The following is a 57671-nucleotide window of genomic DNA, read 5'->3' as shown; positions in this document are numbered from 1 at the left end:
AGCTGGAGTACAGCGTCCTCGGCGACGGCACCGAACCCGAGGTGCGGATGGGCGAGTCCAGCTGGTTCTGGCAGCGCCGCAACCTGAGCATCGGCGGTACGCAGTACAGCCATGGCATCACCGTGCACGCCCGCTCGTCCCTGACCATCGACCTCAACCGCACCTGCAGCTCGTACGACGCGCTCGTGGGTGTGGACGACATGACGATGGGGCTCGGCGCGGTGCGGTTCTCGGTGCTCGCCGACGGGGTGCCGATGTGGAGCTCGCCGGTCGTGCGCGGCGGGGACGCGGCGGTGCCGGTGCATGTGGACCTGACCGGCCGCAAGACACTGCAGCTGGTCGTCGAACCGGAATCGGAATTCGAAGCGGTGGCGCTGGCGGACTGGGCCCAGTCGCGGATCGCCTGCGAGTAGACGGGTCTAACAGGGTCGCCTGCGAGTAGACGGGTCTAGCAGGATTGCCTGCGAGTAGACGGATCGGGCCGCCACCCTCGCCCTACCTCAAGCCCAACTCCCCCTCCGCAACCCCCACTTCGGCCACCACTTCCTCCGGCGTGAGGTCGGATCCCGCCGCGCGTTCCGCTGCGTAGCGCTGCTCGCCCAGCGCCGAGCGGAGGTCGCGTTCCAGTCGGTCGGCCTCCGTGCGTTCCGGGACCGAGCGGGGGCGGCCCGCGCGCCACGTGTCCGCGGCCGAGCGGAGGCGGGCCGCGCGCGGGGCGTCGTCCAGGGCCAGCAGCAGCACCGCGAGGCTCTCGGTGAGCGTCGCCAGGACCAGTTCCGTGCAGTGCGCCGGGACCGCGCGGCGCAGCCCCTCCGCGATCAGCGGCAGCCCCGCGCGCGGCGTCGACTCGGCGGCCGTGATGCGGCCGTCGAGGTTCGCGACGGCCGCGTCGAACTGCGGGGGCGGCGTGGCCCGTTCGCCCTCCCGGCGGGCCGCCTCGCACTCGCGCCGGGCCCGCGCCAGATCGCCCTCCTCGAACGCGATCGTCGCGGACATCGCCCGTACGAACGCGCGGGCGTCCCCCGCCCCGTACCGATCCGACTCCGCGTCCGCCTCCGCGAGGGCGCGCTCGGCGAGGGCCGTGTCGCCGGAGCGGTACGCGACCTCGCCGAGGCGGGCGATCAGGAACGGGGCCTCCGCGTACGCCCCCACCTCGTACGCGAGGTGCAGCGCCTCCTCGTACTCGCCCTGCGCCTCCTCGTACCGGCCGCGGGCCATGGCCGTCTCGCCGGCCGCGCTGGAGACCTGGGCGCGCATCCAGCGGTCGCCGACCTGGCGGGAGAGGGCGCGCAGCTCGGCCAGGTCGGCGTCGATGCCGGTCATGCCGCCGTGCAGGTCGACGGCCGTGTGCGTGCGGAACATCAGGGCGACGCCGATCTCCCACGGGCCGCCGTACTTCCGGCAGGTGTCGACGACCAGGTCCATCGTGGCGGTGCGGTCGCCGTGGTCGTCGAGCACGAACTCCAGGAACGGCCACAGCAGTCCGGGGAACGACGCGGACTGCGGCACCGGGCGCGCGAACGCGTCCCGCAGCCGGAGCAGCTCCGCGCGCGCCTGCGGGGTGCTCAGCTCCTCCATGAAGCCGGACTCGGTGACGAGGAAGAGGCGGCCGAGGCGCATCCGCATCCGGGGCCAGTACCGCGCGTCGCGCTCGGCGTCCGGGCCCTCCGGGTCGGTGCCGAGGGCGAGGATGCGGGTGGTCCACTCGGCGCCCTCCTTGCGGTAGTTGCGCAGCCACCAGAACCAGCCGACGGACAGCGCGAACTCGGTGGCGCGGTCCTCGTCCCCGGCCTCGACGGTGCGGTGCAGGGCCGCGCGGATGTTGTCGAGCTCGCTCTCCAGGCGCTGGATCCACGGGAGTTGGGCCTCGGTACGGAGCAACGGCTCGGCTTCCCGTACGAGTGCGAGGAAGTGCTCGGTGTGGCGCACGCGCGCGTGGTGCCGTTTTTCCGGGGCCTCGGCGGCGCGCTCCAGGGCGTACTCGTGGATGGTCTCCAGCATGCGGTACCGCATCCCCGGGGTGCGGCCCGCGGCGGTGTCCTCGGGGGCGGCGACGATCAGGGACTTGTCGACGAGCGCGCCGATCAGCTCCGCCGCGTCCGGGCCGCAGACGGCCTCGGCGGCGGTGAGGTCCCAGCCGCCCGCGAAGACGGACACCTCGCGCAGCACGCTGCGCTCCCGCTCGTCGAGCAGGTCCCAGGACCAGTCGACGACCGCGCGCAGGGTCTGCTGGCGGGGCAGGACCGTGCGACTCCCGGAGGTGAGGAGGCGGAAGCGGTCGTCCAGGCGGTCGGCGATCTGGCGGGGTGTGAGCAGCCGGAGGCGGGCGGCGGCCAGCTCGATCGCCAGCGGCAGGCCGTCGAGCCGAGCGCAGATCTCCGCCACGGCGTCCGGGTCGTCGGCGGGGTCGAAGCCGGGTTGTACGGCAGCGGCGCGCTCGGCGAACAGGCGGTGCGCGGTCGGCTCGGGCAGCGGGTCGACAGGGCGCACGGCCTCGCCCGGCACGCCCAGCGGCTCCCGGCTGGTGGCGAGGATGCGCAGCTCGGGGCAGCGGGTGAGCAGGGTTTCGGCGAGGCGGGCGGTGGCGTCGACGAGGTGCTCGCAGTTGTCGAGGACGAGCAGCAGGCCGCGCGGTGCGCAGTGCTCGACGAGGAGGGCCGTCGGGTCGTCCTGCGCCGGGCCGAGCTCGCTCGTCATCAGGGCCGTCTCGCGCAGGCCGAGCGCGCTGACCACGGCGCCGGGGACCGCCTCCGGGCGGTCGAGCGGGGCGAGCTCGGCGAGCCAGGCGGGCGCGGGGTGCCCGGCGGCGGCCTGCTCGGCGAGACGCGTCTTCCCGGAACCGCCGGGTCCGGTGAGGGTGACGAGCCGGGCACGCTCCAAGTCGCCCTTGATCGCGGCCAGTTCGGGCTCGCGCCCGACGAAGGAGGTCAGCCGCGGCCGCAGGTTACCGCCCCGCTCGGGGCCCTGCGGAGGCGCTTTGGGCCAGCCGGCGGGCGGGCCGTGCGGAGGGCGGGGGCGATCGGAACGGGCTCGGTCGGGACTCTGCCGGTCGGGGCGGGGGCCGGCCGGGGCGATGGCCGGAGGCTCGGCGTCCGCCCCCGCGGGCGCGCACTCCGCCAGCAACTCCCCGTACAGCGCGCGCAGTTCGGGACCCGGGTCCGTGCCCAGGCCGTTCGCGAGGGTGCGGCGGGCACGCTCGTACGCGGCCAGCGCGTCCGCTCCCCGGCCGGTGTCCCGGAGCGCCCGGACGAGCTGGGCCTGCAGCGGTTCGTCGTACGGGTGGGACCGGGTCAGCTCGTGCAGTTCCGGTACGAGATCGTGGGCGCGGCCCAGGCGCAGTTCGGCCTCGATGCGCGTGCGCGTGGCGTCGAGTCGGCGGGACTCGGGGCGGGCGGCGGCCGTGCGGTCCGGGAGGTCGGCGAGCGCGGGGCCGTCCCACAGGGCGAGGGCCTCGCGCAACTGCCGGGCCGCGGTGGCCGGATCGCCCGCGTGCAGCGCCTCCGTGCCCTCCCGGGTGAGGCGTTCGAAGCGGTGCAGGTCGACCTCGTCGGGGTCCGCCGCCAGTCGGTACCCGCCCGGGGCCGAGGTGACCGCCGACCTGCCGAGGGCCCGGCGGAGGCGTCCGACCAGGGCCTGGAGGGCGGCGGGCGCGTCGCGCGGCGGCTCGTCGGCCCACACCTCGTCGATCAGCGTCCCGACCGGGACCGTACGGCCCGCGTGCAGCGCCAGCACGCCGAGCAGGGCACGCACGCGGGGGCCGCCCACCGGGACGGGGGCGCCCTGCTCGTCGTACGCCGTCGTGGCGCCCAGGATTCGGTACCGCACGAGGACATTCTTCCCGCCCCCACTGACAACCGCGGCTCCTTTTCCGGCACGCGGGGCGAGCCGCCACGGGGCTGCGGGGGGGGCGGGACGGGGAGGCCTGCCGGCTCAAACCCCGCTAGGGCTGGAAGCGCTCCCCAGCGCGCCCCGCTGCCGGCCGAGCAGGCCCTTGTTCGGGGTGATGCCGGATGGGACCGCACGCGCGCGTGCCGGGGTGCCCGTCCAGCAGGTGCCGCGGCGGGAGAGCAGGCGGCGCAGCCACAGTTCGGTGGAGACGAGTTCGGCCAGGCCGTCGAGTCCGCCCTGGGCGCCGTCGGCCGCCTCCCGCAGGGCCCGTTGGACCACGCGGCCCTCCACCAGGCCGGCTTGGGCGAGCAGCGGGGCGGCGAACAGGTCCACCAACTCCTCGACGGCGACGCGGAGTCCGGTGCCCACCGCGGCGGTGGACGAGGCGAGTGTGGGTTCGCCCCAGCCGTCCGGGAGTTCGGCGACTCCGGCGCCCTCCAGGACCGTGCGCAGGATGTCCGCGCGTGCGCCGGGTTGCACCCTGAGTGCTTCGGGGAGCGCCCGGCACGCGCGTACGACCTGGTTGTCGAGGAACGGGGCGTGCAGGCGCTGGAAGCGGACCTCGGCGGCCTGCTCCAGGACGCGCAGGTCGGCGGCGTGCCGGGTGAGGGCGGCACGCGCGCGTAGTTCGCCCGGGTGCTGGCCGGGCCCCGGGCCGGGGCGGGTGGCCGCCTGTTCGAGGCGAACCGATACTTCGGCGAGCGCCTCACCGGTCAGCCAGCGCGCGGCGGGGCCGGGCCGGGCCCACGCGAGGGCCGCGAGGGAGGCGCCGACCGCGCCCTCGGGCTCGTCGAACCGCCCCTCCCTCAGGCGTACGGCGGCGTCCTGAATACCTGAGCGGTACGGCGTACGGGCGAGGCGGCGGGCCGCCGCGTACACCCGCGCGGGGACCAGAACCGAACCTTCCGCCTTCGCCAACGCCGCGACGGGGCGCACGAGATGGCGTCTGCGCCGGTCCATCAGGAGGTCCGCCAGGCGCGCGGGGTGCGCGTCGAGCACCTGGCGTGCGCCGTGCCCGGTGAAGTGGTCGGCGCTGCCCGAGGAGAGGCGGGCGCGGTGCCGGGCGGCGGTCACCAGGGAGGGGCCGGGCTCGTCGGTGAGGGGACCGTCCAAGTCGGCGTACGGCAGGGCCTCTTCGCCGGCCGCCACCACTACGTGATGCAGCCGGGGGTTCGCGGCGATGGCGCCCGCGCGCTGCAGTTCGGCCTCGCGCCCACCGGTCGCCAGGTCGTTGAAGGTGACGGCGAGGAGCCGTTCGCCCGCGCCCGTGCCGTGGCCGAGGACGGTGCCGGGCAGCCCCGGCAGGCCCGCGGCGAGCAGCGCGAGCGTGCCGGACGCGGGCCCGCCGGACAGGTCGGCGCCGATGCCGGGCACGGGCCTGCGCGCCCCGCGCCGCTCCGCCGGGCCCATGCCGGGGACGGGGCCGGGGTCGATGTCGGGTACGTGCCGGGGTGCGGCGAGCCGGGTCCGCACGGCCTCGACCAGGGCGTCGCGAACGCCGTCCACCGCGCGCGTGGCGTCCATTTGCGGCGCGGCGACGGCGAGCGAGGCGACCGGTTCGTACCCGGCGATCTCGCGGGCGCCGTCGCGCAGGATCAGGGCATGGCCGGGCGGGATGCGGCTCACCCCCATATAGGGAGTGGATTCGTGCAGCGCCTCGGGGACGTCCGGGCAGGCGAGCAGGGCGGCGAGGTGCCCGATGTCGAGGTGGGCCTCGATGAGGTCGGCGAGCGGCAGGGCGGCAGTCGCGTAGGCCGTGCCGCCCGCCCAGGGGGTGTGGAAGACGGGGCGCGCGCCCGCGAGGTCGCCGAGGACGGTGATGCGGCGGCCGACCTGCACGACCGCGGTGTAGCTGCCGGGCCAGGCGGTGAGGTGCCGCAGGGCGCCGCCGCGGGCCGCGAACAGGCCGACGCGCAGCTGCTCGTCGCTTGCGCCGCAGGTGCCGAGCACGGCGACCCTCGTACGGTCGTCGGCCTTGACCACGCGGATCTCGTCCGGGCGCCAGTCGCCCACCGCCCAGAGCGGATCCGGGTCGCCCCACAGGAGTTGGGAGCCCACGGGGTGCACGGTCTCGCCGCCCTCGTGGGCGTCGGGCGCCATGGCGGGGCCCGTCTTCGCGGTGGTACTGCTCCACCCCACCAACCACCGCATCGCCGCCTCCACAGGCTGTGGACAACCGAGACCGAAGAACTGCCGCAGAACTGCCGGGAACTCAGGTCCATGCTGCCACGAAGACGGCGCACAAGAGGGGTAACGGGAGCGCACGGGCATGCCTCAACGCGCCCCCGGATTCGGACACTTGAGACATCTCGGGGGCGGTCGGCAACCGTCGATATTTGGCCAATTCGGCGACCGCGCGGAGGCGGACGCCACGGGGACGAGGGCGGACAAACGCGCGCGTGCGGCACGGAATCACACAGTCCGGGAGGCGCCGTTCACCTCCCGGACCGCTCCGCCGCCCGCGGGGATGAAGGCGGCGGCATCCCCCAGCCCACTGGTTCCTGTGCACAGCGGGCCGACCCACGCACGGCCCATGGAAGCGCTCCCCCGGGTGTCCGAGAAGAGCGCACGCGCAGGCGCACGGCCACACGCCCGGAGCACGACCGGGACGGTCCGTACTCCTGTACAGACCACAATCCCGCCATCCGGAACCAGGGCCCTTAACGCTTGGAATGCGGGGAACTACGCTGGGTTTACGAATGCCGCGTGGTTATGCCAAAGCCGGTCAGCCACAGCCGCGGCAGCCGTCTGTGTCGAGGGGTGGCGCATGTCCAGGGAGCAACGCGGGCCGAACGAAAAGCTCGGCGCGGTTCTCGCCCTCGCGGGAATCAGCAACGCCGGCCTCGCGCGCCGGGTCAACGACCTCGGTGCGCAACGGGGATTGACGCTTCGGTACGACAAGACCTCGGTGGCCCGCTGGGTCTCCAAGGGCATGGTGCCGCAGGGGGCCGCGCCCCATCTGATCGCCGCGGCCATCGGCCAGAAGCTCGGCCGCCCGGTGCCGCTGCACGAGATCGGCCTCGCCGACGCCGACCCCGCACCCGAAGTGGGCCTCGCCTTCCCGCGCGACGTCGGGGCGGCGGTGAAGTCCGCGACGGAGCTGTACCGCCTGGACCTCGCCGGCCGCCGGGCCGGCGGTGGCGGGATCTGGCAGTCCCTGGCCGGCTCCTTCGCCGTGAGCGCGTACGCGACCCCGGCGTCCCGCTGGCTCATAACCCCGGCCGACAGTTCCGTGGAGCGCTCGCCCGAGAGCGCGGCCGACGCCGAGCAGGGCGCCGCCCCGGGCGAGCCGCTGCAGCGCGTCGGCCACAGCGACGTGCACAAGCTGCGCGAGGCCGCCGAGGACGCGCGCCGCTGGGACTCCAAGTACGGCGGCGGCGACTGGCGTTCGTCGATGGTCCCGGAGTGCCTGCGCGTGGAGGCGGCCCCGCTGCTCCTCGGCTCGTACTCGGACGAGGTCGGCCGCGCCCTGTTCGGCGCGACGGCCGAACTGACCCGCCTCGCGGGGTGGATGGCCTTCGACACGGGCCAGCAGGAGGCCGCGCAGCGCTACTACATCCAGGCGTTACGCCTCGCCAGGGCGGCCGCCGACGTCCCCCTCGGGGGGTACGTGCTGGCGTCGATGTCCCTGCAGGCCACCTACCGCGGCTTCGGCGACGAGGGCGTGGACCTCGCCCAGGCCGCCATCGAACGCAACCGCGGGCTCGCCACCGCCCGCACCATGAGCTTCTTCCGCCTCATCGAGGCGCGGGCACACGCGCGTGCGGGCGACGCGCAGGCCGCGGGGGCCGCGCTCAAGGCCGCCGAGGGCTGGCTGGAGCGCGCCCGGGACGGCGACAACGACCCGCAGTGGCTCGGCTTCTACTCGTACGACCGCTTCGCCGCCGACGCCGCCGAGTGCTACCGCGACCTGAAGGCGCCGCGCCAGGTGCGCCGCTTCACCGAGCAGGCGCTGTCCCGGCCGACCGAGGAATTCGTCCGCTCGCACGGCCTGCGGCTCGTGGTCAGCGCGGTCGCCGAGCTGGAGTCGGGCAACCTCGACGCGGCGTGCGCGCAGGGCCTGCGCGCCGTAGAAGTGGCCGGACGCATCTCCTCCGCCCGCACCACCGAGTACGTGCGGGACCTGCTGCACCGCCTGGAGGCGCACGGCGACGAGCCGCGCGTCGCGGAGCTGCGGGAGCGGGCGAGGCCGCTGCTCGTCGCCCCGGCGTAGGGCGCGAGGCGTGAGCGTCCTGAACCATGAGCGCCCGCGACCATGAGCGTCCGCGACCGGGAGCGACCGGAGCGGGAGCGTCCGGAACACGAGCGTCCGGAACGTGAGCCTCCGGCGGACCGCCTCTTGTCACCCCGGCGGCAGTCCATGATCCTTTCGGGTTTGAAGGCATTGTCAGTGGCGCAGTGCACTATCGGACCTGGGAGGTGGAGCGCATGACGTACGACTGCGACGTGCTGGTGATCGGCGGCGGGATCGTCGGCCTGTCCACGGCGTACGCGCTGACGCGCACCCGTCCGGGCACCCGGGTCACGGTCCTGGAGAAGGAGCCCGGCCCGGCCCGGCACCAGACGGGCCGCAACAGCGGAGTGATCCACAGCGGGATCTATTACGCACCGGGCTCGCTCAAGGCGCGGTTCGCGGTCCGCGGCGCCGCAGAAATGGTCAAGTTCTGCACGGAGTACGACATTCCGCATGCCGTGACCGGCAAGCTGATCGTCGCCTCCGACCGCGCGGAGCTGCCCCGGCTGCACGCCCTGGTGCAGCGCGGCCGGGAGAACGGCATCCCGGTCAGAGAGCTCGGCCCGGCCCAGATAGCGGAGTTCGAGCCGCAGGTCAGCGGCATCGCGGGCATCCACGTCGGCACGACCGGGGTGTGCGACTTCACCGCGGTCGCCGACCGCCTCGCCCACGCCTCCGGCGCCGAGGTGCGGTACGGCGCGGAGGTCACGGTGATCGACCGCCGCCCCGAGCGCGGCGTCGCGGTGCGCACGGCGGACGGCACGGTGCTGCGCGCCCGCGCCCTGGTCAACTGCGCGGGCCTGCACTGCGACCGGGTGGCCCGGCTCGCGGGCGACGACCCGGGCATGCGGATCATCCCCTTCCGCGGGGAGTACTACGACTTGGCCAGACCCGAGCTCGTGCGCGGCCTGGTCTACCCGGTGCCCGACCCGGCCTTCCCGTTCCTCGGCGTCCACCTCACGCGCGGGATCGACGGCGGCGTGCACATCGGGCCGAACGCGGTCCCGGCCCTCGCCCGCGAGGGGTACGGCTGGTCGGTGCTGCGCCCCCGCGACCTCGCCGAGACGCTGACCTGGCCCGGCAGCCGCCACATCGCCCGCAGACACTGGCGGTACGGGGCGGGCGAGCTGCAGCGCTCCCTGTCCAAGGCCGCCTTCACGGAGGCGGTGCGCCGACTCCTCCCGGCGGTGTCGGAGGCCGACCTCCGCCCCGCGAAGGCCGGCGTCCGCGCCCAGGCGGTGCTCCGCGACGGCACGCTGGTCGACGACTTCCTCATCCGCGAGGCCCCCCGCACGGTCCACGTCCTCAACGCCCCGTCCCCCGCGGCCACGGCATCCCTCCCCATCGGCCGCGAGGTGGCCCGACGGGTGCTGGGGGTTCTGGGGTAGCGGATCCGGAGCCTGGAAGCCGGGGCCGCGGGCACCTGAGACAGCGGTCACCTGAGGCAGCCGAGGGCACCTGCGGCAGAGGGCACCTGCGGCAGAGGTCCGAGCACGTCGGGAACGGCTGAGCCAGAAGCTCCGGGCACCCGGCCTCAAGCGCTCCCGGCGTAGAAACCGCACCCCTCCGCTCCCCCGTAAAATTGCTCTCACTGTGTCTGATTTCCACGCGCCCGAAGCCGCTGCCCCCATCACGTCCGACGGTTCCGCCGCCGAGGCCGCGTCCTCGGCTGCCGCCGAACAGCCCACCGCCGCGACCCAGGCCGACGCCGAGCAGCCCGACGCCGGCCAGGAGCCCGGTGACGCGGCCCGCCGTAGCCGGCCCAAGGGGGGGCCGCGGTTTCCGGACGGGCCCGCGCCCGATCCCGCCGGGTCGCACCACGAGCGGCGGATCCGTAGCTTCCAGCCGCGCCGCAGCCGGGTCACCACCAGTCAGGGCGAGTATCTGCAGCGGCTCTGGCCCAAGTGGGGGCTGGACATCGACGGACTGCGCAAGCTCGACCTGGACGAGATGTTCGGCGGGCTCCCCGTCGTCCTGGAGATCGGCTTCGGCATGGGCGAGGCCACCGCGCAGATGGCGGCCGACGACCCGGACACCGGCATCCTCGCCGTCGACGTCCACACCCCCGGCATGGGCAACCTCCTCGGCCTCGCCGAGCGCGGCGGCATGACCAACGTCCGCGTGGCCAACGGTGACGCGATCATCCTGCTCCGCGAGATGCTCCCGCCGGCCTCCCTGGACGGCCTGCGCGTCTACTTCCCCGACCCCTGGCCGAAGAAGCGGCACAACAAGCGCCGCCTGATCCAGCCGGAGTTCCTCACGCTTGCCGCCCCGTCGCTCAAGCCGGGTGCGCTCGTGCACTGCGCGACGGACTGGGAGGAGTACGCGGAGCAGATGCTGGAAGTCCTCACCGCGCACCCCGACTACGTCAACACGCAGGAGGACGGCGGATACGCCCCGCGCCCCGCCTTTCGCCCCCTCACCCGCTTCGAGGGCCAGGGCCTGGACAAGGGCCACGTGGTCCACGACCTGCTGTTCCGCCGCACGGGAGCCTGAGCCGGGCCGAACCCGGACCCGGGCCCGGACCCGGGCCTGAGACCGGACCCGGACCCGGACCCGGGGCCTGAGACGGGACCCGGCCCCGGACCCAAGCCCGGCCCGAGCCGAACGCGAGCAGACCCCAAGCAGACCCTGGACGCACACCCACCCCCGTACGCATCCCGGAACGCACCATCGCGCCCCCGGCACCCGCCTGCCTATCCTCGACGCCGTGACCCTCGTGCCTCCGCCCAACGCCCCGCAGCCCGGCCCCGCAGGTCGGAGCGCGGGCGGGCCCGGAACGCACCCCACCCCGCACCCCACCCCGCACCCCGGATCATCAGCCGGGCCCCCACCCCCCACGCACTGGTGGCAGCGGCGGCCCGTCAAGGCCTGGGTGCTCGGCACGCTGCTCGCGCTCTCCGGTCTGGTGATCCTCGGCCTGGTGCGGGAGGAGACCGGCACCGAAGGGTTCCTCGTCGGCCTCGGCCTGGCCACGCTGCCGGTGCCGCTGCTGACCGCCGCGTTCCGCTGGCTGGACCGCGTGGACCCCGGCCCCTGGCGGAACCTCATATTCGCCTTCGCCTGGGGCGCCTGCGCGGCGGCGCTGATAGCGATCGTGGCGAACAGCTTCGCGACCCGCTGGATAGAAACCGCCACCGCCGACCCGGCGAGCGCCGACACCCTCGGCGCGACCGTCATAGCCCCCGTCGTCGAGGAGAGCGCCAAGGCGGCCGCCGTACTGCTCGTGTTCCTGTTCCGCAGACGGGAGTTCACCGGCATCGTCGACGGCGTGGTGATAGCCGGGATCACCGCCACCGGATTCGCGTTCACGGAGAACGTCCTCTATCTCGGCAACGCCTACGGCACCGACGAGGCCAGCGGCATCACGGGCCTCGCCCTCGACTCGGTCACCGCGGCGACCTTCTTCGTCCGCATCGTGATGTCGCCCTTCGCGCACCCGCTGTTCACGGTGCTCACCGGCATCGGCTTCGGCCTCGCCGCCCGCTCCGCGCAGCGCCGCCGCGCCCGCCGCTTCCTGCTCCCGCTGACCGGCCTCGGCCTCGCGATGGGCATGCACGCCCTGTGGAACAGCTCGGCGGTCTTCGGCCCGTTCGGCTTCTTCGCCGTCTACGCGGGCTTCATGGTTCCCGCCTTCGCCCTGCTGACCTGGCTCATCGTCTGGACCCGGCAGCGCGAGCTGCGCACCATCCGCACCGAACTGCCCGTCTACGCCGCGGCCGGCTGGATCGGCCCGCCCGAGGCGTACGCCCTGTCGTCCATGCGCGCCCGCCGCATCGCCCGCGAGTACGCCGCGCACCTCGGCGGCCCGCCCGCCCAGCGGGCCGTCGCGGAGTACGAGGCGTACGCGACGTCCCTGGCGTTCCTGCGGCACCGGGGGCGGCGCGGCCGGGCGGGCGCCGAGTTCGTGTTCCGGGAGCGGGAACTGCTCGACGAGATCTGGCGCCGCCGCGAGACCGCCCGCCCGGCCCTGGACTACGCGGCCCGCGCCATCGCCCCGGCACCGCGCCCGTACGCCCCGTACCCGTACGCCCCGCACCCCCACCCGTACGCGCCCCCGCAGGGCCCGCACCTCGCGTACGTGCCGCGGCCCGCGTACGGGCAGCCGCCCGCGCCGTACCCCGCCTACAACCCCTACCGGTCAGGCTGAGGCGGCCGTCAGGTCGGCCAACTCGGCGTCCGTGAGCCGGAGTTCGGCGACCGCGAGCAGCGCGGGCAGCTGCTCGACCGTGCGGGCCGAGGCGATCGGCGCGACCACGGTCGGCTGCGCGGCGAGCCAGGCGAGGGCGACGGTGGCGAGCTCGGCGTCGTGCGCGGCCGCCACCCGGTCCAGGGCGTCCAGCACCCTCACGCCGCGCTCGGTGTCCAGATGCCCGCCCGCACTCTGCGCCCGCACGCTGTCCACCGTCGCACCCGGGCGGTACTTGCCGGTGAGGAAGCCGGAGGCGAGCGCGTAGTAGGGCACGGCGGCGAGGCCGGTCCGCGAGGCGACCTCCTGGAGGCGGCCCTCGTACGTGTCGCGGGAGACCAGGTTGTAGTGCGGCTGCAGCGCGGCGTACCGCGTGAGGCCCTCGCGCTCGGCGAAGTCGAGGGACTCGGTGAGGCGCTCGGGCGAGATGTTGGAGGCGGCGACGGCGCGCACGGTGCCGGCGCGGACCAGCTCGTCGAGGGCGGTGACGATGTCCTCGACGGGGACGCTCGGGTCGTCGAAGTGCGTGTAGTAGAGGTCGATGTAGTCCGTGCCGAGGCGGCGCAGGGAGTCCTCGACGCCCCGCTTGATGGTGCCCGGGGCGAGGCCCTTCACGCCGTCGAGCCCGCCGACCTTGGTCGCGACGACGACGTCCTCGCGATTGCCGCGCGCCGCCAGCCACTTGCCGATGACGGTCTCGGACTCGCCGCCGCTGTTGCCCGGCACCCAGGCCGAGTAGACGTCGGCGGTGTCGATGAAGTTGCCGCCGGCCTCGGTGTAGGCGTCGAGGACCGCGAAGGACTGCTCCTCGTCGGCGCTCCAGCCGAAGACGTTGCCGCCGAGGGCGAGCGGGAAGACCGAGAGACCGGACGGGCCGAGGGTGCGCAAAGAGGTCATGGGGACGTCAACAGCCGCCGTGGACGGGCCTATTCCGGTCCGCGCACCGCTGAGGGGTACGCGCACAGGAAAGAGGGACCCGCCGCACGACGGCTGTGGAGGACATGCCTCACCTCACCGATGCATGCCTCGTACCGGCAGCCCTGACGTCGGGGGGTAAGCCGCCAGGACCACCGGAATCCAGGAACCTCCCGGGGAGCCGTGGCGGCTCGGCCGGTCGAGATCAGATGCTGACGCCCTTGCTGCGCAGCCAGGCGCTCGGGTCGATCAGCTCGCCGCCGGCGGTCTTCACCTCGAAGTGCAGGTGCGGGCCGGTGGAGTTGCCGGTCGAGCCGACGCGTCCGATGACGTCGCCCGTCTTGACCTCCTGGCCGACGCTGACGCTCATCGACGACTGGTGGTTGTACGCCAGCTCGGTGCCGTCGTCGAGCTCGATGACCGTGCGGTAGCCATAACTGCCGGACCAGCCGGCCTCCTTGACTGTGCCGCTGTGGATCGACTTGATCGGCGTGCCCGTGGGGGCGGCGAAGTCCAGGCCCGTGTGGTACCCGGAGGACCACATCGAACCGGCCTGCCCGAACACGGTGCTGATCGTGTACGACGCGAGGGGGGCGGTGAAGCTGCGGGCGAGCTTGGCGAGGCGCTCGGCCTCCGCCTTCCGCTTCGCCTCCTCCTCGGCCTTGCGCTTGGCCTCGGCGGCCTCCCGCTCGGCCTCGGTCTGCTGCTTCTCGGCCTCTTCGGCGGCGGCCTTGGCGGCGGCGTCGGCAGCGGCGGCCTGCTCGGCGGCCGCGGCCTCCTCCTGCTTCGACTCGGCCTGCTGCATGATGCGCGAGCGCAGCGCCTCACCGGCGTCCGCGGAGGCGGCCTGCGGCTCGCCGTCGAGCTGGGCGACGGGGGCGCCGGACGCGGCGGTGGCCTGGGTGACGCCCGAGAAGTCGTCCCCGGCGTCCGCGGAGTCGTCGGAGATCAGGGAGCCGACGCCCGGCAGGGACTCGGCGTCGGGCAGCGATTCGGTGACACCGGAGAGGTCGGGCAGCGAGATCGGTACCGGCGGGCGGTCCTTGGCGGTCGCTATGCCGCCGGCGCCGACCGCGGCGATGACGCCGACGCCGAGCACCGTGGAGCTGCGCGCGAAGCCGCCGCGCTGCTTGCCGACGCGGTGCCGGCCGCGGACCGGGCGAACGGACTCCTCAGTGGGGTTCCACTCTTCCCAGGGCCCTTCGTCGTGTCCGAACGCCGTCTCGCCGTCCGGGAAATACGCGGGCTCATGGCCGGTCGTGCCTCGGCTTGCGGGGGTCGCCACTGGGGCGCACTCCTTTCCTTCCTTCTCGCCTACCGGGTTAGCTGACGGGTTCGGAACAGGAAGGTTTCCTACGGGCGAAGAACGCCCGATTCACCCCAAGTTGGTGGTTCCCCGGCTCCCTTGCGGGATTAAGCGTGTGCGCACGGAGCCGACTCTTGTGACGGCTGGGACGACCGCGCTGCGTTATCGAACGTTAATAGACAGCGGCATCGGATTCCAAGCCGTTCCGACTGATCGTTCATGGCTCTGGCCAAGCCTTTTCGGGACACGAGGGGGCGGAACCGGGCGAGTTGACCACACTTTCTCCACAACTCGCGGCCCTCAAGTTTCTGACGTTGCGTCATTTGTTATGCGGAGGGCGGCGCTTCACTCACAGAGGGTGACAGCGGGCGGCCCCTTCGGCTCGTCCGCCGCGGGCCGCCGCACCGCGAGCAGCGCCATGTCGTCCGTCATGCCGCTCCCGCCGGTGTGCGCCCGCACCTCGTCGGCCACGGCGGCGAGCAGCGCGTCCGGCGCCGCGAACGTCCGGCCGCTGAGCCGGGCCGCCGGATCGTAGAACTCCCCCGCCTCGTCCCGCGCCTCCGAGAGGCCGTCGGTGTAGAAGAGCAGCGTCGCGCCGCCGGGGAAGGCGCACTCGCCCGCCCGGTCCGGCCACATCCCGAGGTCGCCCATGCCGAGCGGAAGCGCCGGCTCCGCCGCCGCGAGCACCGCGAGCCGCCCGCCCGCGTACAGCAACAGGGGTTCCGGATGGCCCCGGTTGATGAACCGGACCACCTCGCGGCCGTGCGGCATCTCCGCGAGCACCGCCGTCGTGAAGCCCTCGAAGGCGTCCAGGCCGGAGCGCCGGACGCCCTCGCGCGCCAGCGCCCGCTCCAGGCGCTGTGCGACCGCCTCCAGGGTCGTCTCCTGCTCGGCCGCCTCCCGGAACGCCCCGATCACCACGGCCACGGCCTCCACAGCCCCGAGCCCCTTGCCGCGCACGTCGCCGACGATCAGCCGTACGCCGTGCGGAGTCTCCTGCACCGCGTACAGGTCGCCGCCGATGAACGCGTCCGCCTGCGCCGCCTCGTAGCACGCGGCCACCTCCAACCCCCCGATCCGAGAAGCCGGTTCGGGCAGGACGGCGCGCTGCGCGGCCTCGGCGATCTCCCGCGCGGAGGCGAGCTTCTCCCCGCGGTGGCGTACGACGACGTTGATGAGGACGGCGAGCGCGGAGACCGTGAGCACGTTGATCAGCTCGGTCAGCTCCTGCGGCCGGCCGACCGTCCCGTAGTACAGCTGCAGCAGCACCACGGACGCGGACGCGGCGACGCCCGTCAGGACCGTGCCCGACAGGCCGAAGAACGGGGCCGCGACGAGCGGCGCGGCGCAGAACAGCGGCGCCGCCGTGAACCTCGGCGGCGTCAACAGCGCGGAGACGAGCCCCACGAGGACGAGCAGCGCGGGCAGCGTACGAATGAACGCGTGCGCGTGCGCGTGCGTGAGAGGCCGTTTCCGCTCCTGCCCCCCAGCCCCGCCGGGCGGTCTGCGGGGCGGTCTGCGGCGCGCACCACCGCCGCCACCGGCCCCCTCCCGGCGCCCGCCTCGCCGCGCTCCGCGCGCTCCTCGCTGCCCCACCGGTCGTCTCCTGCCTGCCGCACCTCCCCAGGCTCGGCGGCGTACGGCGGCCCGGCGACCGCTCGGCGGCCGTACGGGTTAAGGGGTGGCGTTCGGCCTCACCAAAATGGCGTACACTTGTGTTTACCGACGCGGGGTGGAGCAGCTCGGTAGCTCGCTGGGCTCATAACCCAGAGGTCGCAGGTTCAAATCCTGTCCCCGCTACTGAAGCCTCAGGCCCGGCACGTGAAAGCGTGCCGGGCCTGACGCGTTTTCACGGCCCTTCACGGCTGCGGCCCCTGCCCGCCCGCAGCACTCCCCACGAACACGACAGCGCCCGAACCACCGCAGTGGCTCGGGCGCTGCCCGGCAGGTCGGACCGGGTTCCCCCGGGGACCCTCGCGTCGTAGGCCGTGTGGGACTCGAACCCACAACCAATGGATTAAAAGTCCACTGCTCTGCCAATTGAGCTAACGGCCCGCGTCAACGCACCCCCCGAGCATAGCCGCAGGAGCGGACAGAGCCGATCGGGTATCGGTGCGTCGATGCGAAAGCGGGCCCGCTCGGCGAAGCGGACCCGCTGTCACATCAGTCGGTCGTGCCGACCGGATCAGCCGTTGCGCTTCCAGCGCGGCTTGTCGTCGCGGCGCCCGAAGGAGCCGGCGCCGCGGTCGTCACGGCGGTTGAACGGCCGGTCGCTGCCGCCCCGGTGGTCGCGGCGGTCACGGTTGAACGGGCGGTCGTCGCGGTTGAACGGACGGTCGCTGCCGCGGTGGTCGCGGCGGTCGCGGTTGAAGCCGCCGTTGCCGCCCCGGTCGTCCCGGCGGAAGCCGCCCCGCTCGTCGCGGCGGTCACGGTTGAACGGACGGTCGCCGCCACCGCGGTGCTCGCGGCGGTCGCGGTTGAACGGACGGTCGCCGTCCCGGCGTTCACGACGCTCGTACGACGGGCGGTCGTTGTCCCGACGGAAGCCACCGCGGTCACCACGGTCACCACGGTCACCGCGGTCGTCCCGGCGGAAGCCGCCCCGGTCGTCACGGCGCTCGAAGGAACGGCCACCGCGGTCGTCACGGTCCCGGTTGAAGCCGCGGTCACCGCGGTCGTCCCGGCGGAAGCCGCCCCGGTCGTCGCGGCGCTCGTCGCGGCGGTCACGGTTGAACGGGCGGTCGTTGTCCCGGCGGTCGCGGCGCTCGAAGTTGCCGCGGTCGTCCCGGCGTTCACGACGCTCGTACGACGGACGCTCCTCGCGCTGCTCACGCTGCTCCGGCACCTCGACCTCGGCGACGGCGGCCTCGGCAGCGGCGGCGACGGCCTCGTCCGGGTCGTCACCGCGCTCGCGGGCGGCGCGGGCGGTGAGGCGGTCGGCCTCCTCGCGCAGCTCGGTCGCGCGGCGCTGGGCGCGCTCCAGCTGCTTGGTGAGGTCGGCCACGTCCCGCTCGGCCTGCTTCGCGGCGTTGTCCGCGGAGTCGGCCTGGACCTCGGTCAGGGAGCGGGCGCCGGTGATCTCGGCGACCTCCGGGTCGAAGGCGCCGCCCTGGCCGATGATGTGGCGCGAGGCGTCGACGCCCGCGTCCTCCATGAGGCGGAAGATCTGCCGGCGCTGGTGCGGCAGCGACAGCGAGACGACGGTGCCGGAGCGGCCCGCGCGAGCGGTACGGCCGGAGCGGTGCAGGTAGTCCTTGTGGTCGCCGGCCGGGTCCACGTTCAGGACCAGGTCGATGCCGTCGACGTGGATGCCGCGGGCGGCGACGTCGGTGGCGACGAGCGCGTTGACGTAGCCGTCCTTGAAGTCGGCGAGGGTGCGGGTGCGGGCGCCCTGCGTCATGCCGCCGTGCAGCGCGTCGGCCTTCACACCGGCGTCGCGCAGCTGCTCCGCGATGCGGTCGGCGCCGAGCTGGGTGCGGACGAAGATGATGGTGCGGCCCTTGCGCGCGGCGATCGCGGCGGTGACCGGCGCCTTGTCGCGGGGCTTCACGATGAGGATGTGGTGCGTCATGGTCGTGACGGCGCCCTGGGCGGCGTCGACCTCGTGCGTCACCGGGTCGGTCAGGTAGCGCTTGACCAGCGTGGAGATCTCGTTCTCCATCGTGGCCGAGAACAGCATCCGCTGGCCGCCCGCCGGAACCTGGTCGAGCAGCTCGGTGACCTCGGGCAGGAAGCCCAGGTCGGACATCTGGTCGGCCTCGTCGAGGACGGCGACCTGGACGTTCTCCAGGGAGCAGGCGCCGCGGTTGATGATGTCCCGCAGGCGGCCCGGGGTGGCGACGAGGATGTCGACGCCGCGCTCCAGGGCGTAGATCTGGTTGCCCATCGACGTACCGCCGCAGACGACCTTCATCTTCAGGCCGAGGACGTCGCCGTACGGCTGGAGGGCGTCGGCGACCTGCATCGCCAGCTCGCGGGTCGGGGTCAGGATGACCGCGCGGGGCTTCTTCTTCTCGGTGTGGCCGTCGGCGAGCGCCGCCAGGGTCGGCAGACCGAAGGAGAGGGTCTTGCCGGAGCCGGTGCGGCCGCGGCCGAGGATGTCCTTGCCGGCCAGGGCGTCCGGGATGGTCGCGGCCTGGATCGGGAAGGGCGTGGTCACGCCGTTCTGCGCGAGCTTGCGGACGACGCCCTCGGGCAGGCCCAGGTCGGCAAAGGTGACCTCGGGCGCCTCGGGAGCGGCGTCGGCGGCGGGGGCGTCGGTCACGACAGCCTCGTCCGCGGCGTTCTCGGGCAGGATGGAGTGCTCAGTACTGAAAGTGGACATGCGAAATGCGAAACCTTCCGGAGTCTCGGCACGCGCCCAAACTCCGTGAATCGCAATTCGACCGCCTCAATGCGGTCAGCCACGGCTAGGGAGAGTACGCGCCACACGGCGCTCTTCGATGCTGGCGCCGGGCAAATGGGATCAAACGATCTACCACTGTACGCACCCCACCCCCCGAATGGCAAACCGCCCGTCTGACCTGCGCAGACGCCCGAAAACGGAACCCGAACGGAAGCCCGAGCAGCGTGTCGGCGGGGCTCAGCTCGGTCCCGCCTCCGGCGAGGGCTCCCGTGCCGTGAAGCTCGCCCCGCGCACCCCGCCCGTGCCCGACGACCCGGAGCCCTCCGCGGCGGACGACGACGGCTGTCCGGTGTCCGAGGGCGGCGCGGGCGTGGTCCCCGGCGAGCTCTGCGTGGGCGCGGGCGGCGTCGCGGACGGCCGGGGCGGCTTCGTACGTGTCGGGTCGGGCCGGGTGGGCGTGGCCGAGCCCGGCCTGCGGGTGGGGCTCGGCGAGCGGGAGGACTCGGCGGTGGAGGGCGCGGCGGAGCGGTCGCCGTCCGCGCCCTCGTCCGCGTCTCCGTCCCCGTCCGCCTCGGAGTCGCCGTCGGGGCGGGCGCCGTTGGGCTGCGCGCCCCCGCGTCCCGAGACGCCGTTCAGGGCGGGCCCGCCGTCCGGGCCGTCCTCCCCCGCGTGCTCCTTCGCGGACCGTGAGGAGTCGGCGGGCGCGGGCGCCTGCGCGTCGCCGCCGACGCTCACACACCCCGCGCCCGCACCGAGCGCGACCATCACCGCGGCCAGACGAACAGGTACGGACAACTGGCGCACGGCGGGCACCTCCGGGGCGCGGCAATGTGGGTGCCCTGCCCAACTCCCTTGCCCCGCAAGAGGACACGGAGCACACGGACCGCATGCGCCCGCTCCTGAGGGCGCGCGCACGCCCTCCCCACGCCGAACGCGCCGGGCCGCTCACACGCCCTCCCCACGCCGAACGCGCCCGGCCGCACACACGCCCCCACCGCATACGCCGGGCCGCTCGCCCGTCCGCAGGCACGCCCTCCCCGGGGTCAGGAGGCGGGCTTCTCCGTTCCCGCGGTGGGACCGGATTCGGTGTCGTCGGCGGTGGCCGCGGGGACCACCCACCAGCCGTCGTCCTCCTTGCCCAGCTGCACGTACCCCTCGTACGCGCCCTTCGCCGTGGTGCCGCCCAGGCGGGCCGAGGCGGCCTTCGGGCTGACGTCCTGCGTGACGTCGACGACCCGTACCTCGGAGTCGCCGCCGACCGCCTCGATCAGCCGCTGCGCCTCCGCGCCCCGCTCGTCCTCGGAGCGGGACGGCGCGATGAGGTCCCGCAGGGCGTCCCGGTCCTGGCCGTTGAGCGCCTCGACGTACGCGTCGGCCGCCGCGCGCGGGGAGGCCGCCCCGGAGCCGCCGTCATCGGTGGAACACGCGGCCGTCAGGAGCAGGCCGGCGAGCGCCAGCGGGAGGACGGCGTTCCGAAGTCGCCCCGTCCGTCGGTTCACTGACATGTCGTCCCCTCACACCCGGTGCGCGTACCACGTGGCGCCCGGGTTCTCCTTGATGAGCCGGCTGAGCTTTTTGTTCTTGGTGTTGACGGTGTGGTAGTTCAGGTACGTCTCGTTCGCGCCCTTCTTGGCCACGATCATGCTGTGGTCCTTCCCTCCGCTGCCGTCCAGGTTCGCCTGCAGGACGTCGGCGGCGCGCAGGTACCAGACGTTCGAGAGCGGCTTGGTCCGGCGGGACTTGTCCCGCGCGAAGACGCCCCAGTTCTCGGCCGCGGCCCAGGTGTAGCTGGTCGTCCGGGTGCTGCCGCCGTAGTACCACTTGTCGCTGTCCTTGCGGTCCCAGAAGCCGGACCCCTTGTGGCTCCAGCCGCCCGCGCGCATCGCCTGGGAGACGAAGTTGGTGCAGTCCTGCTCGTACCGGCGGTAGCGGGAGTTGTAGCTGTGCACGTACTTGTTGGCGTAGCTCACGACCTTCTTGCGCTTCGCCGTGCTCATCCCCATCAGCTCCACGTCGCGGGCGGCGGGCGCCGCGGGCCGCTGCGTCCCGGCGGGCGCCTCCCCGCCGCCTCCCTCCCGGCCGGCCGGGTCCGCGGGCCGGGCGGCATCGGTCTGCGTCGGGGCGCTGGGGGCGCCGGGCGCGGTGTGCGCCTCGTCCGCGACCAGCTTCCAGCCGCCCTCGTCCCGGAACGTGAACGTGAACGTGAACGTGAACGTGTGCGGCAGGCTGAAGGACTCGTACGCGGGCTCGCCCTTCGGGACCTGCGCGTAGTAGAGCCGCGTCTCCTCGGTGGCCTCCAGCGTGACCCGGTCCCCGGCGGCCGTGACCTTCGGGGAGCCGAGCACGACCCGGGCGCTCTTGTTGCCCCCGTCGTTCTCCCGGTACATGTCGCGGCGCTCGGACAGCACGGCCGCGTCCTGCCGCGCCCGCGCCGCCAACTCGCCCGCCAGGCGCGGCGTCCTGAGCGACTGGACACCCTGCGACCCGAGCGTGAGCTGGTCGGCCCGCTTCTGCAGGTAGTCCCGCGCGATCTCGGTCAGTTCCGCGCCGGACGGCGTGCGGGCACCGGCGGCCGGAGCGCCCGGAGCCGCCGCGGCGCTCGCGGGCAGGGTCGTCGCCACGCCCGTGCCCGCCACGACGGCGGCGATGAGCAGGGCTGCTCGTTCGATTCTCACTCTGTGTTCCCCCTATGCGGTTGTGCCATGGGCACGACACGTGGTCGGCGTGCGCGCCTGCCGTGACCTCAGCCCGCCCTTCGCCTGGTCAGCGTGTCAATTACGGTGCTGTGACCGGCACTTGACAGAGCATCAGGTTCAACGTTCACCTACCGCCCGGAACCTGTCCGGACCCCGCCTGCCGCAGCGGTCCCGCACATCTCGCGAACGTCCCGGACAATGGCCGTGTGCTGGAGATGACCCGTGAGGCGTTCGAAGAGCTGGTGAGCCAGGCCCTGGACCAGATCCCCCCGGAACTGACCAGGGTGATGGACAACGTGGCCGTGTTCGTGGAGGACGAGCCGTCCGCGGACGACCCCGAACTCCTCGGCCTGTACGAGGGCACGCCGCTCACCGACCGCGGCGAGTGGTACGCGGGGGTGCTCCCGGACCGCATCACGATCTACATGGGCCCGACCCTGCGCTACTGCGAGACCCAGGAGGACGTGGTCGACGAGGTCGCCGTGACCGTCGTCCACGAGATCGCCCACCACTTCGGCATCGACGACGAGCGCCTGCACGAGCTCGGCTGGGGCTGACCTCCGAGTACGTGCCGGGTGCCGGAATAGACACCCGCAGACATGGGCATACGGGCCCAATGGCCAGCGTCCGCGCCGCCGCCCGAAAAGTCCTACCCCGCCTGCACCGCCTGCACCGCCTGCCCCGCCTGCACCGCCCCCTGCGCCACGCCCTGTCCCGCGTACGGACCGCCCCGACCCCGTTCGCCCAGCTCGATGACGCTCCGCGTCAGCCCCTGAAACGGGCCCTCGGCCTCGTCGCCGTCGTCCTCGTCGGGGCCTGGCTCGGGCTGCTGATCGTCGGCAGCGTGCACGCGCCGGTCGGCCCGATGGACACGCAGATGACGCTGCGGCCCTCGCTGTCCGGCGGCACGAAGATCAACGTCTCCCCGCTGGGCGCCCTCGAACTCGACTCCCACACCGCGCCCCTCCGCCTCGACGTCGACGTGGACAGCCTCGACCCCGACCGCGCCCGCGCCCTCGTCGACCACCCCGAGCGGATCGCCGGACTGCAGGACGAGGTCACCCGGGACGTCCAGGCCGGCACCCTCGACCTGGCGCTGCGCTCCTGCGTCGCCGTCGTGCTCGGCGCCGCCGCGCTCGGCCTCGCCGTCTACCGCAGGCCCCGCCGCGCCCTCGCCGCCGGCGGCCTCGCCCTCGGCCTGCTCGTCCTGTGCGGCGGCGCGGCCCTCGCCACCTGGAACCCCAAGTCGGTCCTGGAGCCCCGGTTCTCCGGACTGCTCTCCTCCGCCCCGTCCGTGGTCGGCAACGCGCGCAGCATCGTCACCGAATTCGACGCGTACCAGAAGGAGTTGGCCCGCCTCGTCACCAACGTCACCAAGCTGTACGACGCCACCTCCACCCTCCCCACGTACGCCCCCGACCCCTCCACCACCCGCGTCCTGCACGTCTCCGACATCCACCTCAACCCGGCGAGCTGGCACATCATCGCCTCGCTCGTGGAGCAGTACGAGATCGACGTGATCATCGACTCCGGCGACACCATGGACCACGGCACCGCCGCCGAGAACCGCTTCCTCGACCCGATCGAGGACCTCGGCGCCCCGTACGTGTGGGTGCGCGGCAACCACGACTCCGCGACCACGCAGCGCTACCTGGAACGCCTGGAGAACGTGCACGTCCTGGACGACGGCAGGGCCGTGCACGTCGGCGGCCTGCGCATCGCGGGCATCGGCGACCCGCAGTTCACCCCGGACCGCTCGGTCGTCGCCCGCGGCGACCCCGCCGAACGCCTCGCCGGCCGCTTCCTCGCCGGGTCCCTGCGCGCGCAGCGGGCCGTGGGCGCGCCCGTGGACGTGGCCGTCGCGCACAACCCGGTCGCCGCCCGGCAGACCGACGGGCTCGTCCCGCTGGTCCTCTCCGGCCACGTCCACCGCCAGAAGACGGAGCAGCTGCCCCTCGGCACCCGGCTGCGCATCGAGGGCTCCACCGGGGGCAGCGGCCTGCGCGCGGTCGAGGACGACGAGCCGGACCCGGTCTCCGCGTCCGTCCTGTACCTCGACCGGACGAGCAGGCGCCTGCAGGCCTGGGACGAGATCCGCCTCGGCGGCCTCGGCCTCACCACGGCCGAGGTCAGCCGCCACGTCCCCGAGGAGAACGAGCCCGGCGCGACGCCCACCCCGCCGCTCTCGCCGTCGCCTCCGGCAAGGTCGCCGAGGTCGTCGCCGTAGCGTCCCCGCGCACCTCCTCGTAAACCGTTTTGGCGATAGGTCCCTGCATCCCATATGCTTCTCACGTCCCCGACGCGCTGAGAGGCGCACACGGCGGGTCGATAGCCCTCATCGTCTAGCGGCCTAGGACGCCGCCCTTTCAAGGCGGTAGCACGGGTTCGAATCCCGTTGGGGGCACGCACCACCCTGTGCGACACTTAGTCGCGCAACAGCTTGGTCCTGTGGAGCAGTTTGGAGTGCTCGCCACCCTGTCAAGGTGGAGGCCGCGGGTTCAAATCCCGTCAGGACCGCTGAGATTCCTCGTGAATCTCGTGGCTGGGTAGCTCAGTTGGTACGAGCGTCCGCCTGAAAAGCGGAAGGTCGCCGGTTCGACCCCGGCCCCAGCCACAAGAGAAGCCCCCGTCTCCGGACGGGGGCTTCAGTGTTTTCCGTACGCGACGACCGGCCCGTACGCCCACGCCGTACGCCAACGCCCGCCCCGCCGACCGGAAGTGGGCGGCAGGGGCGGGCGTCGGGGTTCAGCTCTCCGGTTCCAGCGCCTCGTCCCGTACCGCGCGGCGGCGCCAGGCGCGTACCGCGAAGAACGTCGCCGCAGCGGCCACCGCGGTGAGGACCAGGGCCGCGTCCGGGACGTGGGCGCCGAGGCCGCGGGCCCACTGCTCGACCGCGAACGAGTCGTCCACGTCGAGGATGCCGGGCAGCGCCGTCGTCCCGTCGAACACCAGGAACAGCGTGCCGAGCGCGATGAAGAACAGGCCCGACAGCGTCGACGTCGTATGCAGCTCGAAGCGGCCCACGCGGAACGTGCGGCCGCGCAGCCAGCGGCGCCGGCCCAGGTCGAAGCGCTCCCAGAGCAGCGCCAGGAGGAACAGCGGGACGGCCATGCCGAGGGCGTACACCGCGAGCAGCGCGCCCCCGTACCCCGGATTGCCGCCCAGGGCCGCGACCGTCAGGACGCTGCCGAGGATCGGGCCCGCGCAGAAGCCCGCCAGGCCGTAGACCGCGCCCAGGGCGTACACCGACAGGGCCGTGGTCGGGCGGATGCGGCCGGACAGCTCGGACATCTTCCGGGACGCGAAGCCCATGCCGAGCAGCTGCAGCACACCGAGCGCGATGATCAGCCAGCCGCCGACGAGGACCAGCAGATCCCGGTTGCCGTAGAAGAACCGCCCCGCGTACGAGCCCGCGGCGCCCAGCGGGACCAGGGTGGTGGCCAGGCCCAGGTAGAAGATGCCGGTACGGGCGAGCAGCCGGGACGAGCTGTCGATCGAGTACGCGAAGAACGCCGGCAGGAGCAGCGCGCTGCACGGGCTGAGCAGCGCCAGCAGACCGCCGAGGAACGCGGCGACATAGCCGATGTCGCCGCTCACTTCTTCCCTTCCTGCTGCTTCCCGTCCTGCTGCTTCGCCGCGGCCGCCGCCTGCTCGATGGCCTGCTCGAAGGTCTCCGCGGGCTGGGCGCCCGCCAGCGGCCGGCCGTTGACCAGGAAGGACGGCGTGGAGGTGGCGCCCAGCTTGTACGCCTCCTCGGTGTCCTCGCCGACGGCCTTCTTCGCGGCCGCGCTGTCCAGGTCCTTCGCGAAGCGGTCCAGGTCCTCGACCCCGGCCTGCTCGGCGAGCGCGGTGAGGCGCTCCGCCCCGAAGCCCTTCTCCTTCGCGCCCTCCGCGTACGCCGCCTCGTGGAACTGCCAGAAGCGGCCCTGCCGGCCGGCCGCCCAGGCGCCGCGCGCGGCCGCCTCCGACTCGGCGCCGAAGATCGGGAAGTTGCGCCACTCGATGCGCAGGGTGCCGTTCTCCACGTACTTCTTCACCAGGCCGGGCTCGGTGTCCCGGGCGAACTTGCCGCAGAAGCCGCACTTGAAGTCCGCGTACTCGACGAGGACGACCGGGGCGTCCGCCCGGCCCTGCGCGAGCGGGTCCTTCGCGTCCCGGCGGGCCAGCTTCTCCAGCTCCGGGTAGACGCCCTCCTGCGGGTCGGTCGAGACGTCGGCGACGGGGGTGTCGCTCGCGCTGTCGTTGCTCGCGCCGGAGTCCGGCTTGGTCGCGGTGAACGAGAAGAAGCCGAGGAGCAGCGCGGCCACGAGGACGGCGGCGCCGATCGCGATGCCGCGGCCCTTGCCGGCGGCGGTGGAGTTCTTGGACGTGGGGGCCATGGGTGTTCGGGTCTCCTGGTGGTACGGGTCTGAAGGTCGGGGGGGCGGCGTCAGCGCGCGGGCGTCGCCGGGCACGCCACCTCGCCGGCGAGCCGGCGGACCGTGGCGACGGCGAGCAGCGCAAGCGAGGCGACCGCCAGTACGGGCTGCAGCGGCGCCCACAGGCTGAGCGCGCCGGAGGTGCCGAGGGCGAGCAGCACGAGCTTGTTGCACACGGGGCAGCCGACGGCGAGGAACGAGAGCAGTGCTCCGGCCGAGCCGAGCCGGGACACCCGCTCGCCCTGCCCGGAACGCTCCGCACCGGTGCGCACGTACGTCGCGACGAGCAGCCCGGCGAGCAGCGCGGAGGCCACGAGGACCGGGTAGCTCCACCACTCGGGCGGGATCTCACGGCCGAAGAACGGGTTCGGGACGAGGTCGGTCGGCAGGCCGAGCAGCAGTCCGCTGCCGACGGCGGCGCCGAGCGCGACGGACCGGCGCGCCGCCGGCCAGAGGGCGGGGGCGCGCAGTGCGAGCCGCAGGTTCATGCGGGGGTTTCTCCTGTCCTGGGCGGGTGGGTGAGGGCCGGAGACAGGGCCTTCTACACGCGCAGGACGGAGAGTTCGACGGGGGACGGCGGATCACGCGGCGGCGGCCCGCGGTCGGGCGCGACCTCGGCGAAGGGGCCGTCCGCCGGCAAGCCGCCGGGGGCGTCGTGCTCGTACGAGAGCGTCGACTGGAGTTGTTCCTGGGCGGAGGCGCCGCGGTTCGGGGCGGCGGGCTGGGCGCCGCGGTCCTTCTTCTTGCCGCAGCCGGTGCCGGTGCCGGTGCCCGCGCCCGGGTCGCCGTCGGGCGCGGAGGCGGCCGGGACCTCGGCCACAGCGGCCCGTACGGACGGGGCGGAGGGGGCGGACGAGGCGGCGGACGCGGCCGCCGCGGGCCCGCAGCCGAGCCCCAGCGCGAGCAGCGCGAGGAGCACGCCCACGAACAGCGTCGCCGGGGAGCGGCGACGGCGGGCGGCGGCGGGCGACATGGCTCCATACTGCACCACCCGGACAGAGGCGGACAGAAATGCGTTCGCCAGTGCCGACGGGCGGGTGAGATCCTGGAGTTCGTATGTCTACTTCCTATGCCGAACTCGCCCGGCTCCTCGACGAGGCCTCGCTCCGCGACGCGCACCGTTTGGGCCGTCGCCTCGAAGGCAGCCGCAAGATCCGCCGGCCCGAGGCGCGGCAGGCGGTCCTCGACGAGATCGCGGCCGAGGCGGAGAAGTCCGCCGCGCGGATACGGGAGCGGCGCGCGGCCCTGCCGCCGGTCACGTACCCGGAGCAGCTGCCGGTCAGCCAGAAGAAGGACGAGATCCTGGCGGCGATCCGGGACCACCAGGTCGTGATCGTCGCCGGTGAGACGGGTTCCGGGAAGACCACGCAGATCCCGAAGATCTGCATGGAGCTGGGCCGCGGCGCCCGCGGCATGATCGGCCACACGCAGCCCCGCCGGATCGCGGCGCGCACGGTCGCCGAGCGGGTGGCGGACGAGCTGGGCACCCCGCTCGGCGAGACGGTCGGCTGGAAGGTCCGCTTCACCGACCAGGTCGGCGACGGCACGTTCGTGAAGCTGATGACGGACGGCATCCTGCTCGCCGAGATCCAGACGGACCGCGAGCTGCGCGCGTACGACACGATCATCATCGACGAGGCGCACGAGCGGTCCCTGAACATCGACTTCCTGCTCGGCTATCTCGCCCAGCTGCTGCCGAAGCGCCCGGACCTGAAGATCGTCATCACGTCGGCGACGATCGACCCGGAGCGCTTCTCCCGGCACTTCGGGGACGCCCCGATCGTCGAGGTCAGCGGCCGTACGTACCCGGTGGAGGTGCGGTACCGCCCGCTCCTGGAGGAGGACTCCGAGGACGCCGACCGCGACCAGATCACCGCGATCACGGACGCCGTCGAGGAGCTCCAGAAGGAGGGCCCCGGCGACATCCTGGTGTTCCTCTCCGGCGAGCGCGAGATCCGGGACACGGCGGACGCGCTGGAGAAGAAGAAGTACCCCCGCGCCGGAGGCGCTGATTGGCACAGCACCGAGGTCCTGCCGCTGTACGCACGCCTTTCGCACGCCGAGCAGCACCGCGTCTTCCAGCCGCACACCGGCCGCCGGATCGTCCTCGCCACGAACGTCGCCGAGACGTCCCTGACCGTCCCCGGCATCAAGTACGTGATCGACCCGGGCACGGCCCGCATCTCCCGCTACAGCCACCGTACGAAGGTGCAGCGGCTGCCGATCGAGGCGATCAGCCAGGCCAGCGCCAACCAGCGCAAGGGCCGCTGCGGCCGTACGTCGGACGGCGTCTGCATCCGGCTGTACAGCGAGGACGACTTCCTGTCCCGCCCGGAGTTCACGGACGCGGAGATCCTCCGTACGAACCTGGCGAGCGTCATCCTGCAGATGACCGCGGCCGGCCTCGGCGACATCGAGAAGTTCCCGTTCATCGACCCGCCGGACCACCGCAACATCCGCGACGGTGTCCAACTCCTCCAGGAACTGGGCGCGTTGGACCCCAAGCAGAAGGACGTGCGCAAGCGGCTCACGCAGTCCGGCCGCAAGCTCGCCCAGCTGCCGGTCGACCCGCGCCTGGCCCGGATGGTCCTGGAGGCGGACAAGAACGGCTGTGTGCGCGAGGTCATGGTGATCGCGGCTGCGCTCTCCATCCAGGACCCGCGCGAGCGCCCGGCGGAGAAGCAGGCGCAGGCCGACCAGATGCACGCCCGCTTCAAGGACGAGACGAGCGACTTCCTCGCGTATCTCAACCTGTGGCGGTACGTGAAGGAGCAGCAGAAGCAGCGCGGCTCCAGCTCGTTCCGGCGGATGTGCAAGCAGGAGTACCTGAACTTCCTGCGCATCCGCGAATGGCAGGACATCTACATCCAGCTGCGCACGGTCGCCAAGCAGATGGGCATCCACCTCAACGAGGACGACGCCCCCGACCAGCAGATCCACATCTCCCTCCTCGCCGGCCTGCTCTCGCACATCGGCATGAAGGACGTCAAGGAGTCCAAGGAGGCCGACCCGAAGCAGCGCGGCGGGCGGAACGAGTATCTGGGCGCGCGGAACGCCAAGTTCGCGGTGTTCCCGGGCTCCGCGCTGTTCAAGAAGCCGCCGCGGTTCATCATGTCGGCCGAGCTGGTGGAGACCTCGCGGCTGTGGGCGCGGGTCAACGCGAAGATCGAGCCGGAGTGGGTCGAGCCGCTCGCCGAGCACCTGCTGAAGCGCACGTACTCCGAGCCGCACTGGGAGAAGGACCAGGCGGCGGTCATGGCGTACGAGAAGGTCACGCTGTACGGCGTGCCGATCGTGGCGCAGCGCAAGGTGAACTACGGGCGCATCGACCCGGAGGTCTCCCGCGAGCTGTTCATCCGCAACGCCCTGGTCGAGGGCGACTGGCGCACGCACCACAAGTTCTACGCGGACAACCGCAAACTCCTCACCGAGGTCGAGGAGTTGGAGCACCGGGCGCGCCGCCGCGACATCATGGTCGACGACGAGACGCTCTTCGACTTCTACGACCAGCGCATCCCCGACCACGTGGTGTCGGGCGCGCACTTCGACTCCTGGTGGAAGCACAAGAAGCGCGAGGAGCCCGAACTCCTCGACTTCGAGCGGTCGATGCTCATCCGCGAGTCGGCCGAAGCGGTCACGAAGGACGACTATCCGGACTCGTGGCGGCAGGGCGCGCTGAAGTTCCGGGTGACGTACCAGTTCGAGCCGGGCGCGGACGCGGACGGTGTGACGGTGCACATCCCGCTCCAGGTGCTCAACCAGGTCACGGACGAGGGCTTCGACTGGCAGATCCCGGGCCTGCGCGAGGACGTGGTGACGGAGCTGATCCGCTCGCTGCCCAAGCCGATCCGCCGCAACTACGTCCCGGCGCCGAACTTCGCGAAGGCCTTCCTGGAGCGTGCGGTGCCGCTGCAGGAGCCTCTTCCGGTCACGCTGGCGCGGGAGTTGAAGCGGATGGTCGGCGTGCCCGTCACGGCGGACGACTTCGACCTGTCGCGCGTACCGGACCACTTGAAGATCACGTTCCGGATCGTTGACGAGCGGCGGCGGAAGCTCGCCGAGGACAAGGACCTGGAAGCGCTCAAGCTGAAGCTCAAGCCGAAGGCGCGGCAGGCGATCTCCAAGGCCGCCGCGGCCACGGCGGAGCGCTCCGGCGGCGAGTCCGTGGAGCGCACGGGCCTGACGGACTGGACGTTCGGCCCGCTCCAGCGCGTCTTCGAGACCCGCAGGGCCGGCCAGCCGGTGAAGGCGTACCCGGCGCTCGTGGACGAGGGCAGCAGCGTCGCCGTACGGCTCTTCGACACCGAGGCCGAGCAGCAGGAGGCGATGTGGCAGGGCACGCGGCGCCTGATCCTGCTCAACATCCCGGTGAATCCCGCCAAGTTCGCCACCGGCAAGCTCAGCAACCAGCAGAAGCTCACCCTGTCCGCGAACCCGCACGGCTCGATCCAGGCCCTCGTGGAGGACTGCGCGACGGCCGCGGCGGACAAGCTCGTCGCGGACTTCGGCGGCCCGGCCTGGGACGAGGAGTCGTACCGCAAGCTGTACGAGAAGGTCCGCGCCGACCTCGTGGACGCCACCGTGCACACGGTCGCCCAGGTCCAGCAGGTCCTCGCCGCCTGGCAGGCCTGCCAGCGCCGCCTGAAGTCCACGAACTCCCCGGCGCTCCTCGCCAACCTCACGGACGTGCGCACGCAGCTGGACGCCCTGATCAAGCCCGGCTTCGTCACGGCCACGGGGCTGCGCCGGCTGCCGGACCTGATGCGGTACCTGACGGCCGCAGACCGCCGGCTCCAGCAGATGCCGACGAACGTGCAGCGGGACACCACCCGCATGCAGAAGGTCCACGAGATGCAGGACGAATACGCCTGGCTCCTCGAGCAGTTGCCGCAGGGCCGCCCGGTGCCGCAGAACGTCAAGGACATCCGCTGGATGCTGGAGGAGCTGCGGGTCAGCTACTTCGCGCACGCGCTCGGGACCGCGTACCCGATCTCCGACAAGCGCATCGTGAAGGCCGTGGACGCGGCGGCTCCGTAGCCGGAAAGGCGTGACGGACCGCTCACGGAGAGCGAGTTCGACCCTGGGCGACTGCTGCTGTAGAGTCTCTTCTCGCAGCGCAACGCACTGATCAAGCGCCGCAACACCTGGTCCTGTGGAGCAGTTTGGAGTGCTCGCCACCCTGTCAAGGTGGAGGCCGCGGGTTCAAATCCCGTCAGGACCGCACAGATTCGAAGCCCGCATCCGTCGGATGCGGGCTTCGGCGCGTCTTGACTCCGTCACGCACCGCCGGTACTCACTCAGGAAGGGGTGGACGGGGCAAGGAGGTCGCACATGCGGGCATCCCCTCGACGGCGCGAGACGCGGGCACTGCTGCGGGCCCATCTGGCCGCGGCCTCCGGCAACAGCCCCGGGTACCGGCATCTGACCCGGCACTGCCCGATCTGCCACCGCCTGCTCCGCCTCGCGATGGAGCCGTCCCCGGGCGCCCCCGAACCGCCGGCCCAGGACGAAAGTCCCGCCCCTTCCCGACCAATGCCGCCCTCATGACGTCTGCCGCAGTGGCACTCTGGGTACGGAGGAGACGTGCCGCGGGCGGCCTCCCGGACGCGATCTCCCTTAGCGCACAAGCAACTTGGGCCACAAGCTGCACGCTGTGTGACGGGTGTCACCGAACTCCTTCGGGAAACACCCGCACTTACGCCCTCCCTACAAGGGGTCAATTTAATATGTGCAATTGCACTGCCCCTTGAGGGTCTCCAGAGGCTTCCCCGAAGCTTCCCCGGGTCGTCCGAGCCGCCCTTCCGACGGACTCCCACAGACCCCCTCAGGCTCCAACACGACACGCCCGACCAGGCGTTCAGGGACCAACACCGGAGCCACGGAACCCGCCGCGGACCACCCGGAGCGCACAAAAAGATCGCGCTGGACCCGGCGGAGTCCAGCGCGATCGACGACGTACCCATGATGCTCGGGCGTGGAGCCTGTTGGGGCAGGCTCCCGTCATATGGAGCTGTCTCGGGCGGTTTTCGGGTTGGGGGACCCTGAACTGCCCGGTAACGCGGTGCTAGGCGGTGTTTCAGGCCTCGCTGCGCTGCTGCGGGATGCCCGCAAGAAGCGCGCGGACCTCAGCCTCGCGGTAACGACGGTGCCCACCCAGGGTGCGGATGGACGTGAGCTTGCCGGCCTTCGCCCAGCGCGTGACCGTCTTCGGGTCGACGCGGAACATCGTGGCGACCTCAGCCGGGGTCAGCAGCGGCTCGGCATCAGGGGTGCGAGCGGTCATGAGCGGCCTCCTCGGGTGAACCGAAGCTTCTCGGTTCATTCCTCTAAATTCTGCACCTTGACCCACGTTGCCCGAAATGGCGGACGCGGGTCGAGTCGGTTATAGGACGAACGGCTTGTCCTCGGCACTACAACTACACCATCTGTCCAGCCGCGTCGGCCAAACCGATGGAATTGCCCTCTCAGGTGTCCATCAGCGGCGGAAGCCAATGGACCGTGCCATAGCGGACAGTCACGCCACTGTGACGATCAGTCACAGGGTGATCAGCAGTCATCAGGCCCCCCATAGAGTGCAATGCCGAGCACTCCGCCCAAAATTGGACGGATGGAGCCCTCCCCGGACTCCTTGTCCTATTTTGGCACGAGGGTAGGGGAAGAGGGCAAGGGCGATGTAAGTGCGGTCCATCACGCTTGAGACAAAAGCCCGGATCGGGACCTACGTCCTCGCGATCCCTTGACCTTAGACCCACTGCACCTGAGGCATTGGCCCCGAAGGGTCCGCTTCGTGAGGATAACTGCTAGCTTGCGAACTGCCGTTCGCGCACCTCGCGCCACCGCTCCACGAGCCGTGCATAGGCCTCGCCGGCCCGCGCCGCGTCGCCGTCACGCAACGCCTCGACGCCCTCCGCGACATCCGCCGCCGAGTGATCCGCGTCGAGCCGGTCGGCCGGAAGGGCGTGCACCAGCCCGCCGTAGTCCAACTCGACCAGCGAGCGCGGGTGGAACTCCTCCAGCCAACGCCCCACATCTACCAGGCCGTCGATCAGCGCCCCCTCGTCGAGCGCCTCGCGCAGCGTCCTGAGCGCCCGCGCGACCCGGCGCCGGGCCTGAACCATCGGCGTCCGGTACCGCAGCGTCGGCGCCCCGGCCTCGGTGGCCGCGTCCCCCGTCCCCTTCTCGTACCGCCGCTCCTCGTCGGCGACGAGCGCGAACCAGTACAGCGGCACGTGCCAGGTCGCGGTGCGGATCCAGGGGCGGGCGTCGGGGTTCCGCTCGCGCCACTCCTCGTAGTCCGCGGTGGCCTGCCGGCGGACGACCGGGGGCAGCACCGCGTCGAGCACCGGCAGCGGCAGCTCCTCGGCCAGGTCGCCCAGCGCCTGCCAGCCGCGCAGCCGCGTGCGCCAGGGACAGACGCACAGCACCCCGTCGACGTACGTGACGAAGGCGTCCGCGCTCTCGTGCGCCGGGACCGGCATCGGCGGCGTGGGCAGCAAGTCGCGCAGCGCGCGGCGGAGTTCGACCTGGTACGTCGGCAGCTCGGGCCGCTCCGCGTACCGCGCCCAGTGCTCGCGCTCGGGCTCGGGGAAGGCGGCGAGAGGCTCGTAGACACGCAGGTACGAGGCGTAGGGGACGCAGAGCGATGCGGGCGGGGTCGCTTCGGGCACGAGTTGCTCCCTCCCCTCACGGCAGCCGGGAAAACCCTGCCGATCGTCCCATGAGCGGGCGCACCATGGAGTGATCCAGGACACTGCCGCACGGGAGGGACCGACAGGTCGTACTCTCTTGCTCACGCGGCCCACAGCCGCCCACCACAGCTCGTCCCACCCTCCGCCTGCCACAAGCGGGCAGAGGTCCAGAGCTGGTTCCATCCGCCGCTACCCACCCGGGAGTCACCACCGTGACCGAAGTGACCGGCGCACCTGCCGACGTACTGCACACCCTGTTCCACTCGGACCAGGGGGGCCATGAGCAGGTCGTGCTCTGTCAGGACCGCGCCAGCGGCCTCAAGGCCGTGATCGCGATCCACTCCACCGCACTGGGCCCCGCCCTCGGCGGCACCCGTTTCTACCCGTACGCGACCGAGGCGGAGGCCGTCGCCGACGCCCTCAACCTCGCGCGGGGCATGTCGTACAAGAACGCCATGGCCGGGCTCGAGCACGGCGGCGGCAAGGCCGTCATCATCGGCGACCCGGAGAAGATCAAGAGCGAGGAACTCCTGCTCGCCTACGGCCGGTTCGTGGCCTCGCTCGGCGGGCGCTACGTCACGGCCTGCGACGTCGGCACGTACGTCGCGGACATGGACGTCGTGGCCCGCGAGTGCGCCTGGACCACCGGGCGCTCCCCCGAGAACGGCGGCGCCGGCGACTCCTCCGTACTCACCGCGTACGGCGTCTTCCAGGGCATGCGCGCCTCCGCTCAGCACCTGTGGGGCGACGCGACGCTGCGCGGCCGCAAGGTCGGCGTCGCGGGCGTCGGCAAGGTCGGCCACCACCTGGTCGAGCACCTCGTCGAGGACGGCGCCGAGGTCGTCATCACCGATGTGCGCGAGGAGTCGGTCCGCCGCATCCTCGACAGGCACCCGGGCAAGGTGACCGCCGTCGCCGACACGGACGCCCTGATCCGCGTCGAGGGCCTCGACGTGTACGCGCCGTGCGCGCTCGGCGGCGCCCTGAACGACGAGTCGGTCCCGGTGCTCACCGCCAAGGTGGTCTGCGGCGCGGCCAACAACCAGCTGGAGCACCCGGGCGTCGAGAAGGACCTCGCCGACCGCGGCATCCTCTACGCCCCGGACTACGTGGTGAACGCCGGCGGCGTGATCCAGGTGGCCGACGAGCTGCACGGCTTCGACTTCGACCGCTGCAAGGCGAAGGCGTCCAAGATCTTCGACACCACGCTCGCGATATTCGCACGTGCGAAGTCCGACGGGATCCCGCCCGCCGCGGCGGCCGACCGGATCGCCGAGCAGCGGATGGCCGAGGCCCGCCGGGCCCACTGAGGCGATCACTCGGAGTGACCCGCAGGCGGGGGGTGTCTCATCACGTGGACATGACGAGACAAGCCTCACCCCCGTCGGCGGGTCGCTTGCCCAGAAGAGGTTAAAATCGCCTGTGACCAGCGAGGACGAAGCTCCTCCAGGGTCTTCGGGCAAGGCGCGTCCTGTGGGCGGCGTACCGTATGGCCGCCGAAGCAGGTACCGTTGAAGCCCTACGGACCGGTCTCTCCGAGGAGAGCCCGTTCTGAATCATGAACGCGTGTCAAGACTCTGGGGCCGTCGAGCCCCGTCACCGAGGGGGTCGAGCCATGGGGCGCGGCCGGGCCAAGGCCAAGCAGACAAAGGTCGCCCGCCAGCTGAAGTACAACAGCGGCGGGACTGACCTGTCGCGTCTGGCCAGCGAGCTGGGCGCTTCGACTTCGAGTCAGCCGCCGAACGGCGAGCCGTTCGAGGACGACGAGGACGAAGACGACCCGTACGCCCAGTACGCGGATCTCTACAACGACGACGATGAGGACGAGGACGACGAGTCCGGTCCTTCGTCGCAGCAACGCCGCGGCGCGTAACCAGCACGCCGCACCTTCGCACTTCACCCGGTCCCGGGTTCACCGGACCGGGTTTCGTGCTGCCTTCTCGCACTCACGGTGCGGCATGCGGGGCGTGCAACCGGTAAGCGGGGCTCCGTTCCGGAACCCCGCTCTCTCGGTCTGCCCGTCGAGTCGGCCTCAGGCGTAGTCCCCGGTGAGCGCCGCGCCCGTCGCGTGGTCGCCGCGCTCGGTGATCTCGCCGGCCACCCAGGCGTCCACGCCGCGGTCGGCGAGGGTGGCGAGGGCGACGTCGACGGAGGTCTCGGGGACCACGGCGATCATGCCGACGCCCATGTTCAGCGTCTTCTCCAGCTCCAGGCGCTCGACCTGGCCGGCCTTGCCGACGAGGTCGAAGACCGGGCCGGGGGTCCAGGTGGAGCGGTCGACCGTGGCGTGCAGGTCGTCCGGGACGACGCGGGCCAGGTTGTTGGCGAGGCCGCCGCCGGTGACGTGGCTGAACGCGTGCACCTCGGTCGTACGGGTCAGCGCCAGGCAGTCCAGGGAGTAGATCCGCGTGGGCTCCAGGAGCTCCTCGCCGAGGGTGCGGCCGAACTCGGCGACCTGCTCGTCGAGGGACATCTTGGCGCGGTCGAACAGCACGTGCCGGACGAGCGAGTAGCCGTTGGAGTGCAGGCCCGAGGAGGCCATGGCGAGGACGACGTCGCCCTTGCGGATGCGGTCGGCGCCGAGGACCTGGTCGGCCTCGACGACGCCGGTGCCGGCGCCCGCGACGTCGAAGTCGTCCGCGCCGAGCAGGCCCGGGTGCTCCGCGGTCTCGCCGCCGACGAGGGCGCAGCCGGCGAGGACGCAGCCCTCGGCGATGCCCTTGACGATGGCGGCGACGCGCTCGGGGTGGACCTTGCCGACGCAGATGTAGTCGGTCATGAACAGCGGCTCGGCACCGCAGACGACCAGGTCGTCGACGACCATGCCGACGAGATCGTGGCCGATGGTGTCGTACACGCCGAGCTTGCGGGCGAGGTCGACCTTCGTGCCGACGCCGTCGGTGGCGGAGGCGAGGAGGGGGCGCTCGTACCGCTTCAGGGCGGAGGCGTCGAAGAGGCCGGCGAAGCCGCCGAGACCGCCGAGGCCGGTGGTCTCGGGGCGCTGGGTCTTCTTCACCCACTCCTTCATCAGCTCGACGGCGCGGTCGCCCGCTTCGATGTCGACGCCCGCGGCTGCGTAGCTGGCACCAGTGGTCTCGGACATGGCGGAGAGAACCTTCGTGTCGTTACTGCGAGTTGCGGGTGTTACGGGCGCCGGATCGCGTCGGTCGCGGCCGTGGCGGCGGCGCCCGCGGCGAGCTCCGTCTCCAGGAGCTGCTTGCCGAGCAGCTCGGGGTCGGGGAGCTCCATCGGGTACTCGCCGTCGAAGCAGGCACGGCAGAGGTTCGGCTTCGCGATGGTGGTCGCGTCGATCATCCCGTCGATGGAGATGTACGCGAGGGAGTCGGCGCCGAGCGACGTGCCGATCTCCTCGACCGACATGCCGTTGGCGATCAGCTCGGCGCGGGTCGCGAAGTCGATGCCGAAGAAGCAGGGCCACTTCACGGGCGGCGACGAGATGCGCACGTGCACCTCGGCGGCGCCGGCCTCGCGGAGCATCCGGACCAGGGCGCGCTGGGTGTTGCCGCGGACGATCGAGTCGTCGACGACGATCAGGCGCTTGCCCTTGATGACTTCCTTGAGCGGGTTCAGCTTCAGCCGGATGCCCAGCTGGCGGATCGTCTGCGAGGGCTGGATGAAGGTCCGGCCGACGTAGGCGTTCTTGACCAGGCCGACGCCGTACGGGATGCCGCTGGCTTCCGCGTACCCGACGGCGGCCGGGGTGCCGGACTCCGGCGTGGCTATCACCAGGTCGGCGTCGACGGGGGCTTCCTTGGCGAGCCTGCGACCCATCTCCACGCGGGAGAGGTAGACGTTCCGCCCGGCGATGTCGGTGTCGGGGCGGGCCAGGTAGACGTACTCGAAGACACAGCCCTTGGGCTTTGCTTCGGCGAATCGGGAGCTTCGCAGTCCGTTCTCGTCGATGGCGATCATCTCGCCGGGCTCGACCTCGCGGACGTATGCGGCGCCGCAGATGTCCAGGGCCGCGGACTCCGACGCCACGACCCAGCCGCGCTCCAGGCGGCCGAGGACCAGCGGGCGGATGCCCTGCGGGTCGCGGGCCGCGTACAGCGTCTGCTCGTCCATGAAGACGAGGGAGAACGCGCCCTTGACGCTCGGAAGCACCTCGGCGGCGGCCTCCTCGACGGTCAGCGGCTTCCCGTCGGCGTCCGTCTGGCCCGCGAGCAGGGCGGTGACCAGGTCGGTGTCGTTGGTCGCGGCGACCTGGGTCGCGCGGCCGTTCTCCTTGGGGAGGTCGGCGACCATCTCGGCGAGCTGGGCCGTGTTGACCAGGTTGCCGTTGTGGCCGAGCGCGATCGAGCCGTGCGCGGTCGCACGGAACGTCGGCTGCGCGTTCTCCCACACCGAGGCTCCGGTGGTGGAGTAGCGGGCATGACCGACCGCGATATGACCCCGGAGGGAACCGAGGGAGGTTTCGTCGAAGACCTGCGAGACCAGACCCATGTCCTTGAAGACCAGGATCTGGGACCCGTTGCTCACTGCGATGCCCGCGGACTCCTGTCCACGGTGCTGCAGGGCATACAGTCCGAAATAGGTGAGCTTGGCGACCTCTTCGCCCGGAGCCCAGACACCGAAGACGCCGCAAGCGTCCTGGGGGCCCTTCTCGCCGGGGAGCAGGTCGTGGTTGAGTCGTCCATCACCACGAGGCACGCCACCGAGTGTAGGCGAGATCGACCACTGGTCCGAATTGGGGATGCCGGTCAACGCGCGTAGGTGATACGGCTCGCAATCGGAAAGGCCTGATCGCGCCGTTGACAGGGGTGCACGGGTTGCGTCAGGCTCCCTGACCATGCAGCCCCTCAGTGACCTCGTGGTCACCCTTGTGGAGCGCCGCCACGTCGACCTGGTCCGTGTCGCGAGCGCCATCTGTCGCTGCGCCTGCTGAGCAGTTCCCCCTCTTCCTTCTCGGGTTTCTCTTCCGGTTCCTGTTCCGGTTTCTCTTCCGGATTCCCCTTTTCTTACTTCCGGCTGCCCTGCGCCCTGTCGCGCCGCAGCCGTGCTCAGGAGTGCGTTGTGTCTTCGTACGACGATCGTCAGCTGTCCCGGCGTGCCTTCGGTGGGGTGGTGGGGGCCGGGGCGGCCGCCGCTGCCGTCGGGCTTCCGGTGGGTGAGGCGCGGGCGGACGAGCCGGCCGAGCGGCCGTTCCGGGCCGAGACCGGGTGGCGGGGGAAGCGGCCGAACATCCTGTTCGTCCTGGGCGACGACCTGGGCTGGGCCGACCTCTCCTCCTACGGCTCGCCGCACATCAGGACCCCGCACCTGGACCGGCTCGGCCGCCAGGGCGTGCGGTTCACCGATGCGTACGCAGGGTCCGCGACCTGCTCGCCGACCCGGTTCAGCCTCTACACCGGGCGGTTCCCGGGGCGTACGAAAGGCGGGCTCGCGGAGCCGATCGCGGACCGGTCGGTGGGCCTTGAGCCGACGCATCCGACGCTGGCCTCGCTGCTGCGGGACGCCGGGTACGCGACGGCGCTGATCGGCAAGTGGCACTGCGGATATCTGCCGGACTACTCGCCGACCAGGTCCGGCTGGGACGAGTTCTTCGGGAACTTCGGCGGGGCCCTGGAGTACTACTCGAAGCTGGGGCTCGGCGGGGAGTACGACCTGTACGAGGGGCGGGTGCGGGAGGGCGACGCGGAGTACAAGGACCTGCGGTACTACACGCGGATCCTCACCGAGCGGGCCCGGGACTATGTGCGCCGGCCGCATGACCGGCCGTGGCTGCTGAACCTGAACTTCACCACCCCGCACTGGCCGTGGATCGCGGACGGCGACGAGGAGCAGAGCGCCGAGATCGTCCGGCGGATCAAGGCCGGGGACGGGCGGGCGCTGTGGCATGCGGACGGGGGTTCACTCGCCAAGTACAAGGAGATGGTCGAGGACCTGGACCGGTCGGTGGGGCGGGTGCTCGACGCACTCGCCGAGTCCGGTCAGGAGCGGGACACGCTGGTGTTCTTCGCGAGCGACAACGGCGGCGAGCGGTTCTCGTACAACTGGCCGTTGAGCGGGAACAAGGCCTCGCTGCTCGAAGGCGGGATACGGGTGCCGGCGCTGTTGCGGTGGCCGGAGCGGATCGCGGGCGGGCAGGTCAGCGACGTGCCGGTGTTCACGCCGGACTGGACGGCGACGCTGCTCGAACTGGGCGGGGCGCGGCCGCATCCCGCGTACCCGTTGGACGGGACGAGCCTTGCCGGGTATCTGCTGCGCGGCGAGGAGGTCGGGGAGCGGGATCTGTTCTGGCGGGTGCGCGGGGAGCGGGCGCTGCGGCGTGGGCCGTGGAAGTACTACCGGGGGAAGTCCGGCCCGGACCAGCTCTTCCACCTCGCCTCCGACCTGCGCGAACAGGCCGACCGGGCGGACGCCGAGCCGGAGTTGCTGGCGCGTTTGCGGGGGGCTTGGGAACGGACGGAGGGGGAGTTGTTGCCGTATCCGGGGTGAGGTGCGGGCGGGAGCGTGGGGGCTGGGGTGAGGCGGGTGCCGGGGCTGGGGTGAGGCGGGCGTCCCCGCCTCACTTCCCGTCGGCTGCTGTTACTGCTTCTTCGCGGGTGCCGCTTCCGCGTCGAGGCCGAGGCCGTCCTTGCCGGTGAGGTGCAGGGTGCGGTGCTCGATCTCGTACGTCACCGTCGAGCCGAAGAGCTTCGCCAGGTTCTGCTCGGCCTTCATGACCTCGCCGTCGCACACCTTGCGGGTCAGGCGCGGGGAACCGAGCTCGATCTTGCCGTCGGTGACCTTGGCCTTGGCGTTGACCTGGTTGCAGCCGAGGTTGCCGTGGACGGTGCCGGCCTTCTCGTCGAAGACCAGGTGGGCCTTCTCGGCCTGGCCCTTGGCCTCGGGCAGCGAGGTCGCGACTTCCTTCTCGACGGTCGCGGTCAGCAGCCACTTGGTGCCGGCCAGCTCGGCGGGCGGTTCGGAGGTGAGGGTGATCGAGTCGCCCTTGGCCGTGGTGAGGGTGAGCTTGTCCCCCTTCACGGTGGCCTTGAGCTTGCCCTTGAGCGCCTCGGTCAGGGTGGTCTCCAGCTTGTCGATCTGGTCGCCGCAGGACATCTCGGTCTTGGCGATCTTGTCGACGGTGATGGTGTCGCCCTTGACCTTGGCGACCCCGCCGAAGCCGTTGCAGCCGAAGTTGCCCGAGGCCCGGCCCTTGTCGTCGAAGGAGACGTGGGCCTTGGTGCCCGGGGCGTCGGTCTTCTTGCCGCCTGCCGTGACGCTGTCCACGGTCCAGTGCGTGCCGGTGACGGGCACGCTGGGTTCGGCCGGGGCGGATCCGGCGTCGGACTTGTCGGCCCCGCAGGCCGTGAGCAGCCCCAAGGCCGCTGCGGCACTGACGGCTCCGACGGTGCTGAGGGTCTTTCGCTGCGTGTGCATGCCGGTGTGACGGAGGAGGCGGAGGCTCGGTTCCGTTCTTTTTCCGGTCACCCCGCCCCGCTCCCCGGAGCACCGGCCTACACCTCATGACCGGCGCCCCGCTCGCCCGTCCGGGCGCTGGGCCGTCAGCTCATGACCGGGAGGAGCGTCGACAGGTCGGCCCGCTCGCCGCTCGCGGTGACCTTCGCCTCGTCGAGCGCCGTCGCCCAGTCCGTACGCCCCGTGGCCAGCCGGACCCAGGTCAGCGGGTCCGTCTCCACCACGTTGGGCGGGGTGCCGCGGGTGTGGCGCGGGCCCTCGACGCACTGGACCACCGCGTACGGCGGGATCCGCACCTCCGTCGCACCGCCGGGGGCCTTCGCCGCGAGCGCGTCCGCGAGGAAGCGGGTACACGCGGCCAGGGCCTGGCGATCGAACGGGACGTCGATGCCGGCCGCGCGGTTCAGGTCGTCGGTGTGGACGACGAGTTCGACGGTGCGGGTGACCAGGAAGTCGTTGAGGTCCATCGCCCCGAGCCGGGTGGCCAGCGTCCGGTGCGGGTCGGATTTGGCGAGGCGGTCGTCGAGGTCCGCCGTCGTGCGGGCGAACAGCTCGTCCAGCTCGTCCGGGGCGCGCGAAGCGAGCTCGGGGACCACCTCGGCCAGCGCCCCGGCGAACGGGAACGTCGCCGACGGCCAGTCCAGGAGCCCCAGTTCGGGCTTGGGCGGCTCGGGCTCGTCGATGTGCCGGACCACGGCGGACACGGCCATGTCGATGTGCACCAGGAGTTCCCGCACGGTCCAGGGCCGCAGATGCGTCGGCCCGGCGAGCTGCTCGGGCGTGAGCGCCTTCGCGGCTTCCCGTACGGCGGCGAACTGGGCCCGGATCGCGGCGGCGGTCTTCTTCGGGTCGTACGTACGCGGGCGCTTCTTCGCTGGCGGCATGGCAGAAACCCTACGTCCGGGGCACGACGAAGTCGGCGGGATCGGGCAGGTTCACTTGACCGCAGCCTCGGCGCTCGGCCGTCCAGCGCCGCGTGCCCCCGGCGCCGGTCTTCGCGGCCCCGGTTCCGTCTCCGTGCGGGTCGGCGCTGTCTCCACCGTGAACTCCTCGCCGCCTCTCGGCACGCCCACGCCGCGCCAGCTGAACGGGATGCCTCGCGCCGAGTCGCCGCCCGGGGAGTCCATCAGCTGGAAGTGGAGGTGCGGTTCGGTCGAGTTGCCCGAGTTGCCGCACTCGCCGAGGAGTTGGCCCGCCTGCACCCTGTCCCCGACCTCGACCGTGATCGAGCCTCGCCGCAGATGGCAGAGGCCTGCGTACACCTCCCCATGCAGCTCCCCGCCGTCCGCCCCGTCCTCCAGGCGCAGCACCACGTGGTTGCCGAAGGTGAAGCTGCGCGGGGCGAAGGAACGGACGAGCTGTTCGACCAGCAGGAAGTAGAGCAGGCCGAGCAGGCTCGTACGGGCTCGGTGGTCGCGCCGGGTGTCCACGACCTCGACCACCGTGCCGTCGGCGGGCGCGGACACCGGGCTTCCGTACGCCGGGAACTCCTCGGGTCTGTGCAACCTCCACAGCCCCGAGCCGAGCCCCGAGCCCACGCCTGAGCGCCGCCCCGCGGAACTCTCCTCGTCCTCGGCCCTCTCCCCGACTCTCTTGATGTCGATCGCATGGCTCTGTCCGCCCCAGTGCGTGCCGTGGCTCGGCACCTTGTCGGCGGGGCTGTTCGCGGCCTGCCAGCGGCCGGTCACGGGCGGGTCGACGAGCACCGGCTCGCGCGCGATCACGGCGTCGGCCGCCGAACTCCCGCTCCCCGCGGGCCGCTTCGAGGCGAACCGCGCGAAGACCCACTCCCCCAGCAGGGCCATGGTGAGCACGAACGCGCCGGCCAGCAGCCAGCGGCCGTACGTCGAGCGGTGCAGTGCGTCGACCCAGTCGGCCGACAACAGCTCGGCCAGGCCTGTCACGAACATCAGCCCGCAGGCGGGCAGTTGAGCCGTCCGCCAGAGTCCGACAGCGCGCCGGACAGCAGTGCTCCTGGTCATCCGTATCCCCCGGAAGTACTCAGTCGTGGCGCGGTGGTCAGCCGCACCCGACACGAAAAACGCCCCTCAGCGAAGGCTCTTCAGCGAAGCCCCTCAACGTCGAGCCGCCGCGAGGGCCGCGAGGAGCGGGACCACGCGGCCCGGCGGCACCTCGTACCGCCCTCGGCCCGGTGTGTGCAGCCAGCCTGCGGAGCTGAGTTGGCGCAGGTGGTGGTAGATCTGGCCGGTCGTGCCGACCCCTTCGAGTGCGGTCAGTTCGGCGGCGGTTCTGCGGCCGCCGATGATCTCGCGCAGCAGCCGCAGGCGTACGGCGCTGCCCAGGGCGGCGAAGGCTTCCGCCGCGTCGTTCCAGTCCTCCTCGATCAGGCCGTCCGTCGTGTGGTGCTGCTCCCACTCGTACTGCTCGTGCGTGGGCAGGCGGACGGAGCCGGCGAACACCACCAGGCCGTTGCCGTCCGGGCGGGCGGCGGTCTCCTCCTGGATGCGGGCCAGCGCCCACAGCTCCTCGCCCCCGGCCGGAACCCTGCCCGGGGCCGTCTTCCGTGCGTGCTCACCCTCGAGAGCCGCGAGCCGTCGCTCCAGCTCCGTCATCCGCTCCTCAAGTCCCACGGCATGACTCTACGTAATTACGTAATCCTTGACAAGGCCCCGAACCCACCCTGTGGACAACGCACTTCGGCCCCGCCCGGAAGAACCGGACGGGGCCGAAGTCGCGTACGTACGAGAGGGGAGCCTCAGGCCAGCAGGCCCGGCACCGTCTCCTCGTGGGCCGTGCGCAGCTCGCTCAGCGGGATGCTGAACTCGCCCTGCACCTCGACCGCGTCGCCGTCGACGACGCCGATACGGGTGGCCGGCAGGCCGCGCGCCCCGCACATGTCCGTGAACCGGAGCTCCTCGCTGCGCGGCACCGCGACGATCGCGCGGCCCGCGGACTCGGAGAGCAGGAACGTGAACGCGTCCAGGCCGTCGGGCACGACGAGGCGCGCACCGCGACCGCCGCGCAGGCAGGACTCGACGACCGCCTGGACGACACCGCCGTCGGACAGGTCGTGCGCGGCGTCGATCATGCCGTCGCGCGAGCCGGAGATCAGGATCTCGGCGAGCAGCTTCTCCCGCTCCAGGTCGACCTGCGGCGGCAGACCGCCCAGGTGGTCGTGGACCACCTGCGACCAGGCCGAACCGCCGAACTCCTCGCGGGTCTCGCCCAGGAGGTAGAGCAGCTGGCCCTCCTCGGCGAAGGCGATCGGCGTACGACGGGTCACGTCGTCGATGACGCCGAGCACCGCGACGACGGGCGTCGGGTGGATCGCCGTCTCCCCGGTCTGGTTGTAGAGGGAGACGTTGCCGCCGGTCACCGGGGTGCCCAGCTCCAGGCAGCCGTCCGCGAGACCGCGGGTGGCCTCGGCGAACTGCCACATCACCGCCGGGTCCTCGGGCGAGCCGAAGTTCAGGCAGTTCGAGATGGCGAGCGGCTTGGCGCCGGACGCGGCCACGTTCCGGTACGACTCGGCGAGCGCCAGCTGCGCGCCGACGTACGGGTCGAGCTTCGCGTACCGCCCGTTGCCGTCCGTGGACACGGCGACGCCGAGGTTGGTCTCCTCGTCGACCCGCACCATGCCGGAGTCCTCCGGCTGGGCGAGGATCGTGTTGCCCTGCACGAAACGGTCGTACTGGTCGGTGATCCACGCCTTGGAGGCCTGGTTCGGGGAGGCCACCAGCTTGAGGATCTGCTCCCGCAGCTCGTCCGAGTTCGCCGGGCGCGCGAGGGCGTTCGCGTCGTCGGCCTGCAGCTGGTCCTGCCAGGACGGGCGCTCGTACGGCCGGTGGTAGACCGGGCCCTCGTGGGCGACCGTGCGCGGCGGGACGTCGACGATCTGCTCGCCGTGCCAGAAGATCTCCAGGCGCTCGCCCTCGGTCACCTCACCGATGACGGTGGCGATGACGTCCCACTTCTCGCAGATCTCCAGGAAGCGGTCGACCTTGCCGGGCTCGACGACCGCGCACATGCGTTCCTGCGACTCGCTCATGAGGATCTCCTCGGGCGAGAGCGTCGCGTCACGCAGCGGCACGGTGTCCAGCTCGACCCGCATGCCGCCGGAGCCGGCCGATGCCAACTCGCTGGTGGCGCAGGAGAGTCCGGCGCCGCCGAGGTCCTGGATGCCCGCGACGAGGTCCTCGCGGAAGATCTCCAGGGTGCACTCGATGAGCAGCTTCTCCTGGAACGGGTCGCCGACCTGGACGGCCGGACGGCGCGAGGGGCCCGTCGAGTCGAAGGTCTCGGAGGCGAGCACGGAGACGCCGCCGATGCCGTCGCCGCCGGTGCGGGCGCCGTACAGGATGACCTTGTTGCCGGTGCCGGAGGCCTTGGCGAGGTGGATGTCCTCGTGCTTCATGACGCCCACGCACAGCGCGTTGACCAGCGGGTTGCCCTGGTAGCAGGGGTCGAAGACGACCTCGCCGCCGATGTTGGGCAGGCCCAGGCAGTTGCCGTAGCCGCCGATGCCCGCGACGACGCCCGGCAGGACGCGCTTGGTGTCGGGGTGGTCGGCGGCGCCGAAGCGCAGCGGGTCCATGACGGCGACCGGGCGGGCGCCCATCGCGAGGATGTCGCGCACGATGCCGCCGACGCCGGTCGCGGCGCCCTGGTACGGCTCGATGTACGACGGGTGGTTGTGCGACTCCACCTTGAAGGTGACCGCGTAGCCCTGGCCGACGTCGACCACACCGGCGTTCTCGCCGATGCCGACGAGCAGCGCGTCGTTCTCGGGCGCCTTCTCGCCGAACTGCTTGAGGTGCACCTTGCTCGACTTGTACGAGCAGTGCTCCGACCACATCACCGAGTACATGGCGAGCTCGGCGCCGGTGGGACGGCGGCCGAGGATCTCGCGGATGCGCGCGTACTCGTCCTGCTTGAGGCCGAGTTCCTTCCAGGGCTGGTCGACCTCGGGGGTCTCGGCGGCGTGCTTGACCGTGTCGAGCGTCATGCGCTGGCCCCCTTGAGGAGGTTCTTCAGGATCGAGGTGAAGAAGCCGAGCCCGTCGGTGCGGCCGGTGCCGACCAGCGGCTCCACGGCGTGCTCGGGGTGCGGCATCAGACCGACGACGTTGCCCGCCTCGTTGCTGATGCCGGCGATGTCACGGAGCGAGCCGTTCGGGTTCACGTCCAAGTACCGGAAGGCGACGCGGCCCTCGGCCTCGAGCATGTCCAGGGTCCGCTCGTCGGCGACGTACCGGCCGTCGATGTTCTTCAGCGGTACGGAGATCTCCTGGCCGGCCGTGTAGTCGGAGGTCCAGGCGGTCTTCTCGGTCTCGACGCGCAGCTTCTGGTCGCGGCAGACGAAGTGCAGGTGGTTGTTCCGCAGCATCGCGCCGGGCAGCAGGTGCGTTTCCGTCAGCACCTGAAAGCCATTGCAGATGCCCAGAACCGGCATTCCACCCTTGGCCTGCTCGATGATCGTCTCCATCACCGGCGAGAACCGGGAGATCGCCCCGGCCCGCAGATAGTCGCCGTAGGAGAAACCGCCGGGAAGGACCACGGCGTCGACCTGCTTCAGGTCCTTGTCGCGGTGCCACAGCGGCACCGCTTCCGCGCCGGCGACACGGACCGCGCGCTGGGTGTCACGGTCGTCGAGCGTGCCGGGAAAAGTGACGACTCCGATACGAGCAGTCACTTCGACTCCCCGGCAACGGCGGCCTCTTCGACCTTGACGGTGAAGTCCTCGATGACGGTGTTGGCGAGGAAGGTCTCGGCCATCTCGTGGATACGGGCGAGGGCGGCCTCGTCGACCGGCCCCTCGACCTCGAGCTCGAAGCGCTTTCCTTGACGTACGTCCGCGATGCCCTGGAATCCCAGGCGCGGCAGTGCACGCTGCACCGCCTGTCCCTGGGGGTCGAGGATCTCGGGCTTGAGCATGACGTCGACTACGACGCGTGCCACTGGCACTCCCGGTGTGTGGTGCGTGAGAACGGTTCCTTCAGCGTATCCGACGGAAATTTCTACGCGCATAGATTCGTAGAGTCCTACGTGATGGCCGTCACTTTAGGGAGACATCGGACGCCCGCCGGGGAAAATCCAGGGAAAATTCCGTGCAGGCATTGCCGGAACCATTGCACACGGACACGCGGACGTATTCAGTCGGACTTCCCAATGCATTGCCGGGACCTGTACAAAGGAAATGGCAATACTCCGGGACAGTCGGCGCCCTGCCCGTATAAAACACCCGGGGAACAGCCGTAACACAGCCGAACAGTCGGCCATCGCCGCATGTCAGCGGCGAGTCCGCATGAAGGGACCGATATTCGTGGCGCAACGTGTCGTGGTCACTCTCTTCGACGACATCGACGGCGGAGAAGCGGCGGAAACGGTCGCCTTCGGTCTCGACGGCAAGTCGTACGAGATCGACCTCAATCAAGCCAATGCCAAGAAACTGCGCAAGGCCCTCGCCCCCTACCTGCAGGCGGGCCGCAAGCAGTCGCGCACCGGCAGGGCCGCCAAGCCCGGCAAGGAGTTCAAGCACACCGCGGTGACCCCCGACCCGGCCGCCGTCCGCGCCTGGGCGCGCTCGCACAAGATGGACGTGCCGGCCCGCGGCCGCATCCCGAAGAAGGTCTACGAGGCGTTCGAGGCCGCCAACTGACCTCCCGTACAAGGGTGCTGCGGCGAGCTCCCGCGAGGTCGCCGCAGCAGCCGACTTGCACAACACCCCCGCTGGTCGGCTAAAGTCTGGAGCGCGCCGCGGGGCAGGGCCGAGAGGCCGGGCCCCACGGAAGACGCGCGGGTGTAGTTCAGTAGCAGAACACCCCCTTTCCAAGGGGGAGGCGCAGTGTGCAATTCCTGTCACCCGCTCTGCATCGGATTACCGACCACTCCGGTGGATCAGGTACTCTGGTGCTCGCGCCGATCGGTGAGAGCCGGTCGGAGGCAATGCGAACGTAGCTCAGTTGGTAGAGCGCAACCTTGCCAAGGTTGAGGTCGCGAGTTCGAACCTCGTCGTTCGCTCCACATCGAAGGCCCCGGTCCACTGGACCGGGGCCTTCGGCGTATTCCGGCCCGGCCCCTCTGACATTTGTCATACGCGCCGATGACAGCACGCACTGCCGCCGCCCCGGCTCCCGCGAAAAACTGGATCACATGAACACCGATGACCACGTGATCGAAGTCACCGATCTGCGGCGCGTGTACGGGGGCGGTTTCGAGGCCGTACGGGGAGTCTCCTTCGCCGTCGGCCGCGGTGAGCTCTTCGCCCTGCTCGGCACCAACGGCGCGGGCAAGACCTCCACCGTCGAAGTGCTCGAAGGCCTGGCCAAGCCGTCCGGGGGAAGGGTGCGGGTGCTCGGGCACGACCCGCACGCCGAGCGGAGCCTCGTCCGGCCGCGGATCGGGGTGATGCTGCAGGAGGGCGGATTCCCCTCCGAGCTGACCGTCGGCGAGGCGCTGCGGATGTGGGCCGGGTGCACCAGCGGATCCAGGCCCACGGGAGAAGCCCTGGAGCTGGTCGGCCTGGAGCGCCGGGCCCGCGTACGGATCAAGCAGCTGTCCGGCGGGGAGAAGCGGCGGCTCGACCTCGCGCTCGCGCTGCTCGGACGGCCCGAAGTGCTGTTCCTCGACGAGCCGACGACCGGGCTCGACGCCGAAGGACGCGCGGAGACCTGGGAGTTGGTGCGGGCCCTGCGCGCCTCCGGCACCACCGTGCTGCTCACCACGCACTACCTCGAAGAGGCCGAGTCGCTCGCCGACCGGCTCGCGATCATGCACGCCGGTCGGCTCGCGGTGAGCGGGACGCCCGCCGAGGTCACCGCCACGCAGCCCTCGCAGATCTCCTTCCAGCTGCCCGACGGCTACCACCTCGGCGACCTGCCGCCCCTCGGCCCGCTCGGCGTCTCGGCGCACGAGCTGGAGGGGCGGACCGTGAAGCTCCGTACCGACGTGCTCCAACAGGCCGCCACACAGCTGCTGTTGTGGGCGCGGGACGCGGGGGTCGAGCTGCGGGGGCTCGACGTGCGGTCGGCCTCGCTCGAGGAGGCGTTCCTTCGGATCGCGCGGGACGTCAAGCAGGAGGACGAACGGGACGTACGGGCGAAGGAGAAGGTGGCATGAGCGCCGCGACCACGACGACGACGACCACGGCCGGCGGGCCGGCCACGACCGCCGCGGGACGCCTCGCGGCCCTGGGGCGGGCCGAGTTGACGCTGCTCGGCCGCAGCAAGGGCATGCTCGTCACGGCGGTCGTCGTACCGCTGCTGCTGCCGCTGAGCGTCCAGCAGACCCTCAAGGGCGACATGCTGGAGAAGGCCGGGCTGAGCATGGGCACCGCCATGCTGACCGCCGGGGTCGGCTTCGCGATGCTGTTCGCGGTGTACGCGGCGCTCGTCAACATCTACGTCGCCCGCCGCGAGGAGCTCGTCCTCAAGCGGCTGCGCACCGGCGAGCTGCTCGACCGGGAGATCCTCGCCGGCACCGCGCTGCCCGCCGCGCTCATCGGGCTCGCGCAGTGCGTCGTCGTCGCCGTCGCCTGCACCGCCCTGATCGGCCTGGAGGCGCCCGAGGCGGTCCATCTGGCCGTCCTGGGCGTGCTGTTGGGGATCGTGCTGATGGTCGCGCTCGGCGCGGTCACAGCGGCGTTCAGCCGTACCGCCGAGAGCGCGCAGGTCAGCAGCCTGCCGCTGATGTTCGTGTCGATGATCGGTTCCGGCATGACCGTGCCCATGGAGGTCTTCCCCGACCGGGTCGCCTCCGTACTGGAACTGCTGCCGCTCTCCCCCGCGATCCGCCTCGTCCGCGGCGGCTGGACCGGGGAGCTGTCCGCGTACGAGGCGCTCGGCGCGGTGGCGACGGCGGTGGCCTGGGTGGTGCTCGCGGTGTTTGCTGTACAGCGGTGGTTCCGCTGGGAACCGCGGCACTGAGCGGGGAGTGGGGAACGGTGGTCGTGCGGTTCGGGAAGTGGCGGCAGAGCAGTGCTCTGGAACGGGTCGACCTCTACACACGCGGCACGATCTACCTGCTCGTCTGGGTGGCCGTCCCCGTCATGGTCGCCCTGTCCGTGACCCGGCCGGTACGGCAGCAGGCGCCCGCCGTCCTGATCGCCGCCGTCGTGCTGCTGGCGCTGGCCCAGGGCTGGTGGTCGATCCGGCTGATCCGCGGCGGGTTCCTGCAGTACCTGGGCGTCGAGGACATGCCCCGGCGCCAGGTCGGGGCGGGCGCCGCGCTCACCGCGGCCCTGCTCGTCGGCCTGCTGGCGCTCGGCCGGATCACCGGGATGACCGAGTTCCCGATGCTGACGACGGCCCTCGGCTGCGCCGCCCTGCCGTTCCTCTGCGGGTACGCCCTGCTCGTCCCCGCCCGGACGGCCGTACGCCGGGTCCTCGCGCTCAACCTGGCGGTCTGCGCGGCCGTGTGGCTGCTCAGCGGCAGCGTCGGGCTGACGCTGTCCGCGCTGATCGGGCAGACCTTCGCGGGCTGCTGGATGGCGCTCACGGTGCGCTGCTCGGCCTGGGTCCTCGCCGTGATGTACGAGCTGCGCGAGGCCCGCGACATCGAGACCCGCCTCGCCGTCGCCGAGGAGCGGCTGCGGTTCGGGCGCGATCTGCACGACGTGCTCGGCCGCAACCTCGCCGTGGTCGCCCTGAAGAGCGAGCTCGCCGTCCAGCTGGCCCGGCGCGGCCGGCCCGAGGCGGTGGAGCAGATGATCGAGGTCCAGCGGATCGCCCAGGAGTCCCAGCGCGAGGTCCGCGAGGTCGTACGCGGCTACCGCGAGGTCGGACTCGGGGCCGAACTCGCCGGTGCGCAGGGCGTGTTGAAGGCCGCGGGGATCGACTGCCGGGTGCTCGGCGCGGAAGCGGCGGACGCCCTGCCGCCGGCCGTGCACGCGGCGCTCGGCTGGGTCGTCCGGGAGGCGGCCACGAACGTGCTGCGGCACGGGGACGCGGAGCGCTGCACGATCGCCCTGCGCGTCCAGGACGGATCCGGCCCTGCCGCCGTCCTGACGGTCGAGAACGACGGCGTACGGCAGCCGCTGCCCGCCGCGTCCGGCACGCGCGGCTCGGGGCTCGTCGGCCTGCGCGAGCGGCTCTCCGGGGTGGACGGCGTCCTGGAGGCGGGCCCCACCGGCGACGGCCACTTCCGCCTCACGGCCGAGGTCCCGCTGCCGACCCGCAGCACCGAGGCGGAGCCCGTACGAAAGGACCCCGGGCGAGGGAACTCCGTACGGGAGAACAAGGCGCCGGAGGCCGGTGAGCCGGTCGGCACGGCACGAACGGCACGAAAGGACACCCGGTGACGGCCGTACGCGTACTCCTCGCCGACGACGAGCATCTGATCCGGGGAGCGCTCGCCGCGCTGCTCGCGCTCGAGGACGACCTGAGCGTGGTCGCCGAGGCGGCCTCGGGTCCGGAGGCGCTCGCGATGGCGCGGGCGCACCGGCCGGACGTCGCGGTCCTCGATCTGCAGATGCCGGGCGCCGACGGTGTGAGTGTGGCCACATCCCTGCGGTCCGAACTCCCCGACTGCCGCACCATGATCGTGACCAGCCACGGCCGCCCCGGGCACCTGAAACGGGCCCTCGCAGCGGGGGTGCGGGGCTTCGTCCCGAAGACCGTCAGCGCCCAGCGGCTCGCCGAGATCATCCGCACCGTGCACGCCGGAAACCGTTACGTGGACCCGGAGTTGGCAGCCGACGCCATCGCTTCGGGGGACTCCCCGCTGACCGCGCGCGAGGCCGAGGTGCTGGAGTTCGCGGCCGACGGAGCACCCGTCGCGGAGATCGCCGAACGGGCCGCGCTGTCGCAGGGAACGGTCCGCAACTACCTCTCGTCGGCCGTCTCGAAGCTCTCCGCCGAGAACCGTCATGCGGCAGTGCGCATCGCACGCGAGCGAGGTTGGCTATAGTGGAGGTGCACCGACGGAAGCGGTGCACGCCTTGCGGACGTAGCTCAGTTGGTAGAGCGCAACCTTGCCAAGGTTGAGGTCGCCAGTTCGAACCTGGTCGTCCGCTCTTGATCGAAGCCCCCGGTGCCATCGGCGCCGGGGGCTTCGTCGTTCACCGTGTCACCAGCGGGTCCCGGTGAGCTTCTCGTACGCCTCGATGTACTTGGCGCGGGTCTGCTCCACGACCTCGGCGGGCAGCGCGGGCGGCGGCTGCTCGCTCTTGCGGTCCCAGCCGGAGGCCGGCGAGGTCAGCCAGTCCCGCACGAACTGCTTGTCGTACGAGGGCTGCGCGCGGCCCGGCTCCCAGGTGGCGGCCGGCCAGAAGCGCGAGGAGTCCGGGGTGAGGACCTCGTCGGCGATCACCAGCTCCGCTCCGTCGAAGCCGAACTCGAACTTGGTGTCCGCGAGCAGGATGCCGCGTTCGCGGGCGATGTCACGGGCCCGGCTGTAGACGGCGAGGGTGGTCTGGCGGAGCTGGGCGGCGGTCTCGGCGCCGACCTGGCGGACCACTTCCTCGTAGGAGACGTTCTCGTCGTGCTCGCCGACCTCGGCCTTCGTGGCGGGCGTGAAGATCGGCGCGGGCAGCTCCGAACCGTCGACGAGGCCCTCGGGCAGCGCGAGACCGCAGACGGTGCGGGACTGCTCGTACTCGACGAGGCCCGAGCCGGTCAGATAGCCGCGCGCCACGCACTCCACCGGGACCATCTGCAGCGACTTGCAGATCAGGGTGCGGCCCTGCCAGTCGGCCGGGGCGCCCTCGGGCAGCTCGGTGGAGAGCACGTGGTTGGGGACGAGGTCGGCGAGCTGGTCGAACCACCAGAGCGACAGCTGCGTGAGGACCCGCCCCTTGTCGGGGATCTCGCTGGGCAGCACCCAGTCGTACGCGGACATGCGGTCGCTGGCGACCATCACGAGGTCGCCCGCCTCGTTCTGGTACAGCTCGCGCACCTTGCCGGTGTGCAGATGCACCAGACCCGGAACCTCGATCGGCTCGGGCTTTTCAACGAATCCGGACACGGTTCCTCCCCGTGGTTTTGGCCAATGCCTGCATTCTCCCGTATGCGAGGAGCTGCTTTCGGCCAGGGGGCCCGGGGCGGGAGCGGGTGGTGGCAGGTGTCAGTCGCGTTTGCAGATGCGGTCGAGGAGGTTGGCCGTGGCGCGCTGGATGCGCGGGTCGACGTGGCCGGGGCGGTCCAGGGCCGGGGACCAGGCGAAGGTGCCGGAGGCGAAGACCAGGGCGCCGGAGGGGGCGCGGTAGAGCGAGGTCTCCTGGTGGCGGCGGGCGCCGCCCGCGTCCTGGTACGGGGAGTGGGCGAGGAGGATGCGGCCGCGGTGCTCGGGGAGCGCGGTCCGCGGGAAGTACCGGTCGGCCTCTCCCGCGACCAGGCCCTCCAGCTCGTCCCCCTCGTACGCCCCCGTCGCCTCCCACAGCCAGTGCTCGGCGTTGCGGACGACCAGCGGGGCGGGCTCCGGCACGCGGCCCGCGTACTGGATGCCGAGGAGCTGCTGCTCGGGCCGGTCCTGCTCGCGCCACAGGGCGGCTTTTCCGGGGCCTCGGCGTTTGCGGCAGGTCAGCAGGCGGTCGGGCACGCCGGACGGGGCGGGGCTCAACTCCACTTGCCAGTACATGGTGTTGGCGGAGAGGAAGACCAGGGACGTGCCGCCGGCTCTGGCCTGCTCGGCGGTGCGGCGCATGGGCGCCGACCAGTACTCGTCGTGGCCGGGGAAGACCAGGCCTCGGTACCGCGCGGGGTCGACGCGGCCGGCGTGCAGATCGCGGGCGTCGGCGTACGCCAGGTCGTATCCGTACCGCTCGGCCCAGCGGATGAAGTCGTAGGCGTGGCCCACATGCAGGGGGAGGCCCGCGCCCGCGTACGGCCGGTCGAAGGAGACGGTGACGGCGGCCTCGCTCTCGCCGAGGAGGCGGCCCTCGTCGTCCCAGGCGTGGTAGAGGCTGGCGCCGGTGCGGCCGTCCTCCGGGTACAGGTTGTAGGCCTGCCAGGTGATGTCGGGGAGCAGCAGGAGGAGGTCCGCCGGGCGGTCGTCGCGGACGGTGAACGGGATGTGCGAGCGGTAGCCGTCGGCGGTGGTGAGGACCGCCACGTACGCCCCGACGTTCCAGTAACTCGGGATCTGCAGGCGCCAGGAGAGCCACCAGTGGTGACACGAGACCGTGCGGTCCGCGGCCAGCGGGGGTGGCTGGACGATGCCGGAGAGGCGCGGGCTGGTGGTGATCTTCGCGGCGCCGTCGCCCGCGTAGTGCCCGATGCGGTAGACGTCCACGCCGAACTCCTGCGGCGGGTCGACGGTGACGTGGAAGTCGATCGCCTCGCCCGGGGCCACCGCTCCCGTCGACGTGAAGCCCTTGATCTGGCGGTGCACGTCGTCGGCGGTGCGCGGGCCCGCGGGGGCCGTCGATGTGCCGCGCGGGTGCGGGAGTTCGGCCGCTGCGGTCCGGGGCTGCGCGGAGCGGGGCTGCGCGGGCCGGGGCTCGGTGGCGGCGGGCTGGGCCAGGTCCACGTACCAGGGGACGACCTTGCCCGTGTCGTCGAAGTAGTGCTCGCTGCCGCGCAGCCACGGGAGCGGGCCCTGGCCGAAGGGGTCGGTCACGCCGTGCGCGAGCGCGCCGGACTCCCAGCGCCGGATCGGCTGCTTCGGGCTTCGGGTACGCGACGCCCGCCGGTGCGCCGCCCGCTCCGTCCCCATGCCGCCCTCCCTCGATCCAGGTGGCCCCTCTGTCGGCGTGCACAGCACATCACATAACGCATGCACACCGTCACCCTTCGTCGTGAAATTCAGGGTTTCTCAGGGGTGTTGGGAGGGTTTCCCCGATGTACGTCAGGGGCGCGGCTTGTCGCTGTGGGGGCGCGCGCGTGGGGTGTGCGCCTGCCTGGGGTGCGCGCCTGGGGGCTGGGGCGGGCTGAGGGACTTGGGTACTCGGGGCGTGCCTGGGCCTGGCCTCGGATGTGCGACGCGGGGCGTGCCTGGGCCTGGCCTCGGATGTGCGACGCGGGGTGTGCCTGGGTCTGGCCTCGGGTGTGCGACTCGGGGGGGCGCCCCGGGGTGTGCGCGTCGGGCTCAGACGAGGCGTACGGGCTTCTCCGGGCGTACGCCGAGGTCCTTCAGCCAGCCGCGCAGGGGCTCGGGGTCGCCGTCCTCCACGAGGCTCTGCACGTGCGGGGCGAGGTCGACGGCGCGCTCGCCGGAGACGAGGAGGGTGGGCCCGTCCAGCCAGTCCAGGCCGGGGGCCGCGCCTGCGGTGTCGACCGCGGCGCAGCAGATCATCGCCAGCACGTGGTCGGTGAGCAACTCCCGCCCGGAGCGCGGCGGTTGCAGCGGGAAGAGCGGCAACTGGCCGTCGTCCCACAGCGCTTCGTCCGGCCCGCCCGCGGCCGAGGCGGCGGGCGCGGCAGGCGCCGGGGCGGCGGCCTCCTCCCGGGCCAGCTCCGCGGTGAGCCGCGCGGCGAGGGCGGCGGCCTCGGGGGATTCCTGGGACTCGTCGGGGTCGTCGAGGGGGCCGGGGAGCGCGGGGTCGGGGAGGTCGGCGTCGGGGAGGGCGGCGTCGGGGGCCGCGGGCGTTTCTGTGGCCGGGTCGGTCGCTGTCGACGTCTCCGTCCTCGTCGCGGCGGGCGCCGTCTTCGTACGCGTGCCGCCCGCTGACGCGTACGCCTCGGGGCCGGCGGGCGTGGCGGGGGACGGACCGGACGACGGAGCCGGGGCCGGGCCTGGCGGCGGGGGCGGGCCGGGCGGAGAGGCCGGGCCGCTCGGTCTCGCCGACAGGTGGTCCAGGACGCGGGCGAGCGTGGGCGCCTCCGGCTCGTCCTGCGCCGTGCCCTCGCTGCGTACGCCCAGGTCGTTCAGTACGCGGTGGAGGCGGGCGGCGTCCGCGCGCCACTTCCGGTCGACGACCTCCTCCGGGTACTCCTGCCAGCCGACCGGCGCCCAGTCCGGGCCGCGCTCGGCGGGGCCGCCGTGGAAGAGGCGGGCGGCGAGCAGCGACGTCGCCTCGTCGACCACGCCGGGCTCTTCGAGCAGGTCGCACGCGGGGCGCTCGCCGAGCCGGGAGGCGAAGCCCTCCGCGAGCCGGTCGCGCCGGGACAGCTCGGTCAGGGCGGCGACCACTCCGGCGTCCAGGCGGTCGGGCCAGCGGCCCATGCGCCAGGCGGGCAGCGCGACCCTCGTGAGCAGGCGGTCCCAGCCCGCGTACGCCAGGCCGACCTGTTCCTGGGCGACGATCCGCAGGCCGTAGTCCACGTTCTGGGCGCGCTCGGCGGCGGCGGCCGCGACGCCGCGCTCCATCTCCGCCGCGTGCCCGCGGCAGGCCTGCAGCATCAGCCGGGACACCCAGCCGACACCGGCCAGGACGACGCGCGGCAGCGAGCCCCGGCCCGGCTTCGAGGCCTCGGCGACCGCCGCGTCCAGGCCGCGCACGAAGCGCCGGGCCGCGGCTATGTCGGGGTGGGCGGAGGGGCCCGTACCGGCGACGACCGGGGCGAGGACCGCGCGCAGCTCGCCGACGCGCATCCACCACAGGAAGGGCGAGCCGATGACCAGCACGGGCGCGGGGACCGCGGCCTCGCCCGCGGAAGCGGTAGCCGACGGGGTGCGCTCGGCGGCTCTGCGGGGCGGGCCGTGCGCCGGGTGCGTACGGTCCTCCAGCCAGCTGTCGCAGTCCGGGGTGAGGGCTATGGCCGAGGGCGCGGGGACGTCGAGCCGGTCCGCGAGGTCGCGCACCAGGCGGTACAGATCAGGGGCGGACTCCTCGGCGATCGGGACCGTGGGGCTGAGGGCGGGGCGCGCGCGGGCGACGACCAGCGCGACGCCCGCCGCGGCGAGCAGCACGAGCAGCGCGGCGCCGCTCACGATCCACCGCACGACGTCCCAACTGCCGCCGCCGATACGGCCGGTGAGCCCGCCGGCCACCAGGATCACCGCGAGCGCCGCGGGCAGCAGGGCGACCGCGATCGCCCGGCTGCGCACCCGCAGCACGGCCAGCGCTCGGAAGCGCGCGGCCTGCGCGCCCCTCTCGCCTTCCACACCGGTTCCGGACACGGCCGGACGTCACCCCCTCTGCCCTGCGACGGCTTTGCTCACTCCCCCACTGTGGCACCCACCACTGACATCGCAATGCCGGTGGGCCAAGTGCCGGAATGCTTGCGCCGCACCCTAGTTGGGGCTTCGGAGCCCGTCAGCCGGATGGGCCACCGCTCACTCGATGGAATGGCTTTGGCTAAAGGTGGATGACGATCACGCCCCCGATCAGGCGTCAGATCTCGCCACTCCGGTTCAGGGCGGGTGAGGGCGCCGGGACGGCCGCCGAAGGCAGGCTGCGCGGGTCCGTGGCGTTCACGGGCCCGAACGCAGACTGCGCGAGGTCCGTGGCGTTCACGGGCCCCGCGCAGTGCGGTGTTCTGCAGGGAGAGGGCGGTCAGCCGGCGGTCGGTGTTCCGGCGGCTCCTGCGGCCGCCTTGGCCGCGATGTCCGTGCGGTGCTGCCCGCCGTCGAGACGAATCCGGCCGACGGCGGCGTACGCGCGCTCCCGCGCCTCGTTCAGGTCGGCGCCGGTCGCGGTGACGGACAGCACACGGCCGCCGGCGCTGACGACCGCGTCGCCGTCACGCTTGGTCCCGGCGTGCAGGACGTACGCGTGCGGGGCGTCCTGC

46 protein-coding genes, 9 tRNA genes and 1 riboswitch (2 of these 56 running past the window's edge) are annotated in these 57671 nt (G+C 72.2%); of the genes, 26 read left to right on the top strand and 29 right to left on the bottom strand.

The genetic code is table 11. The features are described from left to right. Positions 1-413 carry part of the coding region annotated (locus tag ACIDOF_RS13620; RefSeq protein ID WP_409006080.1) for an NPCBM/NEW2 domain-containing protein on the top strand (this coding region is incomplete at its 5' end). 406 nt of the annotated region lie to the left of the window's left edge, so 413 of the 819 annotated nt are shown. 82 nt (positions 414-495) lie between these two features. On the opposite strand, the gene ACIDOF_RS13615 is transcribed toward ACIDOF_RS13620, so the two are convergent. Then, positions 496-3825 carry an AfsR/SARP family transcriptional regulator gene (locus tag ACIDOF_RS13615; protein ID WP_409006079.1) on the bottom strand — a complete coding sequence of 1110 codons (3330 nt, stop codon included), beginning with the start codon at positions 3823-3825 and terminating at the stop codon, positions 496-498. Between the two features lie 105 nt (positions 3826-3930). After that, positions 3931-6039: an asparagine synthase-related protein gene (locus tag ACIDOF_RS13610; RefSeq protein WP_409006078.1), complete on the bottom strand. Its 2109-nt coding sequence runs from the start codon at positions 6037-6039 to the stop codon at positions 3931-3933. Positions 6040-6655: 616 nt separating this feature from the next. Between ACIDOF_RS13610 and ACIDOF_RS13605 the strand changes: the two genes are divergently transcribed. From ACIDOF_RS13605 to ACIDOF_RS13590, 4 genes are all read left to right on the top strand, one after another. Then, positions 6656-8101 carry an MFS transporter gene (locus ACIDOF_RS13605; RefSeq protein ID WP_409006077.1) on the top strand — a complete coding sequence of 482 codons (1446 nt, stop codon included), beginning with the start codon at positions 6656-6658 and terminating at the stop codon, positions 8099-8101. A gap of 215 nt (positions 8102-8316) precedes the next feature. Next, entirely contained in the window at positions 8317-9510 is a 1194-nt protein-coding gene (gene lhgO / locus ACIDOF_RS13600; protein ID WP_409006076.1) for an L-2-hydroxyglutarate oxidase, read from the top strand. Between the two features lie 205 nt (positions 9511-9715). Continuing rightward, positions 9716-10618 carry a tRNA (guanosine(46)-N7)-methyltransferase TrmB gene (gene trmB / locus ACIDOF_RS13595; protein ID WP_409006075.1) on the top strand — a complete coding sequence of 301 codons (903 nt, stop codon included), beginning with the start codon at positions 9716-9718 and terminating at the stop codon, positions 10616-10618. Positions 10619-10997: 379 nt separating this feature from the next. Continuing rightward, positions 10998-12272: a PrsW family intramembrane metalloprotease gene (locus tag ACIDOF_RS13590; protein ID WP_409006074.1), complete on the top strand. Its 1275-nt coding sequence runs from the start codon at positions 10998-11000 to the stop codon at positions 12270-12272. On the opposite strand, the gene ACIDOF_RS13585 is transcribed toward ACIDOF_RS13590, so the two are convergent. The 3 genes from ACIDOF_RS13585 to ACIDOF_RS13575 all read right to left on the bottom strand — a co-directional run bounded on the left by ACIDOF_RS13585 (position 12264) and on the right by ACIDOF_RS13575 (position 16128). After that, positions 12264-13208, bottom strand: a complete 945-nt coding sequence (locus ACIDOF_RS13585) for an aldo/keto reductase (protein ID WP_409006073.1) — start codon at positions 13206-13208, stop codon at positions 12264-12266. The two genes, ACIDOF_RS13590 and ACIDOF_RS13585, sit on opposite strands and share 9 nt — an antisense overlap. Before the next feature lie 223 nt (positions 13209-13431). Further along, positions 13432-14511, bottom strand: coding sequence for a M23 family metallopeptidase (locus ACIDOF_RS13580; protein ID WP_409006072.1), 1080 nt, complete (start codon positions 14509-14511; stop codon positions 13432-13434). An 11-nt stretch (positions 14512-14522) separates the two neighbouring features. After that, a riboswitch (cyclic di-AMP (ydaO/yuaA leader) is annotated at positions 14523-14656 on the bottom strand. Positions 14657-14877: 221 nt separating this feature from the next. Next, positions 14878-16128: a PP2C family protein-serine/threonine phosphatase gene (locus tag ACIDOF_RS13575; protein WP_409006071.1), complete on the bottom strand. Its 1251-nt coding sequence runs from the start codon at positions 16126-16128 to the stop codon at positions 14878-14880. Between the two features lie 130 nt (positions 16129-16258). On the opposite strand from ACIDOF_RS13575, the gene ACIDOF_RS13570 reads away from it, so the two are divergent. Then, a tRNA-Met gene (locus tag ACIDOF_RS13570) sits at positions 16259-16332 on the top strand. A gap of 182 nt (positions 16333-16514) precedes the next feature. On the opposite strand, the gene ACIDOF_RS13565 is transcribed toward ACIDOF_RS13570, so the two are convergent. The 5 genes from ACIDOF_RS13565 to ACIDOF_RS13545 form a co-directional block, all read right to left on the bottom strand. After that, positions 16515-16587: transfer RNA gene (locus ACIDOF_RS13565), tRNA-Lys, on the bottom strand. Positions 16588-16717: 130 nt separating this feature from the next. Further along, the gene (locus tag ACIDOF_RS13560) at positions 16718-18856 is read right to left on the bottom strand and encodes a DEAD/DEAH box helicase (RefSeq protein ID WP_409006070.1); all 2139 of its coding nucleotides are present in this window, start codon (positions 18854-18856) and stop codon (positions 16718-16720) included. Positions 18857-19114: 258 nt separating this feature from the next. Continuing rightward, positions 19115-19681 (bottom strand): hypothetical protein, encoded by a 567-nt coding sequence (locus ACIDOF_RS13555; protein ID WP_409006069.1) that lies wholly within the window; start codon positions 19679-19681, stop codon positions 19115-19117. Between the two features lie 239 nt (positions 19682-19920). Then, positions 19921-20382, bottom strand: coding sequence for a hypothetical protein (locus ACIDOF_RS13550; RefSeq protein ID WP_409006068.1), 462 nt, complete (start codon positions 20380-20382; stop codon positions 19921-19923). A 9-nt stretch (positions 20383-20391) separates the two neighbouring features. Beyond that, a complete protein-coding gene (locus ACIDOF_RS13545) occupies positions 20392-21552 on the bottom strand; it encodes an amidase domain-containing protein (RefSeq protein ID WP_409006067.1) in 1161 nt (386 codons plus the stop codon). Positions 21553-21779: 227 nt separating this feature from the next. On the opposite strand from ACIDOF_RS13545, the gene ACIDOF_RS13540 reads away from it, so the two are divergent. The 5 genes from ACIDOF_RS13540 to ACIDOF_RS13520 all read left to right on the top strand — a co-directional run bounded on the left by ACIDOF_RS13540 (position 21780) and on the right by ACIDOF_RS13520 (position 24187). After that, positions 21780-22130 (top strand): metallopeptidase family protein, encoded by a 351-nt coding sequence (locus tag ACIDOF_RS13540; protein ID WP_409006066.1) that lies wholly within the window; start codon positions 21780-21782, stop codon positions 22128-22130. 59 nt (positions 22131-22189) lie between these two features. Further along, complete coding sequence (locus ACIDOF_RS13535) at positions 22190-23800, top strand: metallophosphoesterase (RefSeq protein WP_409006065.1); 1611 nt, start codon at positions 22190-22192, stop codon at positions 23798-23800. Between the two features lie 104 nt (positions 23801-23904). Further along, a tRNA-Glu gene (locus ACIDOF_RS13530) sits at positions 23905-23977 on the top strand. Between the two features lie 38 nt (positions 23978-24015). Further along, positions 24016-24090: transfer RNA gene (locus tag ACIDOF_RS13525), tRNA-Asp, on the top strand. A 23-nt stretch (positions 24091-24113) separates the two neighbouring features. Further along, positions 24114-24187 (top strand) — tRNA-Phe (locus tag ACIDOF_RS13520). 131 nt (positions 24188-24318) lie between these two features. On the opposite strand, the gene ACIDOF_RS13515 is transcribed toward ACIDOF_RS13520, so the two are convergent. Genes ACIDOF_RS13515 through ACIDOF_RS13500 form a run of 4 tightly spaced genes read right to left on the bottom strand, consistent with a single transcriptional unit; the run spans position 24319 to position 26964 of the window. Beyond that, on the bottom strand, positions 24319-25170 hold the full coding sequence (locus ACIDOF_RS13515) for a cytochrome c biogenesis CcdA family protein (RefSeq protein WP_409006064.1): 852 nt from the start codon (positions 25168-25170) through the stop codon (positions 24319-24321). Beyond that, the gene (locus ACIDOF_RS13510) at positions 25167-25952 is read right to left on the bottom strand and encodes a DsbA family protein (RefSeq protein ID WP_409006063.1); all 786 of its coding nucleotides are present in this window, start codon (positions 25950-25952) and stop codon (positions 25167-25169) included. The genes ACIDOF_RS13515 and ACIDOF_RS13510 overlap by 4 nt, the downstream gene beginning before the upstream one ends. Before the next feature lie 50 nt (positions 25953-26002). Then, entirely contained in the window at positions 26003-26479 is a 477-nt protein-coding gene (locus ACIDOF_RS13505) for a hypothetical protein (protein ID WP_409006062.1), read from the bottom strand. Between the two features lie 53 nt (positions 26480-26532). Next, positions 26533-26964, bottom strand: a complete 432-nt coding sequence (locus tag ACIDOF_RS13500) for a hypothetical protein (protein WP_409006061.1) — start codon at positions 26962-26964, stop codon at positions 26533-26535. An 83-nt stretch (positions 26965-27047) separates the two neighbouring features. Here ACIDOF_RS13500 and hrpA point away from each other — a divergent pair, with 83 nt between their 5' ends. From hrpA to ACIDOF_RS13485, 3 genes are all read left to right on the top strand, one after another. Next, on the top strand, positions 27048-31028 hold the full coding sequence (gene hrpA, locus ACIDOF_RS13495) for an ATP-dependent RNA helicase HrpA (RefSeq protein ID WP_409006060.1): 3981 nt from the start codon (positions 27048-27050) through the stop codon (positions 31026-31028). 109 nt (positions 31029-31137) lie between these two features. Continuing rightward, positions 31138-31212, top strand: a tRNA-Asp gene (locus ACIDOF_RS13490). A 110-nt stretch (positions 31213-31322) separates the two neighbouring features. Beyond that, complete coding sequence (locus ACIDOF_RS13485; RefSeq protein ID WP_409006059.1) at positions 31323-31538, top strand: DUF6274 family protein; 216 nt, start codon at positions 31323-31325, stop codon at positions 31536-31538. A gap of 529 nt (positions 31539-32067) precedes the next feature. Here the strand turns inward: ACIDOF_RS13485 and bldC are convergent. Both bldC and ACIDOF_RS13475 read right to left on the bottom strand, forming a co-directional pair. After that, entirely contained in the window at positions 32068-32274 is a 207-nt protein-coding gene (gene bldC, locus ACIDOF_RS13480) for a developmental transcriptional regulator BldC (protein ID WP_003949541.1), read from the bottom strand. A gap of 517 nt (positions 32275-32791) precedes the next feature. Continuing rightward, positions 32792-33658: a hypothetical protein gene (locus ACIDOF_RS13475; protein WP_409006058.1), complete on the bottom strand. Its 867-nt coding sequence runs from the start codon at positions 33656-33658 to the stop codon at positions 32792-32794. Between the two features lie 233 nt (positions 33659-33891). Between ACIDOF_RS13475 and ACIDOF_RS13470 the strand changes: the two genes are divergently transcribed. Together ACIDOF_RS13470 and ACIDOF_RS13465 are read left to right on the top strand one after the other, a co-directional pair. Further along, on the top strand, positions 33892-34989 hold the full coding sequence (locus ACIDOF_RS13470) for a Leu/Phe/Val dehydrogenase (RefSeq protein WP_409006057.1): 1098 nt from the start codon (positions 33892-33894) through the stop codon (positions 34987-34989). A 305-nt stretch (positions 34990-35294) separates the two neighbouring features. Then, complete coding sequence (locus tag ACIDOF_RS13465) at positions 35295-35552, top strand: DUF3073 domain-containing protein (protein WP_409006056.1); 258 nt, start codon at positions 35295-35297, stop codon at positions 35550-35552. Positions 35553-35711: 159 nt separating this feature from the next. Here ACIDOF_RS13465 and purM read toward each other — a convergent pair whose 3' ends face one another. Together purM and purF are read right to left on the bottom strand one after the other, a co-directional pair. Then, the gene (purM, locus tag ACIDOF_RS13460; protein ID WP_409006055.1) at positions 35712-36782 is read right to left on the bottom strand and encodes a phosphoribosylformylglycinamidine cyclo-ligase; all 1071 of its coding nucleotides are present in this window, start codon (positions 36780-36782) and stop codon (positions 35712-35714) included. Between the two features lie 41 nt (positions 36783-36823). Beyond that, the gene (purF, locus tag ACIDOF_RS13455; protein WP_409006054.1) at positions 36824-38350 is read right to left on the bottom strand and encodes an amidophosphoribosyltransferase; all 1527 of its coding nucleotides are present in this window, start codon (positions 38348-38350) and stop codon (positions 36824-36826) included. A 139-nt stretch (positions 38351-38489) separates the two neighbouring features. On the opposite strand from purF, the gene ACIDOF_RS13450 reads away from it, so the two are divergent. Beyond that, complete coding sequence (locus tag ACIDOF_RS13450; RefSeq protein WP_409006053.1) at positions 38490-38585, top strand: putative leader peptide; 96 nt, start codon at positions 38490-38492, stop codon at positions 38583-38585. Positions 38586-38713: 128 nt separating this feature from the next. After that, complete coding sequence (locus ACIDOF_RS13445; protein WP_409006052.1) at positions 38714-40138, top strand: sulfatase; 1425 nt, start codon at positions 38714-38716, stop codon at positions 40136-40138. Between the two features lie 90 nt (positions 40139-40228). Here ACIDOF_RS13445 and ACIDOF_RS13440 read toward each other — a convergent pair whose 3' ends face one another. From ACIDOF_RS13440 to purS, 7 genes are all read right to left on the bottom strand, one after another. Next, positions 40229-41065, bottom strand: coding sequence for an META domain-containing protein (locus ACIDOF_RS13440; protein WP_409006051.1), 837 nt, complete (start codon positions 41063-41065; stop codon positions 40229-40231). A 125-nt stretch (positions 41066-41190) separates the two neighbouring features. After that, the gene (locus ACIDOF_RS13435) at positions 41191-41988 is read right to left on the bottom strand and encodes a sterol carrier family protein (protein WP_409006050.1); all 798 of its coding nucleotides are present in this window, start codon (positions 41986-41988) and stop codon (positions 41191-41193) included. A gap of 51 nt (positions 41989-42039) precedes the next feature. Then, complete coding sequence (locus ACIDOF_RS13430) at positions 42040-43086, bottom strand: M23 family metallopeptidase (protein WP_409006049.1); 1047 nt, start codon at positions 43084-43086, stop codon at positions 42040-42042. 93 nt (positions 43087-43179) lie between these two features. Then, a complete protein-coding gene (locus ACIDOF_RS13425; RefSeq protein ID WP_409006099.1) occupies positions 43180-43677 on the bottom strand; it encodes an ArsR/SmtB family transcription factor in 498 nt (165 codons plus the stop codon). Positions 43678-43820: 143 nt separating this feature from the next. Next, positions 43821-46070, bottom strand: coding sequence for a phosphoribosylformylglycinamidine synthase subunit PurL (purL, locus tag ACIDOF_RS13420; protein ID WP_409006048.1), 2250 nt, complete (start codon positions 46068-46070; stop codon positions 43821-43823). Then, complete coding sequence (purQ, locus tag ACIDOF_RS13415; protein WP_409006047.1) at positions 46067-46756, bottom strand: phosphoribosylformylglycinamidine synthase subunit PurQ; 690 nt, start codon at positions 46754-46756, stop codon at positions 46067-46069. Before purQ ends, purL begins: the two co-directional genes overlap by 4 nt. Beyond that, complete coding sequence (gene purS, locus ACIDOF_RS13410) at positions 46753-47022, bottom strand: phosphoribosylformylglycinamidine synthase subunit PurS (protein ID WP_409006046.1); 270 nt, start codon at positions 47020-47022, stop codon at positions 46753-46755. The genes purQ and purS overlap by 4 nt, the downstream gene beginning before the upstream one ends. A 364-nt stretch (positions 47023-47386) precedes the next feature. Here purS and ACIDOF_RS13405 point away from each other — a divergent pair, with 364 nt between their 5' ends. From ACIDOF_RS13405 to ACIDOF_RS13370, 8 genes are all read left to right on the top strand, one after another. After that, on the top strand, positions 47387-47722 hold the full coding sequence (locus ACIDOF_RS13405; protein WP_409006045.1) for an Lsr2 family protein: 336 nt from the start codon (positions 47387-47389) through the stop codon (positions 47720-47722). Between the two features lie 137 nt (positions 47723-47859). Further along, positions 47860-47931, top strand: a tRNA-Gly gene (locus ACIDOF_RS13400). An 80-nt stretch (positions 47932-48011) separates the two neighbouring features. Next, positions 48012-48087 (top strand) — tRNA-Gly (locus ACIDOF_RS13395). A gap of 129 nt (positions 48088-48216) precedes the next feature. Next, positions 48217-49182, top strand: a complete 966-nt coding sequence (locus tag ACIDOF_RS13390) for an ATP-binding cassette domain-containing protein (protein WP_409006044.1) — start codon at positions 48217-48219, stop codon at positions 49180-49182. Continuing rightward, complete coding sequence (locus ACIDOF_RS13385) at positions 49179-49988, top strand: ABC transporter permease (RefSeq protein WP_409006043.1); 810 nt, start codon at positions 49179-49181, stop codon at positions 49986-49988. Before ACIDOF_RS13390 ends, ACIDOF_RS13385 begins: the two co-directional genes overlap by 4 nt. Before the next feature lie 23 nt (positions 49989-50011). Continuing rightward, positions 50012-51361: a sensor histidine kinase gene (locus tag ACIDOF_RS13380; RefSeq protein WP_409006042.1), complete on the top strand. Its 1350-nt coding sequence runs from the start codon at positions 50012-50014 to the stop codon at positions 51359-51361. Then, complete coding sequence (locus ACIDOF_RS13375; protein WP_409006041.1) at positions 51358-51969, top strand: DNA-binding response regulator; 612 nt, start codon at positions 51358-51360, stop codon at positions 51967-51969. The genes ACIDOF_RS13380 and ACIDOF_RS13375 overlap by 4 nt, the downstream gene beginning before the upstream one ends. Before the next feature lie 33 nt (positions 51970-52002). After that, positions 52003-52075: transfer RNA gene (locus ACIDOF_RS13370), tRNA-Gly, on the top strand. Between the two features lie 53 nt (positions 52076-52128). Here the strand turns inward: ACIDOF_RS13370 and ACIDOF_RS13365 are convergent. The 4 genes from ACIDOF_RS13365 to purD form a co-directional block, all read right to left on the bottom strand. Beyond that, on the bottom strand, positions 52129-53025 hold the full coding sequence (locus tag ACIDOF_RS13365) for a phosphoribosylaminoimidazolesuccinocarboxamide synthase (RefSeq protein ID WP_409006040.1): 897 nt from the start codon (positions 53023-53025) through the stop codon (positions 52129-52131). 99 nt (positions 53026-53124) lie between these two features. Next, positions 53125-54714 carry a N,N-dimethylformamidase beta subunit family domain-containing protein gene (locus tag ACIDOF_RS13360; RefSeq protein WP_409006039.1) on the bottom strand — a complete coding sequence of 530 codons (1590 nt, stop codon included), beginning with the start codon at positions 54712-54714 and terminating at the stop codon, positions 53125-53127. Between the two features lie 372 nt (positions 54715-55086). Then, positions 55087-57045 carry a hypothetical protein gene (locus ACIDOF_RS13355; protein WP_409006038.1) on the bottom strand — a complete coding sequence of 653 codons (1959 nt, stop codon included), beginning with the start codon at positions 57043-57045 and terminating at the stop codon, positions 55087-55089. Between the two features lie 391 nt (positions 57046-57436). Then, on the bottom strand, positions 57437-57671 hold the 3' portion of the coding sequence (purD, locus tag ACIDOF_RS13350; protein ID WP_409006037.1) for a phosphoribosylamine--glycine ligase. Its footprint extends 1040 nt past the window's final position; 235 of the gene's 1275 nt are visible here — the last part of the coding sequence; its start codon lies beyond the right edge, outside the window — the gene reads right to left on this strand; the stop codon is at positions 57437-57439.

This window comes from Streptomyces sp. Da 82-17 (assembly GCF_046098215.1).
Lineage (GTDB): Bacteria > Actinomycetota > Actinomycetes > Streptomycetales > Streptomycetaceae > Streptomyces.
The sequence above is the reverse complement of the archived record's forward strand: the minus strand, read 5'-3'. Positions and strand labels throughout refer to the sequence as shown.

What these genes read in the sequence shown, in the direction of transcription:
- ACIDOF_RS13550 (WP_409006068.1), bottom strand. Translation starts at nt 20,382, where the DNA reads ATGTCAGTGAACCGACGGACGGGGCGACTTCGGAACGCCGTCCTCCCG.
- ACIDOF_RS13450 (WP_409006053.1), top strand. Translation starts at nt 38,490, where the DNA reads ATGCAGCCCCTCAGTGACCTCGTGGTCACCCTTGTGGAGCGCCGCCAC.
- ACIDOF_RS13535 (WP_409006065.1), top strand. Translation starts at nt 22,190, where the DNA reads ATGGCCAGCGTCCGCGCCGCCGCCCGAAAAGTCCTACCCCGCCTGCAC.
- ACIDOF_RS13605 (WP_409006077.1), top strand. Translation starts at nt 6,656, where the DNA reads ATGTCCAGGGAGCAACGCGGGCCGAACGAAAAGCTCGGCGCGGTTCTC.
- purM (WP_409006055.1), bottom strand. Translation starts at nt 36,782, where the DNA reads ATGTCCGAGACCACTGGTGCCAGCTACGCAGCCGCGGGCGTCGACATC.
- ACIDOF_RS13390 (WP_409006044.1), top strand. Translation starts at nt 48,217, where the DNA reads ATGAACACCGATGACCACGTGATCGAAGTCACCGATCTGCGGCGCGTG.
- ACIDOF_RS13585 (WP_409006073.1), bottom strand. Translation starts at nt 13,208, where the DNA reads ATGACCTCTTTGCGCACCCTCGGCCCGTCCGGTCTCTCGGTCTTCCCG.
- ACIDOF_RS13440 (WP_409006051.1), bottom strand. Translation starts at nt 41,065, where the DNA reads ATGCACACGCAGCGAAAGACCCTCAGCACCGTCGGAGCCGTCAGTGCC.
- ACIDOF_RS13465 (WP_409006056.1), top strand. Translation starts at nt 35,295, where the DNA reads ATGGGGCGCGGCCGGGCCAAGGCCAAGCAGACAAAGGTCGCCCGCCAG.
- purL (WP_409006048.1), bottom strand. Translation starts at nt 46,070, where the DNA reads ATGACGCTCGACACGGTCAAGCACGCCGCCGAGACCCCCGAGGTCGAC.
- ACIDOF_RS13360 (WP_409006039.1), bottom strand. Translation starts at nt 54,714, where the DNA reads ATGGGGACGGAGCGGGCGGCGCACCGGCGGGCGTCGCGTACCCGAAGC.
- lhgO (WP_409006076.1), top strand. Translation starts at nt 8,317, where the DNA reads ATGACGTACGACTGCGACGTGCTGGTGATCGGCGGCGGGATCGTCGGC.
- ACIDOF_RS13385 (WP_409006043.1), top strand. Translation starts at nt 49,179, where the DNA reads ATGAGCGCCGCGACCACGACGACGACGACCACGGCCGGCGGGCCGGCC.
- ACIDOF_RS13500 (WP_409006061.1), bottom strand. Translation starts at nt 26,964, where the DNA reads ATGTCGCCCGCCGCCGCCCGCCGTCGCCGCTCCCCGGCGACGCTGTTC.
- ACIDOF_RS13510 (WP_409006063.1), bottom strand. Translation starts at nt 25,952, where the DNA reads ATGGCCCCCACGTCCAAGAACTCCACCGCCGCCGGCAAGGGCCGCGGC.
- ACIDOF_RS13425 (WP_409006099.1), bottom strand. Translation starts at nt 43,677, where the DNA reads ATGACGGAGCTGGAGCGACGGCTCGCGGCTCTCGAGGGTGAGCACGCA.
- ACIDOF_RS13610 (WP_409006078.1), bottom strand. Translation starts at nt 6,039, where the DNA reads ATGCGGTGGTTGGTGGGGTGGAGCAGTACCACCGCGAAGACGGGCCCC.
- ACIDOF_RS13435 (WP_409006050.1), bottom strand. Translation starts at nt 41,988, where the DNA reads ATGCCGCCAGCGAAGAAGCGCCCGCGTACGTACGACCCGAAGAAGACC.
- ACIDOF_RS13560 (WP_409006070.1), bottom strand. Translation starts at nt 18,856, where the DNA reads ATGTCCACTTTCAGTACTGAGCACTCCATCCTGCCCGAGAACGCCGCG.
- ACIDOF_RS13485 (WP_409006059.1), top strand. Translation starts at nt 31,323, where the DNA reads ATGCGGGCATCCCCTCGACGGCGCGAGACGCGGGCACTGCTGCGGGCC.
- hrpA (WP_409006060.1), top strand. Translation starts at nt 27,048, where the DNA reads ATGTCTACTTCCTATGCCGAACTCGCCCGGCTCCTCGACGAGGCCTCG.
- bldC (WP_003949541.1), bottom strand. Translation starts at nt 32,274, where the DNA reads ATGACCGCTCGCACCCCTGATGCCGAGCCGCTGCTGACCCCGGCTGAG.
- ACIDOF_RS13430 (WP_409006049.1), bottom strand. Translation starts at nt 43,086, where the DNA reads ATGACCAGGAGCACTGCTGTCCGGCGCGCTGTCGGACTCTGGCGGACG.
- ACIDOF_RS13505 (WP_409006062.1), bottom strand. Translation starts at nt 26,479, where the DNA reads ATGAACCTGCGGCTCGCACTGCGCGCCCCCGCCCTCTGGCCGGCGGCG.